At 67.6% G+C, this 57182-nt stretch carries 52 protein-coding genes (2 of these 52 running past the window's edge); 45 read left to right on the forward strand and 7 right to left on the reverse strand.

All coding sequences use genetic code 11. From position 1 onward, the window contains the following. On the reverse strand, positions 1-225 hold the beginning of the coding sequence (locus KA248_00935; protein MBP7828459.1) for a hypothetical protein. 657 nt of this gene lie to the left of the window's left edge; 225 of the gene's 882 nt are visible here — the first part of the coding sequence; its start codon is at positions 223-225; its stop codon lies beyond the left edge, outside the window. Between the two features lie 149 nt (positions 226-374). Between KA248_00935 and KA248_00940 the strand changes: the two genes are divergently transcribed. The 4 genes from KA248_00940 to KA248_00955 all read left to right on the forward strand — a co-directional run bounded on the left by KA248_00940 (position 375) and on the right by KA248_00955 (position 8171). Beyond that, the gene (locus tag KA248_00940; GenBank protein MBP7828460.1) at positions 375-1805 is read left to right on the forward strand and encodes an efflux transporter outer membrane subunit; all 1431 of its coding nucleotides are present in this window, start codon (positions 375-377) and stop codon (positions 1803-1805) included. 120 nt (positions 1806-1925) lie between these two features. Continuing rightward, positions 1926-3158: an efflux RND transporter periplasmic adaptor subunit gene (locus KA248_00945; protein ID MBP7828461.1), complete on the forward strand. Its 1233-nt coding sequence runs from the start codon at positions 1926-1928 to the stop codon at positions 3156-3158. Continuing rightward, positions 3155-6232, forward strand: coding sequence for an efflux RND transporter permease subunit (locus KA248_00950; protein MBP7828462.1), 3078 nt, complete (start codon positions 3155-3157; stop codon positions 6230-6232). The genes KA248_00945 and KA248_00950 overlap by 4 nt, the downstream gene beginning before the upstream one ends. A 223-nt stretch (positions 6233-6455) precedes the next feature. Further along, positions 6456-8171, forward strand: coding sequence for an FHA domain-containing protein (locus KA248_00955; protein MBP7828463.1), 1716 nt, complete (start codon positions 6456-6458; stop codon positions 8169-8171). Between the two features lie 287 nt (positions 8172-8458). Here the strand turns inward: KA248_00955 and KA248_00960 are convergent, their stop codons facing one another. From KA248_00960 to nifJ, 4 genes are all read right to left on the reverse strand, one after another. Further along, positions 8459-12328: a hypothetical protein gene (locus KA248_00960; GenBank protein ID MBP7828464.1), complete on the reverse strand. Its 3870-nt coding sequence runs from the start codon at positions 12326-12328 to the stop codon at positions 8459-8461. Between the two features lie 313 nt (positions 12329-12641). Beyond that, on the reverse strand, positions 12642-12830 hold the full coding sequence (locus tag KA248_00965; protein MBP7828465.1) for a ferredoxin: 189 nt from the start codon (positions 12828-12830) through the stop codon (positions 12642-12644). A 23-nt stretch (positions 12831-12853) separates the two neighbouring features. Then, positions 12854-13861 (reverse strand): dihydroorotate dehydrogenase-like protein, encoded by a 1008-nt coding sequence (locus KA248_00970; GenBank protein ID MBP7828466.1) that lies wholly within the window; start codon positions 13859-13861, stop codon positions 12854-12856. Between the two features lie 18 nt (positions 13862-13879). Next, positions 13880-17446 carry a pyruvate:ferredoxin (flavodoxin) oxidoreductase gene (gene nifJ, locus KA248_00975; GenBank protein ID MBP7828467.1) on the reverse strand — a complete coding sequence of 1189 codons (3567 nt, stop codon included), beginning with the start codon at positions 17444-17446 and terminating at the stop codon, positions 13880-13882. A gap of 300 nt (positions 17447-17746) precedes the next feature. Between nifJ and KA248_00980 the strand changes: the two genes are divergently transcribed. From KA248_00980 to KA248_00995, 4 genes are all read left to right on the forward strand, one after another. Further along, the gene (locus tag KA248_00980; GenBank protein ID MBP7828468.1) at positions 17747-18781 is read left to right on the forward strand and encodes a tRNA-dihydrouridine synthase family protein; all 1035 of its coding nucleotides are present in this window, start codon (positions 17747-17749) and stop codon (positions 18779-18781) included. 9 nt (positions 18782-18790) lie between these two features. Beyond that, positions 18791-20335, forward strand: a complete 1545-nt coding sequence (locus KA248_00985) for a S8 family serine peptidase (protein ID MBP7828469.1) — start codon at positions 18791-18793, stop codon at positions 20333-20335. An 82-nt stretch (positions 20336-20417) separates the two neighbouring features. Beyond that, complete coding sequence (locus KA248_00990; GenBank protein MBP7828470.1) at positions 20418-20909, forward strand: hypothetical protein; 492 nt, start codon at positions 20418-20420, stop codon at positions 20907-20909. Positions 20910-21153: 244 nt separating this feature from the next. Next, a complete protein-coding gene (locus KA248_00995) occupies positions 21154-21666 on the forward strand; it encodes a hypothetical protein (GenBank protein MBP7828471.1) in 513 nt (170 codons plus the stop codon). Positions 21667-21729: 63 nt separating this feature from the next. Here the strand turns inward: KA248_00995 and KA248_01000 are convergent, their stop codons facing one another. Continuing rightward, positions 21730-22173, reverse strand: a complete 444-nt coding sequence (locus KA248_01000) for a hypothetical protein (protein MBP7828472.1) — start codon at positions 22171-22173, stop codon at positions 21730-21732. 240 nt (positions 22174-22413) lie between these two features. Between KA248_01000 and rpmH the strand changes: the two genes are divergently transcribed. The 5 genes from rpmH to KA248_01025 all read left to right on the forward strand — a co-directional run bounded on the left by rpmH (position 22414) and on the right by KA248_01025 (position 25612). Continuing rightward, positions 22414-22548 carry a 50S ribosomal protein L34 gene (gene rpmH, locus KA248_01005; GenBank protein ID MBP7828473.1) on the forward strand — a complete coding sequence of 45 codons (135 nt, stop codon included), beginning with the start codon at positions 22414-22416 and terminating at the stop codon, positions 22546-22548. Between the two features lie 20 nt (positions 22549-22568). After that, positions 22569-22958 (forward strand): ribonuclease P protein component, encoded by a 390-nt coding sequence (rnpA, locus tag KA248_01010; GenBank protein ID MBP7828474.1) that lies wholly within the window; start codon positions 22569-22571, stop codon positions 22956-22958. A 118-nt stretch (positions 22959-23076) separates the two neighbouring features. Beyond that, entirely contained in the window at positions 23077-23322 is a 246-nt protein-coding gene (gene yidD / locus KA248_01015) for a membrane protein insertion efficiency factor YidD (protein MBP7828475.1), read from the forward strand. Further along, positions 23319-25100, forward strand: a complete 1782-nt coding sequence (yidC, locus tag KA248_01020; GenBank protein ID MBP7828476.1) for a membrane protein insertase YidC — start codon at positions 23319-23321, stop codon at positions 25098-25100. The genes yidD (KA248_01015) and yidC overlap by 4 nt, the downstream gene beginning before the upstream one ends. Before the next feature lie 14 nt (positions 25101-25114). Next, a complete protein-coding gene (locus KA248_01025) occupies positions 25115-25612 on the forward strand; it encodes a KH domain-containing protein (protein MBP7828477.1) in 498 nt (165 codons plus the stop codon). Positions 25613-25711: 99 nt separating this feature from the next. On the opposite strand, the gene KA248_01030 is transcribed toward KA248_01025, so the two are convergent. Next, positions 25712-26326, reverse strand: coding sequence for an outer membrane beta-barrel protein (locus KA248_01030; protein ID MBP7828478.1), 615 nt, complete (start codon positions 26324-26326; stop codon positions 25712-25714). 215 nt (positions 26327-26541) lie between these two features. Here KA248_01030 and KA248_01035 point away from each other — a divergent pair, with 215 nt between their 5' ends. From KA248_01035 to pseC, 32 genes are all read left to right on the forward strand, one after another. Beyond that, entirely contained in the window at positions 26542-27291 is a 750-nt protein-coding gene (locus tag KA248_01035) for a hypothetical protein (protein ID MBP7828479.1), read from the forward strand. An 83-nt stretch (positions 27292-27374) separates the two neighbouring features. Beyond that, positions 27375-27671: a hypothetical protein gene (locus KA248_01040; GenBank protein ID MBP7828480.1), complete on the forward strand. Its 297-nt coding sequence runs from the start codon at positions 27375-27377 to the stop codon at positions 27669-27671. A 16-nt stretch (positions 27672-27687) separates the two neighbouring features. Next, positions 27688-28512 (forward strand): membrane protein insertion efficiency factor YidD, encoded by an 825-nt coding sequence (gene yidD / locus KA248_01045; GenBank protein MBP7828481.1) that lies wholly within the window; start codon positions 27688-27690, stop codon positions 28510-28512. Beyond that, positions 28512-29375, forward strand: coding sequence for a hypothetical protein (locus KA248_01050; protein MBP7828482.1), 864 nt, complete (start codon positions 28512-28514; stop codon positions 29373-29375). Before yidD (KA248_01045) ends, KA248_01050 begins: the two co-directional genes overlap by 1 nt. 154 nt (positions 29376-29529) lie before the next feature. Beyond that, positions 29530-30258, forward strand: coding sequence for a DUF3108 domain-containing protein (locus KA248_01055; GenBank protein MBP7828483.1), 729 nt, complete (start codon positions 29530-29532; stop codon positions 30256-30258). After that, entirely contained in the window at positions 30255-31094 is an 840-nt protein-coding gene (locus KA248_01060; protein ID MBP7828484.1) for a hypothetical protein, read from the forward strand. Before KA248_01055 ends, KA248_01060 begins: the two co-directional genes overlap by 4 nt. Next, entirely contained in the window at positions 31091-32257 is a 1167-nt protein-coding gene (gene holA, locus KA248_01065; GenBank protein MBP7828485.1) for a DNA polymerase III subunit delta, read from the forward strand. The genes KA248_01060 and holA overlap by 4 nt, the downstream gene beginning before the upstream one ends. Positions 32258-32348: 91 nt before the next feature. Beyond that, complete coding sequence (locus tag KA248_01070) at positions 32349-33476, forward strand: 3-deoxy-7-phosphoheptulonate synthase (GenBank protein ID MBP7828486.1); 1128 nt, start codon at positions 32349-32351, stop codon at positions 33474-33476. 3 nt (positions 33477-33479) lie between these two features. Next, positions 33480-34301: a DUF3108 domain-containing protein gene (locus KA248_01075; GenBank protein MBP7828487.1), complete on the forward strand. Its 822-nt coding sequence runs from the start codon at positions 33480-33482 to the stop codon at positions 34299-34301. Beyond that, positions 34267-35289 (forward strand): carbohydrate kinase, encoded by a 1023-nt coding sequence (locus tag KA248_01080; protein ID MBP7828488.1) that lies wholly within the window; start codon positions 34267-34269, stop codon positions 35287-35289. The genes KA248_01075 and KA248_01080 overlap by 35 nt, the downstream gene beginning before the upstream one ends. A 241-nt stretch (positions 35290-35530) precedes the next feature. Beyond that, complete coding sequence (gene kdsB / locus KA248_01085) at positions 35531-36283, forward strand: 3-deoxy-manno-octulosonate cytidylyltransferase (GenBank protein MBP7828489.1); 753 nt, start codon at positions 35531-35533, stop codon at positions 36281-36283. Between the two features lie 207 nt (positions 36284-36490). Continuing rightward, positions 36491-37315, forward strand: coding sequence for a 3-deoxy-8-phosphooctulonate synthase (gene kdsA, locus KA248_01090; protein ID MBP7828490.1), 825 nt, complete (start codon positions 36491-36493; stop codon positions 37313-37315). Then, a complete protein-coding gene (gene lptC / locus KA248_01095; GenBank protein ID MBP7828491.1) occupies positions 37299-37805 on the forward strand; it encodes an LPS export ABC transporter periplasmic protein LptC in 507 nt (168 codons plus the stop codon). Before kdsA ends, lptC begins: the two co-directional genes overlap by 17 nt. After that, positions 37802-38311 (forward strand): hypothetical protein, encoded by a 510-nt coding sequence (locus KA248_01100; GenBank protein MBP7828492.1) that lies wholly within the window; start codon positions 37802-37804, stop codon positions 38309-38311. Before lptC ends, KA248_01100 begins: the two co-directional genes overlap by 4 nt. Beyond that, the gene (lptB, locus tag KA248_01105; protein ID MBP7828493.1) at positions 38292-39053 is read left to right on the forward strand and encodes an LPS export ABC transporter ATP-binding protein; all 762 of its coding nucleotides are present in this window, start codon (positions 38292-38294) and stop codon (positions 39051-39053) included. The genes KA248_01100 and lptB overlap by 20 nt, the downstream gene beginning before the upstream one ends. Positions 39054-39077: 24 nt before the next feature. After that, a complete protein-coding gene (gene raiA, locus KA248_01110) occupies positions 39078-39434 on the forward strand; it encodes a ribosome-associated translation inhibitor RaiA (protein ID MBP7828494.1) in 357 nt (118 codons plus the stop codon). A gap of 6 nt (positions 39435-39440) precedes the next feature. Next, complete coding sequence (hprK, locus tag KA248_01115) at positions 39441-40379, forward strand: HPr(Ser) kinase/phosphatase (GenBank protein ID MBP7828495.1); 939 nt, start codon at positions 39441-39443, stop codon at positions 40377-40379. Then, positions 40376-40669: an HPr family phosphocarrier protein gene (locus KA248_01120; GenBank protein MBP7828496.1), complete on the forward strand. Its 294-nt coding sequence runs from the start codon at positions 40376-40378 to the stop codon at positions 40667-40669. The genes hprK and KA248_01120 overlap by 4 nt, the downstream gene beginning before the upstream one ends. Positions 40670-40673: 4 nt before the next feature. Then, positions 40674-42455, forward strand: coding sequence for a phosphoenolpyruvate--protein phosphotransferase (ptsP, locus tag KA248_01125; protein MBP7828497.1), 1782 nt, complete (start codon positions 40674-40676; stop codon positions 42453-42455). A gap of 45 nt (positions 42456-42500) precedes the next feature. Then, positions 42501-43679 (forward strand): methionine adenosyltransferase, encoded by a 1179-nt coding sequence (gene metK / locus KA248_01130; GenBank protein MBP7828498.1) that lies wholly within the window; start codon positions 42501-42503, stop codon positions 43677-43679. 142 nt (positions 43680-43821) lie between these two features. Next, positions 43822-44175, forward strand: a complete 354-nt coding sequence (locus KA248_01135) for a hypothetical protein (GenBank protein MBP7828499.1) — start codon at positions 43822-43824, stop codon at positions 44173-44175. A 247-nt stretch (positions 44176-44422) separates the two neighbouring features. Next, a complete protein-coding gene (locus KA248_01140) occupies positions 44423-45637 on the forward strand; it encodes a hypothetical protein (protein MBP7828500.1) in 1215 nt (404 codons plus the stop codon). A gap of 26 nt (positions 45638-45663) precedes the next feature. Continuing rightward, on the forward strand, positions 45664-46836 hold the full coding sequence (locus tag KA248_01145) for an SLBB domain-containing protein (GenBank protein ID MBP7828501.1): 1173 nt from the start codon (positions 45664-45666) through the stop codon (positions 46834-46836). Between the two features lie 2 nt (positions 46837-46838). After that, the gene (locus KA248_01150) at positions 46839-49118 is read left to right on the forward strand and encodes a polysaccharide biosynthesis tyrosine autokinase (GenBank protein ID MBP7828502.1); all 2280 of its coding nucleotides are present in this window, start codon (positions 46839-46841) and stop codon (positions 49116-49118) included. A 32-nt stretch (positions 49119-49150) separates the two neighbouring features. Further along, positions 49151-50617: a sugar transferase gene (locus KA248_01155; GenBank protein MBP7828503.1), complete on the forward strand. Its 1467-nt coding sequence runs from the start codon at positions 49151-49153 to the stop codon at positions 50615-50617. 16 nt (positions 50618-50633) lie between these two features. Next, the gene (locus KA248_01160; protein ID MBP7828504.1) at positions 50634-51167 is read left to right on the forward strand and encodes a hypothetical protein; all 534 of its coding nucleotides are present in this window, start codon (positions 50634-50636) and stop codon (positions 51165-51167) included. Between the two features lie 202 nt (positions 51168-51369). Continuing rightward, positions 51370-52146 carry an FkbM family methyltransferase gene (locus KA248_01165; GenBank protein ID MBP7828505.1) on the forward strand — a complete coding sequence of 259 codons (777 nt, stop codon included), beginning with the start codon at positions 51370-51372 and terminating at the stop codon, positions 52144-52146. A gap of 146 nt (positions 52147-52292) precedes the next feature. Continuing rightward, positions 52293-52751: a MarR family transcriptional regulator gene (locus tag KA248_01170; protein ID MBP7828506.1), complete on the forward strand. Its 459-nt coding sequence runs from the start codon at positions 52293-52295 to the stop codon at positions 52749-52751. Between the two features lie 208 nt (positions 52752-52959). Beyond that, positions 52960-54261: an O-antigen ligase family protein gene (locus tag KA248_01175; GenBank protein ID MBP7828507.1), complete on the forward strand. Its 1302-nt coding sequence runs from the start codon at positions 52960-52962 to the stop codon at positions 54259-54261. Positions 54262-54280: 19 nt separating this feature from the next. Further along, positions 54281-55159, forward strand: a complete 879-nt coding sequence (locus KA248_01180; GenBank protein MBP7828508.1) for an ABC transporter permease — start codon at positions 54281-54283, stop codon at positions 55157-55159. A gap of 59 nt (positions 55160-55218) precedes the next feature. After that, positions 55219-56166 (forward strand): NAD-dependent epimerase/dehydratase family protein, encoded by a 948-nt coding sequence (locus KA248_01185; GenBank protein ID MBP7828509.1) that lies wholly within the window; start codon positions 55219-55221, stop codon positions 56164-56166. Between the two features lie 62 nt (positions 56167-56228). After that, a protein-coding gene (gene pseC / locus KA248_01190) for a UDP-4-amino-4,6-dideoxy-N-acetyl-beta-L-altrosamine transaminase (GenBank protein ID MBP7828510.1) crosses the window boundary here: on the forward strand, positions 56229-57182 show its 5' portion. The gene runs 240 nt beyond the window's last position; the window shows 954 of its 1194 coding nt (coding positions 1-954); its start codon is at positions 56229-56231; its stop codon lies off the right edge, out of view.

The following is a 57182-nucleotide window of genomic DNA, read 5'->3' on the forward strand; positions in this document are numbered from 1 at the left end:
CCCGACGCTGTCGGCGGCCGCGGCGCCCGGCCCGACCGTGCCCTCGATCGACGCGGCCGCCGCGACCGTGCCGGTGCCGCGCAGCACGGCGTCCGCCTCCACCCGCACCTCGTCCGCCCGCAGCATCGAGTCCACGGCCAGCGCGCCGCCCCCGACGCGCAACGTGCCGGCCTCCGCCGCCAGGGCCGGAAGGCAGACCAGGGCGCCGACAGCCCACCACCTCATCGAAGGATGACGCCTGCCACGATCCAAGAACGCCTCCTCTGTACAGGCATCATTCTCCGCCGCGCGGAATGAATGCAAGAAGAAACGGGTCGCCGCTCGCCTGGGAATCCCGCTTTTCCCGATGGGATTCTGGTGTATAGTAACGCCCTATGTTGCCATGGGCACGCCAGTCCGGCCTGTTAGGCGGGGTGATTCTCCTCGCGAGTTCGTGCGCCCTGGTCCGGCCGGACCGGGAGCGCGCGGCGCCGGTGGACCTGCCCGGCGAATTTTCCAGCGACGGCGGCAGGGCCGTCTCGACCAACCGCTGGTGGACCTCGTTCGACTCGCCCGCGCTCGACGCGCTCGTCGAGCAGGCGCTGGCCTCGAACTTCGATATCCGCAAGGCCTGGGCCCGGCTGGACCAGGCCCGCGAACTGGCCATCCAGGCCGGGGCCGACCGGTGGCCCGGCCTGAACCTCGACGCCTCCGCGCGGCGCGCGAAAACCATCTCCACGGTCACCGGCGCGCCGGTCGCGGCGACGGCGGACACCTTCGCGCTCGGCGTGGCGGCCTCGTACGAGGTGGACCTCTGGGGCCGCGTATCGGCCGGCGCGAAGGCGGCCCGGTACGATTGGCAGGCCAGCCGCGGCGACCTGGAGACCGCCGCGCTCTCCGTCGCCGCGGAGCTCGCGGAGACCTGGTTCGCCGCGATCGAACAGCAGGCGCAGCTCCGGCTGCTGAACGACCAGCTCGAGGTCAGCCGCTCGTACCGCGAGCTGACGGAACTGCGCTTCCAGCAAGGACAAGCCTCCGCGCTGGACGTGTACCAGCAGCGCCAGCAGGAGGCTTCCGTGCGCGCGCAGATCCCGCCCGTCGAGGCGCGGCTCGCCGTGCTGAAAAACGCCCTGGCCGTGTTGACCGGGAAGGCGCCGGGCCGGCTGGACGCGGAGATTGCCGACCGGCTTCCCGACGCCCCCGCCCGGCCCGGCGCCGGCCTGCCGGCCGACCTGCTGCAGAACCGGCCCGACGTGCGAGCGGCCGCCGCGCGCCTGCGCGCCGCGGACGAGCGCGTCCACGCCGCCGTCGCGAACCGGTTGCCCACCCTGCGCCTCACCGGCGGCGCGGGCTACCAGAATGCCGAACTGGAGGATCTGTTCGACGATTGGATCTGGAATCTCGCCGCCGGACTGACGGGCCCGATCCTGGACGGCGGCCGGCGCGCCTCCGAGGCGCGGCGCACCCGCGCCGCGGCGGAGGAAGCCCTGAACGCCTACGGGCAGACGCTGCTGAAGGCGCTGCGCGAGGTCGAGGACGCCCTGGTGCAGGAGGACCGCCAGCGCGAACTGCTGGATCGGCAGCGCGAGCAGCTCGATCTCGCGCGCCAGACCCTCACCGAGGCGCGGGCGCGCTACCGGGCCGGCTTGAGCGACTACCTGCCCGTCCTGACCGCGCTGCAAACGACCCAGATCCTCGAGCGCGGCGCGATCGCGGCGCATCGCCAGTGGCTCTCGTACCGGCTGCAGCTCCACCGGGCGCTCGGGGGAGATTGGACGCGGGAACTGCAAAATCCGAAATCCGAATATCGAAATTCGAAACAATAATGAATTTCCTAATGTCCAAAACAGGGAACACGGCCTTTTCGATTCTCCATTTGAACATTCCTTCTTTCGAATTTGTTTCGGATTTCGACATTCGACATTCGAATTTTTATGGGGGGGGTCATGAACAACGTCACCGGTGAACACGTCCGTCGGCACATCGTGTGGCCGCTGCTCCTGCTGCTGGCCGCCGGGGGCGGCGCGGTATGGATGGTCAAGACCCGGCCTACAGCGGAGCACCGGACGCCCCCGGAGATGGTGGCGCTGGTTTCGATCCTGGAAGCCCGGCCCGCCACCGAGACGATCCGCGTGGCCGCCATGGGGACGGTGGAGCCGGCCGAGCGCGTGGAACTGCAGGCGGAGGTCGCCGGCCGGGTGGTTGCCCAGCACCCGCGCCTCGTGCCCGGCGGGCGCGTCCGGGCCGGCGAGACCCTCGTGAAGCTGGAGGCGGCGGACTACGAGTACGCGCTCGACCAGCAGAAGGCCGCGCTGGACAAGGCCGTCTTCGACCTGAAGGTCGAGCGCGGCCGCAAGAAGATTGCCGAGGAGGAATGGCGGCGGCTGGACCTGGACGTGAAGGTGGACGACGAGGCCCGCGCGCTGGCCCTGCGCGAGCCGCACCTGAAGGCCGCGGAATCGGCGCTCGAGGCGGCGAAGAGCGCCTTGAGCAAGGCGCGGCTGAACCTGGACCGCACGGCGGTGCGCGCGCCGTTTACCGCCGTCGTCGTGGAGGAGTACACGGACGTCGGGCAGTTCGTGCCGGCGGCGGGCCGCGTGGCCACGCTGGTCGGCGTCGAGCGCGCCCGCGTACGCGCCTCCGTGCCGGTGGAATGGCTGCGCTGGATCCCGATGCCCGACGACCTCGGTCGCGGCGGCGCGGCGGCCCGCGTTTCGCAGGATCTCGGGACCGGGTCGCCCGCGGCCCGCAACGGGCAGGTCATCCGACTGCTGCCCGACCTCGACCCGGCCGGCCGCATGGCCCGGCTCCTGGTGCAGGTGGAGCGCCCCTTCGACGAGGACGCCGGCCCGCCGCTCCTGATCGGATCCTATGTCAGGGCGGAGATCGAGGGCCGGCCGGTGGAAGACGTGTACCGGCTGCCGCGCGCCGCGATCCGGGACGGCGCGCAGGTCTGGGTCATGAACGCCGAGGACCGCCTGGAGGTTCGCCCGGTCGAGGTGGTGTGGACGCAGGAGACGGAGAGCTTCGTGCGCGGCCTGCAGCCCGGCGACCGCATCGTCGTCAGCCCGCTCGCCCTTCCCATGCCGGGGATGAAGTTGCGGGTCGAGGGGGAGCCGGCCGAAAAGCCTGAAGAAAAGCCCGAAGGGGCGAGCCCCGGCGAGCCCGCTACGCCATGAACGATCAGGAGAAAGACCGCGGCCCGATCGCCTGGATGGCCTCCAACCCGGTGGCGGCCAACCTGCTGATGCTGATCCTGCTTATCGGCGGGCTGATGATCCTGCCGCAGATCCGGCAGGAGGTATTTCCCGAGTTCGAACTGGATATCGTCAACATTTCCGTGGCCTACCCGGGCGCCGCGCCGACGGAGATCGAGCAGGGCATCCTGCTGGCCGTCGAGGAGGCCATCCGCGGCCTCGACGGGATGAAGCGCGTCACCTCGCGCGCGGCGGAGGGCTATGGGACCGTCACGGCGGAACTGCTGCTCGGCACGGACCGCGGCCGCGCCCTCCAGGACATCAAGAACGCCGTGGACCGCCTGACCACGCTCCCGGAGGACGCCGAGCGGCCGATCGTCAGCCTGGCCTCCTCGCGCCGGCAGGTCATCTCGCTGGTGGTCTCCGGCGACCACGACGAGCACGTCCTGCGCCAGGTGGCCGATCTCGCCCGCGACATGCTGCTGCAGGACCCGGACATCACGCTGGTCGAGCGCGTCGGGGCGCGGCCGCTGGAGATCAGCATCGAGGCCCCCCAGGCCCGGCTGCGGGAGCACAACCTCACCCTCGCGCGCATCGCCGACGAGCTCGCGCGGGCGACGGTCGAGGTCGCCGGCGGGGGCGTCAAGACGCCCGCGGGCGAGGTCCTGCTGCGGACCATGGAGCGACGCGACTACGGCGCCCAGTACGCCGACCTGCCCCTCGTCAGCACCGCCTCCGGGACGACGGTGCGGGTCCGCGACGTGGCGGAGATCCGCGACGGGTTCGCCGAGACGGACCAGTGGATGGTGTACAACGGCCGGCCGGCGATCGAGCTGATCGTGTACCGCGTCGGCCAGGAGAATCCCCTCGACATCTCGGCCGCCGTCCACGCCGCGGTCGAACGGCTGCGCGGCCAACTGCCCGAGGGCGTCTTCGTGGACACGTGGAGCGACCGGTCCGAACTCTACCGCGACCGCCTTCACCTGCTGCTGAAAAACGCGGCGCTGGGCCTGGCGCTGGTGATGATCCTGCTCGGCTTCTTCCTCGAGGTCCGGCTGGCGTTCTGGGTGATGATGGGCATCCCGACCTCGTTCCTGGGGGCCCTCCTGCTGCTGCCCGCCTTCGACGTGTCCATCAACATGATCTCGCTCTTCGCCTTCATCATCGCCGTCGGCATCGTGGTGGACGACGCCATCGTCGTGGGCGAGAGCATCTACTACATGCGCCAGAAGGGCCTGCCGTTCATGAGGGCCGCCGCCCGCGGGGCTCGGATGATCGCCATGCCGGTGGTGTTCTCCGTCCTGACCAACATCGTTTCCTTTGTGCCGCTGCTGTTCGTGCCCGGGACGATGGGCCTGATCTGGCGGAACATCCCGATCATTATCATCTCCGTGTTCAGCATTTCGCTCGTGGAGGCCCTCTTCATCCTGCCCGCGCACCTCGGCAAGCAGAAGCCCGAGGTGCGCGGCTGGCTGTGGCGGATCATCGAGTATCCGCAGGAGCATCTCGGGCCGTGGCTCGAGGGCTGGGTCCAGCGGCGCTACGAGCCGTTCCTGCGGATGACGACGCGGCACCGCTACATCACCGTGGCCATCGGGCTGGCCGTGCTGATCCTGACCGTCGGCTGGATCCGGAGCGGACGGATGGGCTTCACGTTCATGCCGCGCGTCGAGAGCGACATCGTCCGCGCCAGCGCCGTGCTGCCCGTGGGCACGCCGATCGAGGAAAGCCGGGCGCTCCTGGACCGGCTCCTGGCCGCGGGGGACGAGATCGTCGCCGAAAACGGCGGCCCGGAGATCGTCCGGGGCGTCATGGCGCAGATCGGGTACGGCGACCAGGGTTTCGGCCCCTTCGGCGCGGCGCGGTTCACCGACCTGTGGCGCCAGCGCGTGGGCGCCGTGCCCGGAGTCCAGTCGCTCACCTTCCGGTTCACCATCGGGCCCTCCAGCTCGCGGCCGATCGACGTGCAACTCGTCCACCCCGACCCGGCCATCGCCGAGCGCGCCGCCCGCCGGGTGGCCGACGCGCTGGCGGGCTTCGCCGGGGTCGTGGAAATCGACGACGGCATCTCGCGGGGCAAGATGCAGCTCGACTTCAAGCTCAAGCCGGCGGCCCGCAGCCTTGGCCTGACCGCCGCCGAGCTCGCCCGCCAGGTCCGCGCCGCCTTTTACGGCGTCGAGGTCCGGCGCCAGCAGCGCGGGCGCGACGAGGTCAAGGTCTTCGTCCGCTTCCCCGAGTCCGAGCGGCGGTCGGAATACAACGTCGAGACCCTCGTGCTCCGGACGCCGGCGGGCGGCGAGATCCCGCTCGGCGAGGCCGCCGACGTCCTCCGCGGCCGCTCCTACGAGACCATCCAACGCAGCGACGGGTACCGCGTGCTGGACGTCACGGCCGACATCCAGGAGCGCGTCGCCGACACCCAGAAGGTGCTCGCCGGCCTCAAGGCCGGTGTCCTGGCCGACCTTCAACGGGACTACCCCCTGCTGCAGTACTCGCTGGAAGGCGAGCAGCGGGATATGCGCGAATCGATGTCCGGGTTGTGGACCGGTTTTGGCGTCGCGTTCTTCGTGCTTTTCGCCATGCTGGCCATCCCGTTCAAGAGCTACATCCAGGCCCTGATCATCCTCGTGGCCATCCCCTTCGGCATCGTCGGCGCCATCGTCGGGCATATCCTCATGGGCTACACCTTGAGCCTCGTCAGCGTCATGGGCATCGTCGCGCTCTCCGGCGTCGTCATCAACGACAGCCTGATCCTGATCGACACCGCCAACGAGTACCGGCGGCAGGGGCATCCCGTCCGCGAGGCGATCCACCTGGCCCCGATCCGCCGGTTCCGGCCCGTGATCCTGACCTCGCTGACCACGTTCCTCGGCCTGGCCCCGATGATCTTCGAGCGCTCGCTTCAGGCGCGGTTCATGATCCCCATGGCGCTATCCCTGGGCTTCGGCATCCTCTTCTCCACGGCCATCACCCTCGCCCTCGTCCCCGCGCTCTACCTGATCATCGAGGACCTCAAGCACCTCTTCGGCCGCTCTGACGACGCGCCCGCGGAGTAACGCCCCCGTTTCCCGACCCCCGCCAGCTTGTCCGGCGGGTGAATCAGTTGGGCGGTTGACGGACGGCAGCCCCCGCTTGCTTTTCCAATGATTGTAAACCGCTTCACGGCCGTGAAGTTGTTTGTTACAATGCAGAGCCAGGCGGACGGGGCGGCACAAACGGATTGACGCTTCCCGGGCTCTCGGCGAGACTGCCGGACGCCCCCAGGACGGGGCCAGCGCCATGTACGCCTTGCACATTCTTTCCGGGCCCTGGAAGGGCAAGCGGGTGACCGTGCGCGAACCGAACCTCGTGATCGGCCGCGACGCGGAGTGCCACCTGCGCCTGCCCGACGACGAGATTTCCCGGAAGCACGCCGTGATCGAGGAGCGGCCGGACGGCCTCACCATCCGCGACCTGGGCTCGCTCAACGGCTTCCAGGTCCACCAGCAGACCGTGCGGGAGGCCCGGCTGCAGGATGGCGCCCTCCTTGAAATTGGACGGACGCGCCTGCAGTTCCGCGTCGCCACGGCGCAGGCCGGGCCCTCCCGCCGCAGGGTCGGCTGGCTGCAGGGCTGGACCGCGGTCGCCGTGGCCGCCGTGCTGATCGGCCAACTGCTGCTTCTGGTTGCGCTGTCCATGCGGGGCATGGAGCTGCTGTCCGTGGTGGAGAAGACGATCACGATCAAGGACCGCTTCACGGGCCCGCGTCCCGCGGCCACCGGCGACGTTCTGCTCGCCGAGGCCCGGGCCATCGCCGAGGAACCCGTGGCGGCCCCGGAGCCCGGCCCCGTCAGCAACGAACTCACCCGGCTTCGGGCCGACGTGGAGGACCTGCGCCGGCAGGTGGCCGAGGCCGCCGCGCCCGTGGCGCCTCCCGTCCTCCCGCCGGAAGAGCCTCCACCCGTTATCGAGCCCCCGGCGGCCGTCGAGCCCGTGCCGGAAGCGGTTCCGGCGATAGAACCGACGCCCGCTCCGGAGCTGATTCCCGAACCGGCGCCGCCGGAAGACCCGCTGATTCAGCGCGCCAAGGCCATGCTCGGCGAGGCGGCGGCGGAAATTCAGAAGGTCAATTTTCTCGAGGCCGACCAGATGCTGGAGCGCATCCAGATCATGGCTCCGGATTTCCTGCCGGCGTACATCGAGCGGTCGCGGCTCTACGAGCAGCGCGGCCTGCTGAACAAGGCCGGCGAGCAGTGGGCCATCGTCCTCCAGAAAAGCATCGGCACGCCGCTGTACGAGCAGGCCGCCGCCGAACGCATCCGGCTGGCCCGGGCCGCCGCCGCCGTGCCTCCGCCCGCGACGCCGTCCCGGCGCGCGGAATCGGCCGTCCCGGAGCGCCGGCTGCCGCGCCGCATCCGGATCGCTTCGATGGAGCAGGAAAAGCTGCCCACCTCCGAAGGGTACGAGGAAATGCGCCTGCTTCGCGTCGCCGTCCGCTCCGTGGCCAGCGAGCGCCAGCTCGATCCCGACGACATCCGCATCGCCGTCACGTTCTTCGACGAGGAACTGACCTCCCGGGAAATCGTGCCGACCTCGGCGACGGTCCCGCGCAGCCCGTTGCCGGTCGTCAGCGAGGGCGCATCCGGCGCGCCCTACACGGTCACCGCCACGTACATGCTCCCAGCCGGCAGGAGGGCGGAGGACGAGAAGGCCACGGGCAAGCGGCTCCGTTACTACGGCTTTGCCGTGCGGGTCTATTACCGCGAGGAGTTGCAGGACGAAGGGGCGAGGCCCAAGTCGCTGCTGGAAAAGGTCCGGACCCTTCCCACGCCGTTCCACTCGCCCTCCGCGGCCGCTCCCGCGGCCCCGGTGGCGGTCACGAACGCACCGGCGCCGCTCCCGGCCCTGGAGCCGGATACACCGCCCGCCGCGAAAACCCAGAGCCGGTCCAGGACAAAAAAGCCGGCCCCGAAACCCGCGCCGCCCTCGGACGCGGACGAACCGGTCGGGCGGTGACCGTCCTCCGGCCCCGCTTTCTCCGGCGACAGAGCGCCGGAGCTACAGCAGCAAATAGTCAATGACTGTCGTTCCGCGCGTCAGGATCTTCGACCCTATGCAATGCCGCGCAGGTTCTCCTTGGCCGTCGCTCCAGGCGAGAAATCTATCTGCATCGTATAGATAGCGTTATGGAGGGCGAGCGTCCACGCGAGCCGCAAAGACAGCGCCGGGCGCAGTGATTGCTCGAGTGACCGCAATCCTTACGCGCGGATTCTGGCTCCGCCGGCGGAAAAATCCTGGTTCGCTTATTCGCGGCCCGTCCGGATGCGGTAGAACCGCTGCTCGACGCCGGGGATGACATCCGTCCACACGTTGACCGGCGGGAGGCCGGGCAGGTTGGTGGCGGGCAGCAGCGGCGCGAACTCGTTCATCAGGTTGGTGGTGAACATGACGGTGTAGTACCGGCCCGTCACGCTCTGCCAGCGCACGAGGTAGCCGCCCGAGTGGCCGTCCGTCGTCAACTGGCTGGCCCGCAGCACGCTGCCGGTGTCCTTCGGGCCCGTGCCGGCGAGGAACTCGTCGCCGTCGGGCGCGCCGTCCTGGTCCCAGTCTGAAGACCCGTGTGCGGCGGTCAGGTTGCCGAAGTGCGCCTGCTCCCAGGCGTCGTCCATGCCGTCGGCGTCGGTATCCACGAAGCCGGAGAGGCGGGTGACGGTGACCGTGTCGGCGTACCAGGTCCCCGCGGAAGCCGCGCCGGGCCGGGTGACCCGCAGGTCGTTGAAGAACACGTCGTAGTCGCTGCCGCTGCCGGCGCTGTAGTTCCAGACGCGGAAGCGCGCGAGGGTCTTGTCCGCCAGGTTCTCGATGCTGCCTGTGATCGTGCGCGTCGAACTGCCGTAGGGCAGGATCTGCACGGAATAGGCGTTCGTCGCCGTGAGCCGGAAGCTGATCTCCAGCCCGGCGCCCGTCCAGCCGATATCCGTGGTATTGCCGGTGATGCTGTAGTTCGTGTCGCCGCCGTTGAAGAAGAACTGCCACAGCGTCTCGCCGCCGGCGTTCTGCAGCGCGACGCCCGCGCCGCGCCCGGAGTCAATGTAGCCGTTCTCGAACTTCACGGAAAATACGTCCGCCGTGGTCAGGGCCGAGTTGAACGAGCGTTTGGCCTCGGAGAGCTGCCCGTTGTTCGCGTACAGGCCCCAGGCCTTGGTCCCGATGTTGCACTGCGGGGCGTTGCTGCAGACGAACGCGCCGGCCTGGTTGACGTCGCTCGTGCTGGTGTACATGGACCACGCCGCGAAGCCGGTCCCGGCGTTCTGGTTGTTCGTCCAGCCCGTGTTGTAGGCCGTCGCCGAGGCGCTGTCGACGGCCGTCGTGGTCGTACCCGACACCGGCTGGTTCGTGCCGGCGACGACGATGACGTTGGCACCCTGGGCCAGCGGGATGCCGGCGGCGGACCAGGACGAACCGGCGGCGCAGGTCCCGCTGCCGCCGGTCAGGCTGTTGCTCCAGCGCAGCCAGCCCGTGATCGCCTCCTCCGCGAGGCCGGACACGGTGGCGTTGGTCGTGTCCGCGCCGACCGTCACGTTCGTCGCCGGGGTGGTGATGACCAGGCCCGTGATGTCGTCGCACCCGGCCACCGTCACCTTCCAGTCCAGTTCGTTGTTGTTGTCCCACGTGCCCGAGCCGTTGTTGAACACGCAGTTGATCTCGTAGGTGCCGACCGGCGCGGAATACGTGTATTCCCAGACGCCGCCGCCCAGCGAGGTCATGGCCGGGTCCGGGTCGATCACATCCTGCCAGTCGTTGTGCCCGACGTGGATGTACACCGGCTGCGCGGTCTTCAGGGGCCCGTCGTTGGGCGTGTACGTGATGGTCACGTCCACGCAGCCGTTCGGGGCGGGCGGATCGAAGGCCGCCGTGGACACGTTGGTGCCCGAGCCGCCGCCGTTGGTGCCGCAGTTGGAAACCGCCACGCTCCAGTTCTGCCCGCCGTTGTTGTCCCAGACGCCCGAGCCGTTGTTAAAGCAGGCGTTGATGAGCTCCGTGTTGGTCGGCGTGGTGTAGATGTAGGTCCAGTAGTCGCCCGAGCTGGTCATCGCCGGGTCGGGCGTGATCGTGTCCTGCCAGTCGTCATGGCCGACGTGGATATACACCTGCCCCGCGCCGAGCGGGCTGCCGGACTTCTTGTACTTGATCGTCACCGGGTTGCAGCCGTCGGGCGAGGCGGGATCGAACTCGACGTACGGCCCCGTGCCGCCGCCCGTGCTCTCGCCGACCCAGACGTGGAAGATGTCGCTGCGGTTGGTGTTGCCCTTGGTGTCCACGGCCTCGACGAAATAATCGATCATCGCGTCGTGCTGGCCGGCGATGGTCCCCAGGTAGCGCTGCGCGCGGTTGGCCGGGTCGGGCACGTTCGGGCCCTTGACCGACGGCCACCAGGAGGCGGTCATCGTCGCGTTGCTCCACGCGGTGACCTTCGCCGCGTTGTGGGCGTACACCTCGTTGTCGATCTCGTTCACCGGGTTGACCCCGTCGAGGTCCACGCGCCAGCAGAGCTTGACCGAAGACAAGCTGCTGACGTCGTCCACGAACGTCCACACGTCGAAATCGGACGAGGCGTTGGAGGACTCGTTCCACATCTTGCCGCCGGGATTGTAGGGCAGGCGCTGCGGCGGGAAGATGCTCGGCCCGACGGTGTCGGATCCGGGATGCCGGGCGATAACCTTGTTGGCCTCGGTAATGGCCATGTTGACCGCGCGCGTGGCGTTGCCGTCCCAAGGGTTGTTCCGGTCGTAGTCCCAGTACCAGTAGCAGGAAGTCTCGGCGTTCAGGTAGTAGTGCCAGGCCTTGGCGGTGTCGCTGCCGATGCCCCACTCGACGTCGTTCATCGTGTAGCCGCTTTCCAGGGCCTCCGCCGTCAGGACCCGGTTGATCCCGGCGACGAGGACGGACCACGAGTACATGTCCGGCATCTCGCCGCTGCGGTCCTCGTAGGAGAGCCATTTCTCGAAGTACGGCGTGCCGCCGTCGATACCGACCCAGCTCCCGGGCTCGACGTGGATGATGTCGTTCGTGTCCGGCGGGTAGAGCGAGAGGTAATCCTGCACGGAGGTGTGATCGAAATCGGCGTTGGCCTGGCACATGGAGAGGAAGTTGCCGTGCTGGCCGTTCCACGCGTCGGAGTTCTTCATGCCGTAGTTGTCGCCGTCGCTGTGGCACAGGATCAGCATGGGCTTGGCCGCGTTGTTGTTCTTGGCCACGTGCGAGCCCCAGACGTTCTCCGGCTTGAAGGCCCCGTACCCGCCGCGCCCGTTCTCGTTGCCCTCGTAGCGGCCCGCGGGCACGGCGATGATCTTCTTCCGCGCGCCGGTCCAGGGATCGACATGTTGCACATAGTGCGGCTGGTAGGCCCACGGGGCGAGGACCTGGGTCGGGGCCCAGATGTTCTGGAGCTGGACCCACTCGCTGTTCAGGGCCGTGGAGCCGGGATTGTTCACGTCCGCCTTGTTCGGGCGGCAGGAACTGCCGTCGTTCCACGGGAAGTCCGGCACGGTGCGGAAGAGGTGGCCGTTGTCCACGATCACCCACTCCATCCCCTCCTCGACGAGCGCGGGGATGATCCACTCCGCGAACGCGCACTCCGGCGGCCAGAAGCCCTTCGAGTACTGCCCGCCGGTGTCCCACACATCCTTGTACTGCTCCTTGTGCAGGCGGATCTGCATGACCATGGCTTCCTTGCTCGTCAGCGGCATCAGGCTGTGGTGAAAAGGAATGCCGACCAGGTCGAGGCGTGGATTGTTGAGCGAGGTCTTCAGGCCGTTGCGCGCCCAGCGGTAATTGCCGACCCACGAGTTGTAGCCCCAGAGGTTGTTGTTGTTCTCCGCGAGCGAGCCGGAGTAGCTCACCTGCGCGCCGGCGTGGGCCATGCCCCGGTCCGCGCCCTGCTGCACCGCGTCCTTCGGCCAGTTCCGGTACGCGTTGTACCGGTCGCCGTCCCACACGCCCGGCACGCTGAAATTGAATTCGGTGGTGTCGTTGACGCTCTTGTAGGGATAATAGATCGGCTGGTGCATGTGCCACAGGTAGGTCACGTGAAAGGGCACGGCGGAACATACCGCTCCGAGCGCGAGCAGCAGCGAAAGCGACAGGAAAAGGCCGGACTTGTTTTTGCGCATGATATTGAACTCCCCGAAATGTTGATTCGCGTCCACTCGCGGCGACGTTAGCGTATGATTACCCCCTTGCCGGAAACCTGTAAAGCGCTTTACCCGCGCGGGGCTGGGCGCCGCCACCGGGGGGGCTAAGACAAGGACAGCCGTTCTCACTTTGGCGCTTTTCCGGGAGCGTCGCGGTCGTGGCCCCCGCTGGACTTTCAACGGCCGCCCGCGGTACCGCAGGCGCTACGAGCCTGCTGTTCAGCCCAAGGTGCGAAAAAAAAGGCGAGGGGCGATAAAGCCCCCCGCCTTCACGGAGCCGCGCCGTGGCGGCTCACTCGACCTTGATGCACTCGACCGGGCAGTTGGCGGCCGCTTCCTGGGCGGCGTCCTCGGAGCCGGCGGGCACGCTGTCGCCCTTGGCCTTGGCGATGTTGTCGTCGCCCATCTCGAAGACGTCCGGGGCGGTGGTCACGCACAGCTCGCAGCCGGTGCAGAGGTCCTTGTCGATCGTCGCTTTCATGGGTTTCTCCTTTGGTGGCCGGATCAGGTCATCCGGTATTCGCTCTTGTACTTCTCCAGAATCTTGATGTAGTTCGCGCGCTCGAAGGCCGACGGGTCGGCGACGGTCTTCTGGCTCAAGAGGCCCTTCATCTGCCGGACGGACTCGTACTCGTTTTCCTCCAGCCAGTTGTCCAGGTCTTCGACCAGCGTGGTCAGGTGGCGGAGCCCTTTCTTCAGCAGCGCGGCGGTCGTCATCACCACGTCCGCGCCGGCGAGCAGGTACTTGACCGCCTCGCGCGCGCCGTGCACGCCCGTGGTCGCCGCCAGCGAGGCCTTGATTCGCCCGTGCAGGATCGCGATCCAGCGCAGGGGCAGCCGGATGTCCTCCGGCGTGCTCAAGTTCAGCGTCGAGGCCACGGTCATGTTCTCCAGGTCCAGGTCCGGCTGGTAGAACCGGTTGAAGAGCACCAGCGCGTCCGCGCCGGCCTGGTCGAACTGGTGGGCCATGTTGGCCAGCGAGCTGAAATACGGCCCGATCTTCAGCGCGACCGGGATCGTGACGGCGGATTTGACCGCCTTCAGGATGTCCAGGTACTCCTGCTCGACGGCGGCCCCCGTGAGCTTCGGGTCCGTCGGGATGTAGTACACGTTCAGCTCCAGCCCCTTCGCCCCCGCCTCCTGGATCCTCCGCGCGTACGAAATCCAGCCCTCGTGCGTCACGCCGTTCAGGCTGCCGATGATCGGGATGTCCGTCGCGTCGGCGGCCTTGCGGATCAACTCCAGGTAGGCGTCCGGCCCGACGTGGTAGTCGCCGCCCGCGGGGAAGTACGAGAGCGATTCGGCGAAGCTCTCGGTCCCGGCGGCGAGCCGGTCGTCGATCTGCTGCTCCTCCTGCCGGACCTGCTCCTCGAAGATGGAGAACATGACCACGGCGGCGGCGCCGGCGTCCTCCATCTGCCGGATCTTGTCCACGCTCTCCGAAACGGGCGCGGCGGACGGCACGAGCGGGTTCTTCAGGCTCATGCCCATGTAGGTGGTGCTCAAGTCCATGGCGTGTTCCTTTCCTTCTTACAGTTGCTCCACGGGGGCCTCGGCCGGCGCGGCGGCCATCCGCTCGATGATGCGCCAGCGCTCGTGGACGTCCTCCTGGCCCAGCTCGATCAGCCGCTTGGCCTCCTCGGGCTTGCTGCGGGTGAGCATCTTGTACCGGATCTCGTTGTAGGCGTAGTCCTTCAGCGGGACGGTCGGCTTCTTCGAGTCCAGGCAGAACGGGTTCTGGCCCTTCGCGGCGAGGTCCGGGTTGAACCGGTACAGCGGCCAGTGCCCGCAGTCGACGGCGAGCTTCTGCTGCTTGAGGCCGTTGATCATGTCGATGCCGTGCGCGATGCAGTGGCTGTAGGCCAGGATCAGCGACGGCCCTTCGTAGGCCTCGGCCTCGATGAAGGCCTTCAGCGCCTGCCGCGGGTTCGCGCCGAGCGCGACGCGCGCGACGTACACGTTGCCGTAGCTGATCGCCATCATCGCCAGGTCCTTCTTCGCCGCGGGCTTGCCGCCGGCGGCGAACTTCGCCACCGCGCCGCGCGGGGTGGACTTGGAGCACTGGCCGCCCGTGTTGGAGTAAACCTCCGTGTCGAGCACCAGCGCGTTGACGTTCCGGCCGCTGGCGAGGACGTGGTCCAGCCCGCCGTACCCGATGTCGTAGGCCCAGCCGTCGCCGCCGAGCACCCAGACGCTGCGCTGGACCAGCGCGTCGGCGATGGCGAGCAGGTGCGCGGCTTCGGGCTTCTTCACGCCCGCGAGCTTCTTCTTCAGGCTCGCCACCCGCTCGCGCTGCGCGCCGATCTCCTGCTCGTTGTGCTGCGTCGCGGCCGCGATCGCGCCCGCCAGGTCGGCGCCGACGTCGCCCGCCAGCTTCCCGAGCAGCTCCAGGGCGAACTCGCGGTGCTTGTCGAGCGTCAGCCGGAACCCGAACCCGAACTCCGCGTTGTCCTCGAAGAGCGAGTTGGACCACACCGGCCCGCGCCCCTCCTTGTTGACCGTCCAGGGCGTGGTCGGCAGGTTGCCGCCGTAGATCGAGGAGCAGCCGGTCGCGTTGGCGATCAGCGCGCGCTCGCCGAACAGGCGGGAGAGGATCGTCACGTACGGCGTTTCGCCGCAGCCCGTGCAGGCGCCGGAGAACTCGAACAGCGGCAGGGTGAACTGGAAGTCCTTGATGCTGCCCAGTTCCAGCGCGCCGCGGTCGGCGTCCGGCAGGGCGTCGAAGAAGGCCCAGTTGGCGCGCTCGGCCTCGAGGATCGGCTCCTTCTCGGTCATGTTGATCGCGCGCTTGGCGGGATTGGTCTTGTCCTTCTTCGGGCAGACTTCGACGCACAGCCCGCAGCCCGTGCAATCCTCGACGGACACCTGCACGGTGTAGCGGCGGCCCGGCTGCTCCTTGCTCTTCCACTCGACGCTCTTGAACGAGGCGGGCGCCTTCGCCAGCAGGCCCGGGTCATAGAGCTTCGAGCGGACGCAGGCGTGCGGGCAGACCAGGCTGCAGTTGCCGCACTGGATGCACAGGTCCGGCTCCCACGAGGGCACGGTGAGCGAGATGTTGCGCTTCTCCCATTTCGTCGTGCCGGTCGGCCACGTGCCGTCCGCGGGCATCGCGCTCACGGGCAGGTCGTCGCCGCGGCCCGCCATGATCTCCGCCGTCACGTGCCGGACGAACTCCGGCGCCTCGGCCGCGACCACGGGCGGCATGTCGTGCGCGCTCGTCGCCTGCGCCGGGACCGGGATCTCGAACAGGTTGGCCAGCGTCTGGTCCACGGCCTCGTAGTTCTTGCGGACGATCTCCTCGCCCTTCTTGCCGTAGGTCTTCTTGATGGACTCCTTGATCTTCGCGATCGCCTCCTCGCGCGGCAGGACGCCGGAGATGGCGAAGAAACAGGTCTGCATGATCGTGTTCACGCGGCTGCCCATGCCCGTGTCCTTGGCCACCTTGTAGCCGTCGATCACGTAGAACTTCAGCTTCTTGTCGATGATCTGCTGCTGCACCTTGCGCGGCAGCGTGCCCCAGACCTCGTCCTTCCCGTGCGGGCTGTTCAGCAGGAACGTCGCGCCGGAGACGGCGTACCGGAGCATGTCCACCTGCTCGAGGAAGATCGCCTGGTGGCACGCGATGAAGTTCGCGGCCGAGATCAGGTAGGGCGCGTGGATCGGCTCGGAGCCGAACCGCAGGTGCGACACCGTCCGGGAGCCGGCCTTCTTCGAGTCGTAGACGAAGTAGCCCTGCGCGTCCATGTCCGTCTCTTCGCCGATGATCTTGATCGAGTTCTTGTTCGCGCCGACCGTCCCGTCCGCGCCGAGGCCGAAGAACATCGCGCGCACGGTCTTGTCCGACTCCGTGCTGAACGCCGCGTCGTAGTCCAGGCTGGTCTTCGCCACGTCGTCCGTGATGCCGACGGTGAAGTGATTTTTCGGCTGGGGCTTCGCCAGCTCGTCCAGCACGGCCTTGACCATGCCCGGGGTGAACTCCTTGGACGACAGCCCGTAGCGCCCGCCGACGACCTTCGGCATGGCGGCCAGCGAGCCTGCGCCGAGGGCCTCGGCCAGCGCCGTGATCACGTCCTGGTACAGCGGCTCGCCCGCGGAGCCCGGCTCCTTCGTGCGGTCGAGCACGGCGATCGCCTTCGTGCTCTTCGGCAGCGCGGCCAGCAGGTGCTCGGCCGAGAACGGGCGGTACAGCCGCACGCGCACGACGCCGACCTTCTCGCCCTTCTTCCGCAGGAACGAGACCGTGTCCATCGCCGTCTCGGCGCCGGAGCCCATCAGCACAAGCACGCGTTCGGCGTCCGGGGCGCCGACGTAATCGAAGAGGTGGTAGGCTCGCCCGGCGACCTTCGCGAACCGGTCCATCGCCTTCTGCACGAGGCCCGGCGCGGCGGCGTAGAACGGGTTGACCGTCTCGCGGCCCTGGAAGTAGACGTCCGGGTTCTGCGCCGTGCCGCGCATGACCGGCCGCTCCGGGTTCAGGGCGCGCGCGCGGTGGGCGATGATCAGCTCGTCGCTCATCATGGCCTTGATCTGGTCGTCGTCGAGCAGCTCAACCTTGTTCACCTCGTGCGAGGTGCGGAAGCCGTCGAAGAAGTGGATGAACGGCACGCGGGACTCCAGCGTCGCGGCCTGCGCGATCAGGGCCATGTCCATGACCTCCTGCACCGAGGCGCTGGCGAGCAGGGCGAAGCCGGTCTGGCGGGTGGCCATCACGTCCGAGTGGTCGCCGAAGATCGAGAGCCCCTGGCAGGCGAGCGAGCGGGCGGAGACGTGGAAGACGGTCGAGGTCAGCTCGCCGGCGATCTTGTACATGTTCGGGATCATCAGCAGCAGGCCCTGCGACGCCGTGAAGGTCGTCGTCAGCGCGCCGGTCTGCAGGGCGCCGTGCACCGCGCCGCTGGCGCCGCCCTCGCTCTGCAGTTCGGCCACGAGCGGCACCGTGCCCCAGATGTTCGTACGGCCCTCGCTGGACCACTGGTCGGCCCACTCGCCCATGTTCGAGGAGGGCGTGATGGGGTAGATGGCGCAGACTTCGTTCGTCTTGTGCGCGACGTAGGCCGCCGCTTCATTCCCGTCGATGATCGTTATGTTCTTGGGCATCTTTACACTTCTCCGTTTCCTGGCTGCGCGTGAAAGTCTTCGGAATTGAAGATTTCAGGACAAAAAAACGGTGTACCACTACCACGAAGCCCGGCCCCGGCGCAAGAACCGACTTGGCTTTTTTTAAGATTGAACCACGGAGAACACAGAGGACGCGGAGGAGGCCGGGAAAAGGTTTTTCCAAACATTGGAAAAAAAGAGCGCAATTTTTCCAAACATTGGAAAAAATAGGCAAAAAGTTTCCAAGCATTGGAAAATCCGCTTCTGAACCCTGAACCCTGAACCCTGAACCCTCCCCCCATGCCCCACGCCGCGACAAACACATGGTCCCTCGGCGGGCTGCCATTGGCCACGCGCGCGGTCCTGGCGCCGATGGCGGGCTACACCGACCTGCCGTTCCGGCGGCTGGTCCGGTCGTTCGGCGGCGTCGGGCTGGCCTTCAGCGAGATGGTCAACCCGGACAGCATCCTGCGCGGCCGTAGCCGGAAGGTGTCGGCCCTGGTCGCCACCGCGCCGGACGACCGCCCGCTCGGCTGGCAGATCTACGGCACGAACCCCGGCCTCCTCGCCGAGGCGGCGCAATGGTTCGAGGCGCGCGGTGCGGAACTGGTGGATATCAACATGGGCTGCCCGCAGAAAAAGATCTGCAGCCGGGGCGCGGGCGCCGCGCTCATGAAGACGCCGGACCTTGCCGTCGAGATCGCGCGCCGGGTCGTGGAGTCGGTGAAGATCCCCGTCACGGTGAAGATCCGGCTCGGCTGGAACGCGCCGGATGCCGCCGTGGACCTCGCCCGCGGCCTGGAGGCCGCGGGCGCGGCCGCGCTGACGGTGCACGGGCGCACCCGCGCGCAGCGGTTTTCGGGAACAGTGGACCTCGACGGCATCCGGCAGGTGGCCGAGGCCGTGCGCGTGCCGGTGATCGCCAACGGCGACGTCTTCACGCTGGCCGCCGCCCGGGAGATGCTCGACCGGACCGGCGCGTCGGCGCTCATGATCGGGCGGCACACGTTTTCCGAGCCGTGGTTCCTGCGCGACGTCGCGCGCGATCTGGCCGGCGAGCCGCCGCTGCCGACGCCCGCCTTCGCGGAGCGAATCGCGATGATGCGCCGGCTGTACGCGGACCACCTTTCACTCTACGGCGAGCGGTTCGGCGTGTCGCTGTTCCGCCGCTGGATCCCGCGGTTTGCCAAGGGGATGGGCGTTCCGCGCCCGATGATGATCGCCTTCCTGCAGGCCGTCACACCCGCCGAGTGGGAAGAGGGGATGGCGGCGGTCGAACAGTGGGCTGCCGCGGAAGGGCGCGGCTGTTCACTCGAACGCGCGCCCAGGGTATAAGAATCCGGCATGGCGGGACATCGCGTTGCCCTTTTTCTTCTGGTCGGGCTGGCGGTCGGCGCCCGGGGCGAGTGGCCCTTCGCGCCGCCGGATCCCGGTCAGCCTTTTGCGCGGGATCACGTCATCGTCCGATTCCGACCCGACCGGGTGGCGGCGCGGTTCGGGCGGGTGACGGACGTGAACCCCCGCGACGCGGAAACCGCGCTCGGTCTGCCCGCCGGTGCCGCGCTGGTGGACACGGGCTACGGGCGCTGGCTCCGCGAGGCCCGCGGCGGCGGCGCCGCGGAGATCAGCCTGGACCGCCACGTGTACGCAAGCGTACCGCGCGGCATGACCGCGGAAGCGCTCGTGGCGGCACTGCGGGCCAACCCGGCCGTGGAGTACGCGGAACCCGACGGCATCGGGACCGGCGGGGCCACCGTGCCGACCGATCCGGATTTCGGCAGCCAGTGGCACCACCTGAACACGGTCTACACCAGCAACGACCTGCCGGCGGATATCCGGTCCACGCAGGCCTGGGATCTCTCGCAGGGCTCGACCGGCGTGATCGCGGCCGTCCTGGACACGGGGCTGAACACGAACCTCGCGGAGTTCGCCGGACGCCATGTCAACGGCTACGACTTCGCGTATAGCGACAGCAATCCCGCGGACGACAACGACCACGGCACCGCGGTCGCGAGCGTACTCGGCGCGAACGCGAACAACGGCAGCCTGATCGCCGGCGTGGACTGGAACTGCCGGATCATGCCGGTGAAGGTCCTCAACAGCGGGAACACCGGGCTCTATTCATGGTGGGCGGACGGCATCGCGTGGGCGCTGACGAACGGCGCGGACGTGATCAACCTCTCGGCCGGCGGCTCCACGAGCGACACGACCTTGAGCAACGCGATCATGAACGCCATCGCGCAGGGCGTCGTCTTCGTGACCATCACGCACAACGACGGCGGCGGTAGCATCCGGTTCCCCGGCCGGATGGAGGCGTGCATCACGGTCGGGGCGACGGACACAAACGACGCGCGCGCCTCGTTCAGCAACTACGGCTCCGCGACCGATCTCGTCGCGCCCGGCAACAACATGGCGCTCGTGTCGCGGTCGGGGACGCTGCTGACCGGCTGGTGGGGCACCTCCTTCGCCGCGCCGCAGGTCGCCGGCGTGGCGGCGCTGCTCCGGGGGCTGTATCCCGGATTGACGCACGGGCAGGCGCACACGCTGCTGACCGCCGGGGCGGACGACCAGGTCGGCAAGCCGGCGGAGGACGTGGCGGGCTTTGACGTGTATCACGGCTGGGGGCGGCTCAACGCCTATAACACGCTCGTCCTGGCCGGGACCCGCCTGGATTCCGCCGGCTGGGACCCGGCGGCGAGCCTCCGCTGGACCAGCCCGCCCAACGCGAGCAACCGCGAACCCTTCGTCGTGCAATCGGCCGCCACGGTTACGGGCGCCTTTGCCGAGGCGGCCGGGACCTTCGCGTACGGGACCAACCAGGCCCTGTGGCAAGCCGCCGCGCCGCTCGCGGGACAAGAGTTTTTCCGCATCGCCGTTACCAACCGGTAACAAGCTTGTGCTCGGGGCCGCAGAAGAGGAGAATGCGACTATCCGGGCGGCGCGCGGAACTGCCCGGGAACAGGAGGCAAGAATGAATAGACGGCTGGCGGTGTTCCTGTCGGTGGCATTGGTGGCGTGCGTTTCGGGCCTGGTGACGGGTTGCGAGGATGACGAAGACACCGCTTCGACGTCCGGTTCCGGGACGGGATCCGACTCGGGCGGACAACCGTCCTCCGAAGGCCAGGCTCCCGCCGACAGCGACGCGGCGGAGGACGATGGGGTTGATGTTTACGAGGAAGGCTACGCCGTTGAAACCGTGCTGACCGCGCCGACCCTGGCCTTCCCTCCGGACGGCTACTCGAATTCCTCCGGCATCGGCGGCACGTGGATTTCGCTCAAGTGGAATGCCGTGGAGGGCGCGGAATCCTACCGCGTCAATATCCAGGGCCAGTTCTACAACGTGGGGGCGCAGACGGAGTATGTCTACGCGACCGCGGTGGGAACCTACACCTGGCAGGTCGCGGCCATCCGCGGCTCGGAGATCAAGTGGTCGCCCAGCCGGAAGTTCACGATCGTGAATTGACCGCAACCGGCGGCGGCCGGATCGTTCAGGGATGAAGCGCGCCGTATCCGCCCGCCCGTAGCGCCGCCTCGCCTCGAGGCGAGCGCCTCAAGCCGCATGAATCCGGCTGGACGGCCCCGGCTCGAGGGCGAGCCGGGGCTACGGGCCCCACGGAATGACCAAGCGGGCATTGAAGTTTCAAGCTGGCGCGGGGGCGGGAAGAATGCCGCACTTCCAAGCGACAGGATGCTTGGAGGAAGAAATCATGAAAACGCGCCTACTTGCAGGGTGCCTGGCCGGGCTGGTTCTTGCGGGTGTCGGGTTCACGACGGGATGCGAGGATGATGACGACAGCGCGAACCCCCTGGTGATTGTCGTGACCAACGAGGTCGGGCAGGTGATTGAAGTAGAGGTCCCGGCCGGGGACGAAGAGGTGGATGAGGAGCCTGCGGACGCCGCGGCGGTCGCGGAGGGCGAGGAAGAGCCCGCGCCGATCCCGGTCGAACCCGCGCTGATGGCGCCTGTATTGATGGCCCCGGCCGACGGGATCGTCGTGGGCGCGAACGGAGGCATGGCCACGATCCCGCTCGCCTGGTTCCCCTCGAAGCGGGCGAAATCGTACCGGGTCAAGGTGGGCGGACAGGAACACGACGTCGGCACGGACTTGTCCTACATCTTCACGGGCGGGCCGGGCCTCTATGCCTGGCAGGTTGCCGCGGTGCGGGATGGCGAGGTCAAGTGGTCCGGCAAGAGATACCTGACGATTGTGGCCTTGTGATCGCGATTGCGAGGCCGTGTGCCAGCCTTTGTCACGCCCCCGTTTTGCAGCCAGGGCTAGACTTCAGCCGGACTTCTTCGCCTTGGCCATCCGGACGCGGACCGCGGCCTGGATCTGCTCCTCGGAGCGGAGCAGCTGATCCCCGGCCACGATTTCCTCGACGATGACCGGGATCAGCCCGCTGTCCATCCCGAGGGCCATGGCGAAGGAGACGCACAGGGCTTTTTCCTGCGCGCCCAGCACGCCGTCGATGATCATCATGTCCACCAGGTCGTAGAGCTGCTGGAACCGCGAGGGCTCGTCCCTGGGGATGGACAGCTTGACGCGGTCGGGGTGGGCGAGGACCTCCTCGACCTGGGCGTCCGACAGGCCCCACTTGCGGGCGAGGTAATTGAGCAGGTCCCGTTCCGCGCCGGCCAGTTTCCCGTCCCTCAACGCCACGAGGGCCAGGTTCCGGAAATGACTCATCTTCTCCGCCGAACTCCATTTTCCGCCCGTGCTGCCCATGGCTGTCTCCTTCAGGTTGGGAATCGCCGGCGAGTCTATCATCCGCCGCCACCCCGGGTCTAGCTAATGCCTCGCTCATTGTAGGGGCGCCGCTTGCCGGCGCTCGCGGGCGTCGCAAGCGACGCATGACTAAGAAATAGCCCCGAGCGCCCCTTCACGGGGCCCCCCTTCTAGGTTGACTTGGCGGCGGAAGCTGCTACAAGGGCAGGGTCGCAGCGAAAAAAACACGGAAAAACGGCCATGAAACGAACGTATCAGCCCTCCAAGGTAAAGCGGAAACGGACGCACGGATTTCGGAGCCGGATGGCCACGAAGAACGGGCGCAAGGTGCTGGCCCGCCGCCGCCAGGTTGGACGCAAGCGGCTCGTGGTCTGACGCCGCCTGCCGGGGGAATCATGACCGAAGCCGCGGGCAGCCGGCGGGCTCCGGGCGCGGTCCTGGGCCGCGAGCGGCGGTTGATCCGCTCGGCGCTGTTCCGCGAGGCGTACGACCAGGGCCGGCGCCAGTTCGGGCGCTGCATGGTGCTCTGGCTGCGGTCGGGGGAGGGCGCGGCCCTGCGCCTGGGCGTGGTCACCGGCCGCAAAGTCGGCGAGGCCGTCGAGCGCAACCGCGCGCGCCGGCGCCTGCGGGAAGTGTACCGGCGGAACCGGCACCTTTTCGGGGGCGCGTGGGACGTGGTCCTGGTCGGCCGCCGCCCGGTGCTGGAGGCCTCCTGGGCGGATTTGTCGGCGGAACTGCTGGCCCTGGCCCGCCGGGCCGGCCTGATGAAGGAGAAGACCCTGTAGTCCGCGGGAGAAGTAAACGCAAAGACGCAAAGACGCAAAGAAACGCGAAGGGAAGAGGACCATCGGGCTGTTCTTTGCGCCTTCGCGCCTTTGCGTTAAAATCCGGACTGGCCAATTCATGAAGTATGTGCTGATCGCTTTGATTCGTTTGTACCGGGCGCTGATTTCGCCCTGGCTGGGCCCCTGCTGCCGGTTCGAGCCTTCCTGCTCGGTGTATTGCATCGAGGCGCTCCAGCGGCACGGGTTCTGGCGCGGTTCGCTGCTCGGCGCGCGCCGCCTGCTGAAATGCCACCCCTTCCATCGCGGCGGGTTCGATCCCGTCCCCGTGCCGCATGCCCTTCGTTGTCCCGGAGTTGATCGATGAAAAGAAACGACATCCTGATCCTCGTCGCCCTCTTCGCCCTCTGGCTGGCCTGGCCGTCATTCGACCGGCACGTCATCAGGAAATACTTCTTCCCCGCGCCGCCGCCGGCGGCCGTCGAGGAGGCGCCCCCGGCCGATACGGCCGCGGAACCGCCGGCCCTGGCCCCGGCCGAAGCGCCGGCGCCCGCCGCGGAAACGCCCGCCCCGGCCATCGAGGCGGCCCCGGAGCCGGAGGACGCCGGCCCGGAAAGCACGGCGACGCTGGAGGACGAGCGGGTCCGGCTGGTGCTCTCCTCGCGCGGCGCGGGCGTGGCGTCCGCCGAGCTCAAGCAGTATCCCCTGACCGCCGAGGCGGGCAGCCCGCCGGTGGTCCTGGACTTCTCCGCGCGGCGCGCGCTGGCCTACGGCGGCCTGGCGGGCCTGTCCGAGGCGGTGAATTTCACGGTGGCCTCCCAGACCGGAAACGAAGTGGTCCTGGAGCACACGGCGGCCTCGGGCCTCCAGCTTCAACGGACGCTCCAACTGGCGGATGGCTACCTCCTCAAGGTGACCGACCGGTTCGCGAACCGCGGGTCGGCGGCCCTGGCAGTCCCGGACCACTCCCTGCAGACGGGCCCGATGCCCAACCTGCCGGGCGAGTCCGCGATGAGGGGCGTGGCGAACCAGGGCGTGGACACCCTGTCCCCGGGTGGCGAGGGCGTCCAGCACTGGGGCGGGAAAGTGCCGGGCTGGTTCGACGAGGTGCGCAAGGAGAAAAACCTGCCCGGCCTCCCCGAGCGGATCGAGTGGCCGCTGGATACGGCCATGGAATGGGTCGCCGCCAAGAACAAGTACTTTGCCCAGGTCCTCGTGCCCGAGGGCGGGGCGGAAAAGGCCGTGGTCCTCGCCCGCCGCGAGGTGTCCGAGGCCGAGCGGCAGGACCCGGCCGCCAAGCCCCGCGGGGCGGTTCTCGCCGACATGGCCGTATCGGTCCAGTTTGCTGGCACCGTGCTGGCGCCGGGCGACGCCTTCACCCGGACGGTCCAGTACTACATCGGGCCGAAGAAGTTCGACGTCTTGAGCCGCCACGGGCAGCACATGGTCGACGTGATGGAGTTCGGGTTCTGGGCGGCCATCGGCAAGATCCTGCTGCAGGTCATGAACGGGATCCACCGGGTCCTGTGGCCGCATAACTACGGCATCGCGGTCATCCTGCTGACGGTCCTCATCCGCGTCGTGTTCTGGCCGATTACGCGCAAGAGCACGGAGAGCATGCGGAAGATGCAGGAGATCCAGCCGCTGGTCACCGCCGCGCGCCAGCAGTACAAGGACAGCCCGCAGAAGCAGCAGCAGGCGATCATGGCGCTCTACAAGGAGCACAAGGTCAACCCGCTGGGCGGCTGCCTGCCGATGCTTATCCAGATCCCGGTGTTCATCGCCCTCTTCGTCGTCCTGCGCAGCGCCATCGAGCTGCGATTTGCGAGCTTCCTGTGGATCCGCGACTTGAGCCAGCCGGAGAACCTGCTGGCGGGCAAACTGCCGTTCGGGTTGTCGCTGAACCTGCTGCCGATCCTCATGGCGGCGACCATGGCCTGGCAGCAGAAGCTGACGCCCTCCGGCGGCGACCCGAACCAGCAGAAGATGATGATGTTCATGCCGATCATGATGCTGGTGCTGTTCTACAATTTCGCCTCGGGCCTGTCCCTGTACTGGACGACAAACCAGTGCCTGATGATCGCGCAGCAGCTGGCGGCGCAGCGGCGCAAGAAGGCCCGGGAGGCGGCCGCGGCGGCGCGGTAGGCGAGGAGGAAGCCATGAGCGACCAGGACGCAGTCTCGCAGGTACAGGACGAGGCCCGGCAGACGCTGGGCGAGTTGCTCCGGCTGACCGGATTCGAGGCGAAGGTTGAGGCGTCGGCGCCGGAGGAGCAGGAGGTGCTCCTGCGCGTCGAGTGCGCTGACGCGGCCCAGTTGATCGGGCGGAAGGGGCAGGTCTTGGACGCCCTCCAGTTCATCCTCGGCCGCATGCTCCTGCGCAAGGCCGGCCGCGACGTGCGGTTCGTCGTGGACGTCGGCGACTACCGCGAGCGCCGCAAGGAACAGGTCCTGCGCGAGGCCATGGCCGCGATCGAGGAGGTCAAGCAGACCGGCCGCCCCGTCAAGCTGCCGGCCATGTCCGCCCACGAGCGGAGGCTGGTCCACCACCTGGCCGCCGAGACGCCCGGCTTGGAAACGTTTTCGGAACCCACCGCGGAGGACGGCCGCAAGCGCGTGGTCATCAGCCCGGTGGGGGAATCCGCGCCTCCGGCCTGAAGCGATTCCGCCCTGTAGTTCCGGCGCTCTGCCGCCGGAAAAGAAAACGGCCCGCCCCGCGAGGGGACGGGCCGTTTCGCGTATCCTGCGGATGCAGGATTAGAACTGGAACCGGCCGCCGAGGCCGAAGAACAGGTCGTCGATGTGAATGATTTCACCGTAGAGCGAGAGCTGCTCGTTCAGGTCGAACAGCACGCCGCCGGCGATGGCGACATCCGTCTCGTCTTCGCTCGCGTCGCCGACGCCTTCCCAGTCGACCTCGACATCGGAGTAGTTCATCCCGAGGAACCCGTAGGGCGTGAACTGCTCGATGGTCTTGCTGACGAGGGCCCCGACGTTGACGAACAGCCAGTCGGCGTCGACGTCATCGGTTACCTCGTAGCTGGCCATGCCGATGGTTCCGCGAAGGGCCACGTCCACGGGCAGGTCCAGGGGCAGGGTGTATTTGCCGCCGCCCTGGTACGCCAACCCGGCGTCGCCTTCGTCCGGATCGATCATGCCCAGGTCGGCAAACAGCGCCAGGCCTTCCATCACGCCGAACGTGACCCGCCCGCCGTATCCGTTGGCGTCGTCGCCCACGACCGCGCCACCCGATACGCGAATCAGGCCCGCCTCGGGCGCCGCGGCGCTGTCCGCGTACGGAAGCCCTGCAAACTGGGCCATTGCCGGCGCGGCCATGGCGCACATCATCGCGACCACGATCAACTTCTTCATGCACTTCCTCCTGGTTGGTTTGCCTCCCCACAGGCTGACAATAAAACAACCTGTGGGACTATTTTTAATCGCTATCACAACATATGGGGGGCGTCAAATATATTTTTCTGGATTTATTTTCTCCGAATCGGGCGCCATCCTCTATGGGATTGCCTCCGGAAGCTCGCGCTGATACATGTCTCCGGCGTTGCGAAACGACTGAACCGGGAGAGGGCGTGAGACGCATTTTATGGGCCTGCCTGCTCGCGGCCCTGTGGCAGGACGCGGGGGCGCAGACACTGGCCCAGCGGGTGCTGGCCGCGTACGACGCCGTACACAGCGTCAGCTGCGAGGTGCGCCGGGACACGGAAACGGCCGGCGGCAATTCCAGCCGCGCCTTGAGCCGGGTCTACTACCAGCGCCCGGACCGCCTTCACGTAGAGAACGTTACGCCCGTCAAGCGCCGCATCGTTTCCGACGGGCAGACGTTCTTCAGCTACATCGAGGGCGACCCGAAAGGATTCTCCCGGCCGGTTTCGCAACTCAACGAGGAGATGACGATCCAGCTCCGCAAAGTCCCCGGCACGGCGATGGATCACCTGATGAAAATCGGTGATGCCGCTGAAGCGGAACTGCCCGCCGCCGGGGAGTTCCCGGTTCGCCGCGGATACGAGGTCGGCCGGCTGTTCGTGGTTCTTTCCGCCGATCCCGAGGGCCGCCTCGCCCGGATCGAGTTCTTCGATTCCCCGGAGATGAACAACCGGACCGCCCAGTACGAGTACAGCGCGTTCCAGGAGGCCGCGGCCGGCGCCTGGATCCCGTGCCTGCACCGGGGCACGCTGTGGGCGGGCGGCGTGGAGACCCGCGAGACGGTGCGCATCGGCAACCTGATTGTCAACGGGCCGATCGCGCCGGGCCTCTTTGTCGCCGCGCCCTTTTTCAAGGGCGTCGAGTTTGTGGACGATTTCGGGAAAATCTATGAATAACGGGCGGCTCGCACGCCGCCCGCAAAAAAGCTTGCGCGCGGGATTTGTAAACGTAGAGTAGAACCTATCGGAAAGGAGAAAGCATGAAGAAGATGATCGTCGGAATGTTGATTGCGGCGTTTGTTCTGGCGGGGATGGCCCCGGTGCAGGCGGCGGATAAGGGCGCGGGCCGCGGCGGCTTCATGGGCTTCATCGCGGGCTGTTGCTTCGGCATCCGGGCCGGCGCGGCGTACAACGATGGCAAGGAAATCCACTGGCGCGAATGGATCATGCTGGTGCCGATCGTCAGCATCGTGGTGGCGATCTGGAACGGCATCGACGGCGCCAACGGCGTGACCAGCGCCGATTACGCCAAGCAGTACGGCGCGACCTACTACTAAGACCGGCCGTACCGTCATGCGTACGAGGAGGATTCCGGGTGGACGACCCGGGATCCTCCTTTTTTTTCTCGCGGCGCGGCTGGGCGCGGCGGACGGCGAGCTCGCGCGGGAGCTTTTCGAGGAGGGCCGCTGGACCGAGTGCGCGCGCGAAAGCCGGCGCGTCCTCCTGGCCGATCCGGGAAACGAAACAGCCGCGCTCCAGCTCGCCGTCGCCCGGCTGCGCCTCGGCGGAACCGACGGGCAATCGCTGGCCGCCTTGACGGCCGCCCGCGATCCGGAGATTCGCGCCGCCGCCGCGTACGAACTGGGCCGGCTGAACTGGGCCGCGGGCGATCCCGCGGCCGCCTTCACCGGGCTGCGGCAGGCCTTCCTGGAAACGCGCGCCCAGCCGCTGTCCCTGCGGAGCGGCTGCTCGCTGCACGAGCTGCTCCGGGCTTTTCCAAACCTTGGAAAAAACGACCCCGCCCTCGTCCAAACATTGGAAACCTGCCGGCCGCTCTGGAGCCGCGAGCTCCGGGCGGAATGCGCCGCGCCGGAAGCCGCCGCCCGCCGGGAGGCGTGGCTCTCGAAGCCCGGCCGCTGGATCGTCTCTTTCTACCGCTCGCAGATTTCGCCGGCCATCGCCGCCCGCTGCTCGCTGGAACCGAGCTGCTCGGCCTACTTCCTTGCCGCCAGCCGCGCGCACGGCCTGCTCGGGCTGCCCCTGATCGCCGACCGGCTGGTCCGCGAGCCGTCCGTCGTCGCCGCCGGCCGGAACCCGCTTCCGGAAGGCGGCGCGCCGCGTTTCGCCGACCCGGTCTCCAATCACGATTTCTGGTTCCATGCCGGGGGAGGTGAATGATGGTCTCGCGGACTTGGAACATCTTCGCGGTCCTGGCGTGGCTGGCGCCGTTCGGCGCCGCGGCGCAGGGCTCCCCGGGTCTGGCGTTGGAACTCGCCGCGGAGGGCGACCACGCCGGCGCGGCCCTGGAGTACCGCCGGCTCGCGGGCGACGCGCCGTCCGGCGAGGCCCGGGGCGGCTGGTACTGGGCCTCGGCCTACGCATACTGGAGCGCGGGCGAATACGAACTCGCGGACCGGATGCTCAATCGCGCCGAGGACGCGCAGCCCGCCCTGGGGACGCCCGCGCTGCTCCTGCGCGGCGAGAACGCCCAGTCGGCGCGGAAGTGGGCGGAAGGCGATTTCTATTTCGAGAGCGTCCTGCGCGGCGGGGGCGGGGACGACGAGAAGACGTTCGCCAGCCGCCGGCTCGCCGTCGGCCGGCTGCGGCAGAAGGATCCGGCCGGCGCGGCCGCCGCGCTGGACCGCGCGCCCGTTCCCCAGGCCGCCGCCCGCGCCGCGCTGGAGGCATACACCCGCGGCCGGGACAAGAGTCCGCGGGTCGGCGGCCTGCTCGGGATCGTTCCCGGCTTCGGCTATTTCTACGCAGGCGAATGGGCCAGCGGCGTCCGCTCGATCCTGCTCAACGGCCTGTTCCTGTTCGGCATGGTCGACACGGCGGACAAGGACCAGTGGGGCGCCTTCGCGGTCATCACCTTCTTCGAGTTCACCTGGTACTCCGGCAGCATCTACGGCGGCATCGACGGCGCGCACCGCTACAACCGCGACCGGCTGGAAGCGGCGGCGGGCGGAATCGGCGGCGCGGCCGGATTCGCGCCTGACCCCGGCGGCCTGCCGGCGATCCGGCTGAACTTCCGGTTCTAGTATCGCGCCCCCTGCCGGCTTGTCCGGCAGGAGCGGAAGGCGGGGGCTGCCGCGCGGGACGCGGCGTCCCCCCGCCTTGTTCACCGGCGAGGCAAGCTCGCCGGGGTACCGGTTTGTGTTGAACTCCCGCGCGCCTGCCCATAACGTCCCCGGTATGCGTTGCCGCATTCACCGCCTGATCGGCCTGGGGGCCCTGCTTCTTTTTTCCGCGCGCGCCTTCGCCGCGATGGAGGAAACACTGCGCTACGAACTGGTCTGGGGCCTGATCCGGGTCGGCACCGCCGAGGTGACGACGCGGCTCGTCGAGGAGGAGGGGCGGCCGCTGCTCCGCTTCCGCTTTACCGCGAAGAGCAATCGCTGGGTGGAAAAAATCTATCCCGTCGAGGACTGCATCGACAGCTTCATCGAGCCGGAAACCGGGCTGCCCGTGAAGCTGGTGAAGAAAACGTCCGAGGGCTGGTTCCGCTGCGACGACGAACTGCGGTTCGACCGCGAACGCGGCGTGGCGGCCTGGGTCGACCACGTCCGCGGCACGAACACGGAGTATGCCGTCGCGCCGGGCGCGCACGATTTCTTTTCCCTGATGCGCGGCATGCGGGAACTCGACCTGCGGCCCGGGCGCGAGGACCGCGCGACGATCGCCGCCGACGACCGGACGCATAACCTGGTGATCCGCGTGGAGAGGGAGGAGCACCTTGCCCTGCGCGGCGCGCGGGTCCGGGCGTACCGGCTGCGCATCACCAGCGAGCAGGAGGGGCTCTTCGTGCGCAAGGTGCCCGGCGCGGTCTGGATCACGGCCGAGCCCCCGCACACGGTGGCGCAGATGCAGGTGCGGGTGCCCGTGGGCAGCGTGCGGGCGGTGCTGCTGGACGAGTCGAAATGAAAAAGGCCCTCGTATTCATGGCTTGGGTGCTGGCCGCGGGCGGGAGCCTGCACGCCGCGTCCTCCGCGCCCGCGGGCACGGGCTCGTTTTCCCCGCTGGCCCGGCAGCTCTGGAAGGCCGGCGGGCCGGGCTGGGTCCGGTCGGAGAAGGACTCGTTCCACGTCTACGGCCGCTCGCCGTGGGAGGTGGCGGATGTCCGGGCGGAGGCGGAACTGGCGTGGGAGGCCATCGGGGAGAGCCTGGGCCCCGATCCCGCGCCGCGCCCGGCGCGGATCTTCGTCGTCGGCGACCGGGCCCTCTGGGACCGCGTGCTGCGCGGCGCGGACCGGCGGAGGGACAGCCTGGCGATCCAGGCCGGCGACGAGATTTTCCTCCTGCGCGAGCCGGATACCGAGGCGGACCGGGGCCGCCTGCCGCACGAGCTGGTGCATCTCAAACTGTGGCGGCGGTTCGGCGACCGCATCCCGCTCTGGCTGGACGAGGGGATGGCTTCCCACCTGGGCTGGGCCGCGGCCGCGCGGGTGGCGCGGGCGGGGCGGACGCCGCTGAACCGCGCGAAGCCGTATTACGCGGCGGCCCAACTGCAATCGCCGGACGCGGTCCAAGCGGTCCGGACCTACGACGCGATGGGGCCGGCGTTTTACCGGCAGGCGGAGGAAATGGTGGCCGCCGTCGCGCGGCGCGCGGGCGACGGGCGGCTGGGCGAGTTCGCGGAATCCGTGGCGCTCGCGGGCGTTTCGTGGCAGGATTACCTGAAGCAAATGGGCCTGTCCGACGTCGAAAGGGAAGACGCGGAAAAGGAAGCGCGGGATCGTGTGACCGGGAAGACGCAATGAAGGCGGGCGCGGAAAAAACAAAGAAAACGGCGAAACCGGCCGGCGGCGGCGCGGAGCGCAAGGCGGTCTACCTCGTGTACGGCGAGGACGAGTACCGCGTGCGCACACGCGCCCGGGAACTGGTGGACTCGTTGTGCCCGCCGGCCGAGGCGGCGTTCGGGCTGGAGGTCATCGACGCCGCCGTCGAGAACGCGGCCGACGGCGTCCTCGCGGTGCGGCGGTGCCTGGAGGGCCTGCGCACGGTGGGTTTTCTCGGCGGGCGGAAGACCGTATGGCTGCGGGACGCGACGCTGTTCGCCAAGGACGTCGCCGAGGACGTGAAGCGGGCGGTGGAGGAACTCACGGGGCAGCTCAAGGCCGGGCTGCCCGCGGGGCAGACGCTGGTGGTCAGCGCGCTGAAGGTGTTCCGCGGCTCGGCGTTCTTCAAGGCCTGCGAGGCCGCGGGCACGGTGGAGGAATGCTCGAAGCCGGACAAGCCCTGGCTGCAGGCGGACTATGCCCGGGGCCAGGTCGTGGAGGCGCTTCGGCAACACGGAGTGAAACCCGTCGGCCGGGCGCTGGATATCTTCCTGGATCGCGTCGGGATGGACACGCGGCAGATCGTCCAGGAGGCGGAGAAGCTGGCGGTGTATCTCGGCGACCGCAAGGACGCGCGCCCGGAGGACGTGCAGGCGATCGTGTCGCTCTCGCGCGAGTCCATGGCGTGGGACCTGGCCGACGCCGTGGGGGCGCGCGACCTGCCGGGCGCGCTGAAGATCCTGCGCCAGCTCGTTTTCCAGGGGGAGAACCCCATCGGGCTGCTGCACGCGCTGGAGTCCCGGTTCCGGGAGCTGATCGTTTTTCGCGAGGCGCTGGACCGCGGCTGGGCGCGGCCCACGGGCGAGGGGTACGGCCGGAAGCTCGCGTGGCGGGAGGGCCCGGAGATCGACGCCGCGCTCAAGGCCCTGGGCAAGGACCCGCGCGAGGGGCACTGGTTCCGCGGCATGAAGCTGGCGGAGCAGGCCCAGCGTTTCAGCCTGGCCCAGCTGCGAACCGGCCATGCGATCCTGGTGAAGACCCACGAGGCGATGGTCAGCTCGGCGGTTCCCGACGCGCTGCAACTGGAGTTGCTGCTGCTGCGTTTGCTGGCGCCCGGCTCGCGGGACGCTCGCCCTCCAGGTTGAAAATGGAGGCCGCACCTTTGCGGGCGGGCATGACAGCCGGCGGGAAACGTGCTAAAGTCCATCGATTTTTGAATAGCCGCGGAATGAAATCATGATCCTGATCCTGCAGCCCAACGTGGACCTGGAGGGGCCGGAGTACCGCCACCTGTCCGAGGCCCTGGCCCTGCTGCCGAACGTGCAGACGCGGGTGCACCACGTCAGGGGCGCGCAGCAGACGCTGACGGAAATTTACCTGATCGGCGACACGAAGCTGCTCTCGATGGAGGACATGCGCAACCTGCCGTGCGTCGAGAGCGTGGTCCGGGTCTCGCAGTCCTACCGGGTGATCGGCCGCCACAAGGACGACCACCGGGCGACTTCGTTCGAGTATAACGGGGTGCGGTTCGGGCAGGACACCTTGCACGTCTTTGCCGGGCTCTGCGCGGTGGACCACCGCGAGAACGTCGAGCGGATGATGAAGGCGCTGCGGGACCACGGCCAGGTCTGCACGCGCATGGGGGCGTACAAGCCGCGGACGAATCCCTACTCGTTCCAGGGCCACGGCGCGCACTGCCTGCCGTACGTGTTCGAGCTGGCGGGCCGCTACGGCATTCGCGTGATCGCGATGGAGATCACGCACGAGGATCACATCGACCAGATCCGCGCGGCGCTCGACGCGGCGGGCCGGCCGACGGGCGTGATGCTGCAGATCGGCACGCGCAACGTGCAGAACTTCGAACTGCTCAAGCACGCGGGCCGGCAGCAGGAGTTCCCGATCCTGTTCAAGCGCGGGTTCGGCATCACGCTGGAGGAATCGCTCAACGCGGCCGAGTACCTGGCCAGCGAGGGCAACCAGCGGATCGTCTTCTGCCTGCGCGGCGTGAAGACGCACATGGGCGACCCGCACCGGAACCTGGTGGACTTCGCGCACGTCCCGGTGGTCCAGCGCCTGACGCGCCTGCCGGTGTGCATCGACCCGTCCCACTCGGTCGGCGGGCGCGGCCGCGCGCCGGACGGCCTGCTGGAGGTGTTCCATGTCACCGCGCAGGGCGTGGTGGCGGGCGCGAACATGGTGCTGGTGGATTTTCATCCCGACCCGGACCGCGCGCTCGTGGACGGGCCGCAGGCGCTGCACATGGACGAACTGGGTCCGTTCCTGGAGGATGTGCGGATCGCGCGGGAGGCCTACGAGCGGCGGCTTCAACGCCGGGCGGCCCACAGCGGTCCAAGCGGTTCCTGAAGCATGAAGAAAGCGCTTACAGCGGCGGGGTTCCTGGCGCTCGCGGCCGCGGGGTGGGCCCGCGCGGCGGAGCCCCTGCCCGAGCTCTGGTTCCCCGTCGGCGAGAAGCTGACCTACCGCATCTACTGGGGCGTGTTTAAGGTCGGGATCACGACGGCCACCACGGGCTGGGTCGAGGAGGACGGGCGCACGCTGCTGGCCATCCGGTTCCGCACGCGCACCAACCGGATTCTCGAGAAGCTCTATCCCGTGGATGACTTCCTGGAGGCGATCATCGACCCGGTGACCTTCCTGCCGCTCCGGTTCACCAAGCGGCTGAAGGAGGGGCGCTACCGCGCGGATGAGACCACGGAGTTCGACCACGCGCGCGGCGTGGCGCGCTGGCGGTCGAACATGACCGACAAGAGAAAGACCTTCGACATCGAGCCCGACACGCGGGACGTCATCTCGTTCATGTACTTCATGCGCTCGCGCCCGCTGAAGATCGGCGACACGGTCCACGCGCGGGTGATGGCCGACGAGAAGCTCTACGACCTGTACGTCAACGTCCGCCGCCGGGAGAACCTCAAGCTGCCGGAGATGGGCCGGCGGCAGAGCGTCAAGCTGGAGCCGGAGGCGGCCTTCAACGGCTTGTTCGTGCGCAAGGGCAAGCTGTGGATGTGGGTCTCCGACGACAAGGACCGGTTCTGCACGAAGCTCGCCGCGAAGGTGCCCGTGGCCAGCGTCTCGCTCTGGTTGAGCAAAGTCGAGATCGAGCCCGACCGGGTCGTGACCGGCGACATAGGGGAAGATGAACTCGAGGTGGACGATGAGCCTCCGTCCTGAACGCGCGCGGGATCTGCTGGCGGCCTTCCCGCGGCAGCGCATCCTGGTGATCGGCGACCTGATGCTGGACCGGTATATCTACGGGTCCGTTCACCGCATCTCCCCCGAGGCGCCGGTGCCCGTGGTCTCGGTGACCCGCGAGAAGAGCATGCCGGGCGGCGCGAGCAACACCGCATGGAACATCCAGTCGCTCGGCGGAAAGACCGTGATCGGCGGCATGCTGGGGAAGGATGCCGCGGGGGCGGACCTCAAGGCGGTGCTTGCCGGCGGGGGCGTCGGGCTCGAGGGCCTGCTGGAACTCGAGGGCTTGCGGACCACCGTCAAGACCCGGATCATCGCCGAGCGCCAGCAGGTCGTCCGCGTGGACTGGGACGACCACGTGACCGTTGGCGAGCCGACGGCAAAAACATTTTGCGGGCTGATTGAGCGCGAGGCGCGGCGGGCGACGGGGATCATCATCGAGGACTACGGCAAGGGGGTGGTCCGCCAGGCGGTCGTGGACGTCGCGCTCAAGGTCGCGCGCGAATCGGGCATCCCCGTGGGTATGGATCCGAAGGAGAGCCAGGAGCTCGACGTGCGCGGCATCACGCTCGCCACGCCCAACCGGCGCGAGGCCTTCCACCTGGCGGGCGCGCCGGAGACCCGCCCGCAGGCCCATCCGCTTGAGGACCAGGCCCTGCTGGACGTGAGCGAGCGGCTGCTGGAGAAATGGCGGGCCGCGCAGATCCTCGTGACGCTGGGCCCGCAGGGCATGCTGCTGCGCGGCCGGGCGGGCGAGTTGCATCACGTGCCGACCCGGGCCCGCGAGGTATTCGACGTCAGCGGCGCCGGCGACACCGTGATCGCGACCTGCGTCCTGGCCCTGGCCGCGGGGGCGACCCCGATCGAGGCCGCCGAGTTGGCGAACTATGCCGCCGGCGTCGTCGTCGGCAAGCTGGGCACCGCCACGTGCACGCCGGAGGAACTGCTGGCGCATATGGGGAAGTGAAGAGGGAATGGTGAATAGTGAGTGGTTTTTCTTGTCCGGGACACCATACGTGAAAAGCGCATGTAACATGTTTGTTTTCAACGCCCAACGCCCAACGCCCAACGTCCAGATTCCAAGGTCCGGAGCGGCTTCCATCGGACGTTGGAAGTTGGATGTTGGTTGTTGGACGTTGAGGTCTCATGGCTGTTTCCATCCGGCCCCTGGGACCGGCGGCCCAACTGAACCCTGAATCCTGAACCCTATGACCCTTATTCTCGGCATCATCCCTTCCCGGTACGCCTCGGTCCGTTTCCCCGGCAAGAGCCTGGCGCTGATCGCGGGCAAGCCGCTGGTCCAGCGCGTGGTCGAGCGCGTGCAGCTCGCGAAGCGGCTGGACGCGGTCCTGGTCGCCACCGACGACGAGCGCATCGCGGCGGCGGTCCGCCCGCTCGGCGTCGAGGTGGTGATGACCGATCCCGCGTTGCCTTCGGGCACGGACCGGGTTGCCGCGGCCGCGCGCGGGCGCGGAGCGGACATCGTGATCAACATCCAGGGCGACGAGCCGCTGGCCGACCCGGGCGTGATCGACCGGCTCGCGGAGGTCATGGCGTCGGAGCCGAAGTGGGACATGGCCACGCCGGCGTGCCGGATGGAGGACGGGCCGGAGGTGGACCAGCCCGCGATCGTCAAGGTCGTCTGTGCGGCGGACGGTGCGGCGCTGTACTTCTCGCGGTCGCGCATCCCGCACATCCGGGACGCGGCGGACGCCCGGGGCGCGGGGCCCGTATACTGGCAGCACATAGGGATTTACGCCTACCGCCAGGCGGCGCTGGAACGGCTGGTCGCGGAGCCGCCGTGCCGGCTGGAGAAAATGGAGAAACTGGAGCAGCTCCGCGCGCTGCACCTCGGCTACCGGATCAAGGTCATCGAGGCCGCCCGGCCCGGTCTGGGCGTGGATCTGCCGGAGGACGTGGCCAAGGCGGAGGAGAGGTTGAAGGAAGAGAGTGAATCGTGAATGGTGAATTGTGAATGGTAGCGCCCCGATTTGAGACACCATCCGTGAAAAGCGCGTGTACCATAATTGTTTTCAACGTCCAACGCCCAACGTCCGACACCCAACTTCCAAGGCGTGGAACGGCTTCCATTGGACGTTGGAAGTTGGATGTTGGTTGTTGGGCGTTGACTCCGTTTCCCCCTGAACCCCGAACCCTGAACCCTTCTTATGTCCACCATTAAAACCATCCGAGTCGGGAACGTGCCGGTGGGCGGGCGCGCGCCGCTGGTTCTCATCGCGGGGCCGTGCGTGATCGAGAGCCGGGCGATGTGCCTGGACCTGGCGGGGCGGCTGGCGCGCTGGTCGAAGAAGGCCGGCGTGCCGCTGATCTTCAAGGCCTCGTACGACAAGGCGAACCGGACGTCGCACCGCTCGTTCCGCGGGCCGGGGCTGACACGCGGGCTGGAGATCCTGGCGGAGGTCAAGGAGCGCTTCGGGCTGCCGCTGCTGGTGGACGTGCACCACGAGACCGAGGTGCCGCTGGCGGCGCGGGTCGCGGACGCTCTGCAGCTCCCGGCGTTCCTCTGCCGGCAGACGGACCTGGTGCTGGCGCTCGGCGAGAGCGGGCGCGTGGTGAACATCAAGAAGGGGCAGTTCCTCGCGCCGTGGGACGTGCGGCACGTGATCGCGAAGGTCGAGAGCACGGGCAACCGGAAGATCCTGCTGACCGAGCGCGGCGCGAGTTTCGGCTACAACACGCTGGTGGCGGACCTGCGCAGCCTGCTGGTGCTGCGGGAGACCGGCTACCCGGTGATTTTCGACGCCACGCACAGCGTCCAGGCGCCGGGCGGGGCGGGGGACCACACGGGCGGCGACGCGCGCCACGCGCCCGCGCTGGCGCGGGCCGCGGTGGCGGCGGGCTGCGACGGGGTCTTCGTGGAAACGCACGTCCGGCCGGAAAAAGCCTTGTCGGACCGCGAAAACGCGATACCGTGGTCCGCCCTCGACGGACTGTGGAAACAACTGAAAGCGATCGATGACGTGGTGGACTGACAGGAACAGGGAGGGTCGGGGTCCATCCCGACCTGGGCCGGCGTGGAAGCCGGCCCTCCCGGCGCTGGCCCTGGCGTTCGTGTTCTGGGCCGCGCCGGCGCGGGCGCAGTTCGGTTCGACCGGCGCGGTGCAGACCGTCTCGGGCTTCAAGGTGCCGGACTACGACGAGAACAACAACCTGAAGAGCATCCTGTACGGTGACTTCGCGCGCGTCCGCCCGGACGGGATCATCGAGATCACGAACCTGAAGATCGAAATGTACAAGGAGGGCGCCGTGGAGATGACGGTGACCTCGCCCAAGTGTATTTATAACCAGAAGGACAGCACGGCCCGGTCCAACGAGGACGTGGAGATCCTGCGGGAGGGCCTGCGGATCACGGGGACGGGCTTCTGGTGGAACGCAAAGCAGGAGCGGTTCGGACTTTACAGCAAGTCCCGCGTGGAGATCCGCGGGGTCAAGGGGAGCATGGAATCGGGAGGGCTGCCATGAAACGTTTTCTAATACTGGCCTGCGGCCTGGCGCTGGTCGCGCCGGCTGCGATCGCGGCGGAAGCCGAGCCCGCGGCGGCGGCCGCCGCCGAGGAGCAGGACCCGGCGACGGTGATCACCTCGGACCGGCTGACGTTCGACGCGAAGCAGCGGGTCGCGCTGTTTGAACACAACGTCCTGGTGACGGACCCGAAGATGCAGCTGGCGGCGGACAAGCTGACGGTGTCGTTCGACGAAAAGGGCCAGGCGAAGGTCATCAAGGCGGAGGGGCGGGTGACGATCACGCAGCTCGACCGCTCCGCCCAGTCGGAGATGGCGACGTACGACGTGCCCACGGGGAAGATCGTGCTGACGGGCAAGCCGCGGATCACGCGCGGGCGGGACGTGCTCGAGGGCGACGTGATCACCTACTGGCGGAACGAGGATCGAATGATTTGCCAACCCGGCGCCCGGCTGCTAATCTATCCTGAAGAGGGCGGCGTGAAGGATCAGTTCAGAGGAGAATAAGCGCGTGGCGTCGCAAAGCACTGGACTGGTCGAGGCCCGGCAGATCGTCAAGGCCTACCGCGGCCGCCGGGTCGTCAACGGCGTGGACCTGTCGGTCCAGCGCGGGGAGATCGTCGGGCTGCTCGGCCCGAACGGCGCGGGCAAGACGACGAGTTTCTACATGATCGTGGGCCTGGTGCGCCCGACGGCCGGGCAGGTGTATTTCGAGGGGCGGGAGGTCACGCGGATGCCGATGTACCAGCGGGCGCGGCTGGGCATGGGCTACCTGTCGCAGGAGCCCTCGATCTTCCGGCGGATGACGGTGGAGCAGAACGTCCTGGCGATCCTCGAGACCCTGCCGATCACGGCGCGCGAGCGGAAGCGGCGGCTGGGCGAGCTGCTGGAGGAGCTGAAGATCGGCTACCTCGCCAAGCAGAAGGCCTACACCTTGAGCGGCGGCGAGCGGCGGCGCCTGGAGATCACGCGCGCCCTGGTGACGCGCCCGTCGCTGATCCTGCTGGACGAGCCGTTCAGCGGCGTGGACCCCCTGGCGGTCTTCGACGTGCAGCAGATCATCATGGAGCTCAAGGGGCGCGGGCTGGGCATCCTGATCACCGACCACAACGTCCGCGAGACGCTGTCCGTGGTGGACCGGGCGTATCTGATCTGCGAGGGCAAGGTGCTGCGGGAGGGGACGAGCGATTTCCTGATCAACGACCCGATGAGCCGCGAGCTATATCTGGGGCCGCGGTTCAGCATGTGAACCCAGAATGAAAGGAGACCGGCAGTGCACATCAGCGTGACAGGACGGCACATCGAGATCACCGACGCGATCCGCGACTACACGCACGACAAGCTGCAGCACGCCCTGCTCGACTACCCGCGCGTCGAGAGCGTGCACGTCATCCTGGACGTCGAGAAGTACCGCCACCTGGCCGAGGTCGTGGTGCAGGCGCCGAACCACGTGCGGGTCGAGGCGAAGGAGGAGACGAACGACCTGTACGCCTCCATCGACGGCGCGGTGGAGAAGGCGGAGAAGCAGCTCCGGCGCCACCGGGACCGGGTCACCGATCACAAGAGCCGCGAAGGCCTGGCCGCGCTGGAGCTGGACGCGCAGGCCAAGGAGGGCCCCGGCGCGGGCTGACCGGGCATGGCCATCACCGTCCGACAGTTCCTGGATTCCGGCGCCGCCAGCCTCGGGCTGGCGGTGGCGGCGGGCGAGAAGTACCTGGACCGGGCCGTGCCGGAAGAGGTGATCAACCGGCCCGGCCTGGCCCTGGCGGGCTTCCTGCGCTACTTCGCGTTCCGGCGGATCCAGGTGCTCGGGCTGGCGGAGATGACCTACCTCCGGACGCTCTCGGACCATGAGCGGGCATCGCGGCTGAAGTTGTTTTTCGAGAGCGAGATCCCCTGCGTCGTCGTGACGCGGCACCGCCACCTGTTTCCCGAGATGGAGGAGATGGCGGAGGCGTGCCGCGTCCCGGTGCTCAAGACCGCCATGGTCACGAGCCGCTTCGTCAACGAGGCGACGATCATCATGGAGAACCTCGTGGCCCCGCGGCTGCGGGCGCAGGGGACCATGGTGGACATCCTCGGCATCGGCGTGCTCATCGAGGGCAAGCCGGGGGTCGGCAAGAGCGAGACCGCGCTGGCCCTCATCGAGCGCGGGCACAGCCTGGTCTCCGACGATCTTACCGTCTTGCGCCGGGACAGCAGCGGTGCGATCATCGGGTCGGCGGTCGAGATCACCCGCTACCACATGGAGATCCGCGGGCTGGGCCTCATCCATGTGCCGAGCCTCTTCGGCGTGGCCTCCATGCGGAAGGACATGCGGCTGGACCTGATCATCCGCCTCCGCCGCCCGGAGCCGGGCGAGGAGGACGAGCGGACGGGGCTGAACCAGCAGCACCGCGAGGTGCTGGGCGCGCGGATCCCGTTCATCACGATCCCCGTGGCGGCGGGCCGCGACATCGCCCACGTGGTGGAAGTGGCGGCCCTGAACCAGAAGCTCAAGCAGATGGGCCACGACGCGGCGAAGGAACTGGACGAGAAACTGATGAAGGCCCTGGCCCGGCAGCAGGAAACATGAACGCGAACCGGACAGACCCGGCGCCCCTTTCCCGGGAGATGACCATCGTCAACAAGTACGGCATCCACGCCCGGCCGGCCGCGCTGTTCGTCAAGACGGCCGGCCGCTTTGCCTCGGAGATCCTGGTGGAGAAGGAGGGCGCGGCGGTCTCCGCCAAGAGCATCATGGGCCTGCTGACCATCGAGGGGAGTTTCGGCTCGGTGCTGAAGCTGACGGCCACGGGGCCGGACGCCGCGGAGGCCCTCGACGCGCTGCAGGAACTGATCGAGAAGAAGTTTTACGAGGACTAGTCCCATGGCGGAATCCATCCCCACGGCCCGCGCCGAGATCGAGCTCCAGGGCATCGGCGTGTCGCCCGGCGTTGTGATCGCCGCGGCGCTCCTCGTGACCACCGAGGAGGAGCGGCTGGTCGAGCGGGAGATCGCGGAGGAGGAGATCCCGCGCGAGATCGCCCGCTTTGAAGAGGCCCTGATCGTCACGCGCCAGCAGATCCACGAAATCCAGCAGAAGGTTGGTGACGCCATCGGCCGGGAGAGCGCGAGCATTTTCGACGCGCACCTGCTGGTGGTGGACGACCGCTCGTTTGTCGAAGAGGTGATCCGCGGGTTGGGCGGCCAGCGCCGCAACGTGGAATCCGTGTTGAGCGTCGTGGCGGACCGCTATGCCCAGGCGCTCGCGCGGCTGGAAGACGACTACCTGCGGGAGCGCGCCGCGGACGTGCGCGACGTGACCCGCCGCATCCTCCGCAACCTCGCGGGGCGCAGCGCCTCCCTGTTGAGCCGGCTGGACCGGCCGTACGTCATCATCGCCAACGACCTGGCGCCGTCGGACACCGCCACGCTCGACCGCGGCAAGGTCCTCGGGTTCGCCACCGACCTGGGCAGCCCGACGTCGCACACGGCGATCATGGCGCGCGCCCTGTCCATCCCGGCGATCGTCGGGCTCCACGACGTCAGCGTGCGCGTCTCCACGGGCGACCAGGTGCTGATCGACGGCCACAAGGGCCTCCTCTACATCCATCCCACGCGCGAGCGGCTCGAGGCCTACGGCAAGATCGCCGAGGCCCGGCAGACCATCCAGGCCCGCCTCGCCGGGCTGCGCGACCAGCGGCCCGTCACGCGCGACGGCTACGAGATCGCCGTCTCCGCCAACATCGAGATGCCCGGCGACGTCGACTCCGTGCTGGCCGCGGGCGCGAGCGGGGTCGGGCTGTTTCGCACGGAGTATCTCTACCTCTCCATGCAGCACCTGCCGACCGAGGACGAACAGGCGGCCGCCTACGAGGAGGTGGCGCGCCGCGTCGCGCCGGCCCCGTGCGTCATCCGTACGCTCGACCTCGGCGGCGACAAGTTCCTCTCGCACCTCAAGACGCCGTCCGAGCTCAACCCGTTCATGGGGTGGCGGGCGATCCGCTTCTGCCTGGCGCAGCCGGACATCTTCAAGACCCAGCTGCGCGCGATCCTGCGGGCCAGCGTGCACGAGAACGTGAAGATCATGTACCCCATGGTCAGCAACGTCGGAGAGGTCCTGCGCGCCAATGCCTTCCTGGAGGAGGCCAAGAGCGAACTCCGCCTGCGGGACGTGCCGTTCAACGAGGCCGTCGAGACCGGGGTGATGATCGAGGTGCCCTCCGCGGCGATCACCGCCCACCTCATCGCGCCGCACGTCGCCTTCTTCAGCCTCGGGACCAACGACCTGGTGCAGTACACGCTGGCCGTCGATCGCGTCAACGAGCGCGTGGCTTATCTCTACGAGCCGACGCACCCCGCGATCATCGAACTGATCCGCAACACGATCCGGGTGGCGCACCAGCACGGGATCTGGGTCGGGATCTGCGGCGAGATGGCCGGCAACCCGGTCATGGCCCCGCTGCTGCTGGGCCTGGGCGTGGACGAGTTGAGCATGAGCCCTTCCGCGATCCCGATGGTGAAGGAAGTCATTCGCCGCCTGCGGTTTGCGGAGGCCGAGGGGCTTGCCCAGAAGGTCCTGCCGTCCGTCATGGCCACCGAGGTCCTCGAGGCCTGCCGGGAACTGACCCGGCGCGTGGCGCCGGATGTGCTTGAACTTGTCGGTTGAACAGGGCACAGTATCGGCCCCAATTCAACCCGGAAGGAGCCAAACATGTCGCAGCATTCGTATCTCTTCACGTCCGAGTCGGTCACCGAGGGCCATCCCGACAAATTGTGCGACGGCATCTCCGACGCCGTGCTGGACGCCTGTCTGGCCCAGGACCCGAAAAGCCGCGTCGCGTGCGAGTCGCTCGCCAAGACCGGCATGGTCGTCGTCGCCGGCGAGATCACGACCCGGGCCGTCGTCAACTTTTCCGATGTCGTCCGCGAGAAGGTCCTGAAGACCGGGTACACCAGCTCGGACATCGGGTTCGACGGCCACACCTGCGCCGTGATCGTCGCGCTCGACCGGCAGTCGCCGGACATCGGGCAGGGCGTGGACGCGAAGAAGGCCGAGGGCAAGGCCACGGCCGAGCAGGGCGCCGGCGACCAGGGCATGATGTTCGGCTACGCCTGCGACGAAACGAAAGAGCTCATGCCGATGCCCATCATGCTGGCGCACAAGCTCACCCGCGGCCTGGCGCGCGTGCGGCGCTCGGGCGCGCTGCCCTTCGTGCGGCCGGACGGCAAGTCGCAGGTCACGGTGGTGTACGAGGACCACCGCCCGGTGCGCGTGGACACGGTCGTGATCTCCACGCAGCATGCCCCGGACATCAGCCACAAGAAATTGAGCGAGGCCATCATCGAGGAGCTGATCAAGAAGGAGATCCCGGCGAAGATGCTGGACCGCAAGACCCGTTTCCTGGTCAACCCGACGGGGCGGTTCGTGGTCGGCGGGCCCCAGGGCGACTGCGGCGTGACCGGCCGCAAGATCATCGTGGACACCTACGGCGGCATGGGCCGGCATGGCGGCGGGGCCTTCTCGGGCAAGGATCCGAGCAAGGTGGACCGCAGCGCGGCCTACATGGCCCGGTACGTGGCCAAGAACATTGTGGCCGCCAAACTGGCCCGCCGTTGCGAGGTGCAATTGGCCTACGCCATCGGATATCCCGAGCCGGTTTCCGTGCTCGTGGACACCTTCGGCACGGGCATTGCGCCGAACGCCAGGATCGAGAAGGCGGTGCGCCGCGTGTTCGGGCTCAAGCCGGCCGAGATCGTGAAGGGGCTGAATCTCCTGCGCCCGATCTACGAGGCCACGGCGGCCTACGGCCATTTCGGCCGGACGGCCGGCCTGGACAACTTCACGTGGGAAAAGACGGACAAGGTCGACGCGCTGCTGGCGGCGATCTGATCCGGCCCGGGCGGCACCGGTCAGGGCCTGTGCGGCGGGAGAATCACGCCGGCGGGTTTTACTTGCTATTCCGCGTGCCGGCAGTAGCATGTACATTTTTATGCAGCAGACGTGGGTGGATGCGGAAGAAAGGAGCGTTTCCGTGAACGGGAAACTGACCTTGTGGATCTGTATAGCGCTTGCCGCCGCCGTGGCGGGACTGACCGGTTGCGCCTCGCCGGGCAAGAATGTCGGCAAGTTGCGTTTGGGCGACACGCCGGACGTGGTCCTCGACAAGATGGGCAAGCCGAACACCGTCCGTGCCTCCAAGGTGTACGAAGACGAAAGCTCGCTGGAAGTCTGGGAATACTTGCCTGGCGTGCTCACCTTTTACCCCAAGGCCTACTGGCTCTGGATGGAGGACGGACGGCTGGTGCAGTGGGGAGAGCCGGGCGACTTCAAGGCCGGTTCGAAGGAAGAAGTCGGCGAGTACAGCGACAAGAAGCGGCTGAACTGACCGTGGGCCCCGTCCTTCCCGGGGATCTCCAGCCCGGGCCGCGACCGGGTGCCCGGGATCCCAGGCCTTGCGCGCTTCGCCGAACCGAACGGAGAAGACAGGGTTGACCCCCCGTAGCCGACAGAACGGACCGCCGGGATTCCGGCCGGCCGGCAGGTTGTGGCGAACCGTCCTCGTCGTGGTGGGGACGGTTTGCGGTTTGGCGGTCTCCGCGCCCGCGCAATTCCTCCGCCTGGGCCCCTTCAGCGTGAGTGCCGAAGCGTCGACGGAACTCATCTACACCACGAACGTCGAAGGAGAGCGGCCGTCCGAGTCCGATAACCGGCGCGAGGACTACTACATTGTCCCGGCGTTGTCGCTTTCCGGTGAGGCCCCTTTCGGCCGCGGCACGGTCCTCACCCTCGACACCAGTTTCGGGATGGAAAAGCACCTCATCCGGACGGACCTGGACAGCGATACGGCGCCGTTCGGCCGTTTCCGGCTGGACAGCCAGACCGCCCTGGCGCGGTACACGGTCAACCTCTACGGCGCGTTCGAGCGGGAATACGCCGAGGAGGAGGGCGTGTACGTGCCGGGCGATCGAAAGACCCGGGACATCACGGACACGACGGAGTATGGGGGCGACGTGGCCTGGACGTGGCGCGGCCTGACCTTGGGCGCGAATTACGACTTCACGGCCGAGCGGCACCTGGATCCCGCGTTTGAGGACGGGGATCGGGATGAAACCAAGCTGGGGTTCGATGCCTCGCTGGCGTTGAGGGAGGATCTGTCAGTCAACTACGACTACGAGCGAACCCTGACCGAGCTGGTGAACGACCCGGAGGACGAGGCCGAGTGGGAAGTGGACGAAAGCATCACCCTGGACTGGAGACTGCCCTTGTGGGAGCGGCCCGAGGTGACGTACAGCGTCGGCTTCGAGCGGGAGGGCGTGGTCGAGGACCCCGAGGAGGAGTCGGGGGAGTGGAGCCTGATTCACACGCTGACGATGGACGGATCGTGGGATCTCTCCTCTTCGCTGGCCTTTTCGATCCGCGCCTCCTACGAGTACGATCACGATCCCGAGGAGGAGGACATCAGCTTCACATACGGGGCCGACGTGCAGCACGAGATCTCCGCATCGGCCAAGCAGAGCCTGTCCGTCACTCGCGAGCCGGTGAAGACGTTCGGATCCAAGAACGACACGGACAGCACCACCGTGGACTACCTCTACTCCAAGGAAGACCTGTTCATTTACGGCCTGGGCTTTTCGGCCGGCGTCAACTGGTCGCGGGACGAGCCCCTGGAGGAGGGGTCGGTGGTCGAGCGGACCTGGACCTACCGCGTCTCCCTCAGGCATTCCCAGGCGCTGTCCCGCAGGCTTGATCGGGATCTCTCTTACGAGTATTCTATGGAGGATTCGAATCTGGAAGACGAATTGCTCGTGGAGCACAGGGTTACCCTGGCCTTTTCCTACACGTTTTAAAGATGGCCTGAAGGCGGATGAAACGCATGTCCATGTGGATGCATAGGTTGTCTCGTTTGGCCGCGCTGCTCCTGCTGGGGCTGGCGGTCGGCGCGCGCGGGCAGGCCCCCACCCTGAACGGGGAGCCCGTCCGCCGGATCATGGCCGGGGACCGCTTGCGCGTTACCGTGCAGGAAGATCCCACGCTGGACAGTGTGTACACCGTGGCCGGGGACGGGACGGTCGACCTGGGGTATGTCGGCCGCCTGCATCTGGAGGAACTGGCCATTGACGAGGCGGCGGACTTTGTCGAGCGGAAGATGGAGGAGACCTTCTTCAAGCAGGCCACGGTGAGCGTGGAGGTTTCGGAGTTTGTGGAAGGCGCCATCCTGGTGGTCGGCGCCGTGGTCCAGCCGGGCTCGGTGCCTTTCCGCGGCGACCAGATGCTGACCCTGATGGAGGTCATCACCATGTCCAGGGGGCTGACGCGCGAGGCGGCCGGCAACGAGGTGCGGATCCTGCGGTGGAAGCCGGGCGGGGGCATGGGCCGGCAGATCCTGACCGTGGATGTGCAGAGCATGCTGGAGACGCTGGATTTCAGCCAGGACCAGTTCCTGCGTCCCCGGGACATCGTCTTTGTGCCTTCCCTGGGGGCCAGCGAGAATCGCAAGGAATTCCTGGCCCTGGGCGCGGTGGGGCAACCGGGCTTTCATCCTTTCACCGAGGGACTGGACGTCATCCGCGCGGTCATGCGGGTCGGCGGCATCAATCGCGAGGGCGTCTGGAGCGCGGCCCGAATCCTGCGGCCCGACCAGGCCGGCGCCTACCAGGTGATCCCCGTGGATCTCGGCAGGCTGTTCGGCGCCGCCGAGACCAGCCTGAACGCGCCGCTGCAGTCGGGCGACATCTTTTTCGTTCCGTTTGCCGAGCAGGCCAGCCGCGGGCAAGTGTACCTGCTCGGCGAAGTGGCCCGGCCCGGCGTCGTGGCCCTCGGCCTGGGGCAGGAGGCCACGCTGGCGCGCCTGATCCTGACGTCGGGGGGCTTCGGAAAATTCGCCAACGAAAGCAAGGTCCGCATCCTGCGCACCGCGCCGGACGGGACCAAGCAGACCCTCTATGTGGACGTGGCGCGCATCCTGAAGGCCGGCAGTTTCGAAGAGGACGTGCCGCTGCAGAACGGCGACGTGGTCATTGTGGCGGAAAAGATCCTGGGCTTCTGACGATGAAAAGCATGATCCAGATTCCGGCCGGAGCGAAGGGCCCGGGCGGGTCCGCAGGGCCGGGTCCGGCCGCGTCCGCCGCGAAGACCCTGGACATCTTCGACATCAAGCAGTATTTCCATATCATCCTCAAGCGCATCTGGCTGGTGGCCCTGTGCTTCTTCATCTCCGTCGGCGTCACGATGGTGTTTGTCCTTCAGGAGGAGCCCGAGTACCGCGCCCGGGCCACCCTCCTGTTGAGCCAGGGCTTGCCCCTCCCCGCGGTGTTGCGGCAGGAAGAGGTGCAGTTGCGCGGGGAGTACCTGGCCACCCAGCAGTTGATCCTGCAAAGCGGCATGCTGCGCGACCGCGCCAAGGAACGGTTGGCGCGGCAGGGCGAGAAGGCCGGGGCCTATACCTCCCTTAGCGCGTACCAGGTCTCCGCCACCTCGTTCCTGGCGATCGAAGCCGAGGGGGCGGATCCCATCTATGTCGCGGCCTTCGTCAACGCCCTGGCCGAGGAGTACCTGGATTTCAAGGCCGAGGAGCGGATGGACACCTCCCAGGCGACGGTCATCAGCCTGACCCAGCAGGCCAACCGGTTGCTGGAGGAACTCAAGCGCGCCGAGGCGCGCCAGGTGGCGTTTGAAAAGGACAACAGCGTGGTAGGCCTGCAGGACCGCGGCAACGTGGCGGGGTCCATGCTGGCCAGCCTGGCGCGCCGCGCCGCCGAGTACCGGATGGAGCGCATGCTCCTGGAGTCCCAGCGTCCGCTGCTGACCGGCGCGTCCGATGACATCATCCTGAACACGCTGGCCTGGCCGACGGCGGCGTCCCTGGCGCCCTCCGCGATCCAATCCGGGGCCCGCGGCAAGGAGGCGGACGCGGAGGGCGCGGCCAGTAACGAGTCCGGCGCGGAACAGATGTTGGAGTGGGGCCTGGTCGAGCGGCCGGGCTGGGCGGAGTTGAAACGCGATCGGGAGCGCATAGAGGTCCGCCTGGATCTCTACAAGCAGAAATTCAAGGATCAGCATCCGGCCATCCGGAAAATCATGGCCGAACTGGAGGAAAACAAGCAGGCGCTGGATGTCGAAGTTCAGTTCGCCATGCGCCAGTTTAATGCCCGCCTCGATTCGCTGAACCTCCTGGAGCAGTCCACTCGGCGCGTCGAAAAGGAATGGGAGGCGGAGGCGATCGAGTCCACGCGCAAGTCCCAGGAATACCGCGCCCTGCAACGGAACGTGGGCCGCCTCCAGGCCCTGTATGACCTGGTCTTCAACCGCCTCAAGGAAATCGATGTTTCGATCGGCATCGAGCCCGAGACCGAGCGCATCATGGAGCGGGCCAAGCCGCCGACTTCGCCGATCACTTCCCGCAAGGTGCAGTCCATCATCATTGCGGCTCTGGTGGGCTTGGGCATCGGGCTGGGCCTGGTCTTCGGCTTGGAGTACATTGACGACTCGCTGAAGTATCCGGAAGAGGTCTCCAAGTGGCTCAACCTGCCCTTCCTGGGCGTGGTGCCCACCGCCAAGTGGGATCCCCAGGACCTGCGGACCCACGTGCTCGCCAACATCGACCAGAAGAGCGTGCTGGCGGAATCCTACCGTAACCTCCGTTCCGCCTTCCTGTTCAGCGGGATCGGCGACCGGGCGCGGATTCTCCTGTTGACCTCGGCGGTCCCGCAGGAAGGCAAGACGACCACGTGCCTGAATCTGGCCGTGAGCCTCGCCCAGATCGGGCAGCGCGTGTTGATCGTGGATGGCGACCTTCGCCGCGGAGAGTTGCACAAGTTCTTCGGCCTCGAGGGCGGCCGCGGCTTGTCCGACGTCCTGGTGGGGCAGGCCAAGCCGGACGCCGTGATTCAGCGCACCGGGATCCCCAATCTCGATTTCGTGGCGACGGGGCCGCTGCCGCCGAACGCCGCGGAGATTGTCTTGCGGCCGGAGATGAACTCCTTCATGGACCACGTGCGCCGGACGTATGACCGGGTGCTGTTCGATTGCCCGCCCGTGATGGCGGTCTCGGAGGCCGTGATCCTCTCCTCCCTGGTGGATGCCGTGATCTTCGTGGTCTGGGCCGGCCAGACCTCCCGGAAGCTCTCGGGGCTCGCGATCCAGTTGCTGCGCGAACGCGGGGCGAATCTCCTGGGCTGCGTGCTGAACAATCTCGAGTTCGGCCGGGTGGGATACTACTACTACTCCACCTACTACGGGTACTACGACTACGAAAGCGGGTATTCCGCGCCGGCCCCGCGGCGCGGGGCGGCGTCCGCGCCCGGCAAAACTGGGCCAAAGGGGTCCTGACCCCGGCGTCGGCCCGGCGGAAAGGCGAAGCCATGCTTGGGAAATCGCATATCCGCATATCCCTGCGCCGGGTCGTGCTCCTGGTGCTGGATTTCCTGTGCGTGGCCGGCAGCATCGTGCTGGCGGCCATGCTGCGGCTCGGGATCGGCGACGGATTGGACTATGTCCTTGGGCACCAGATCACGCTGGGCTCCGCGTGCCTGGTGTTCCTCCTGGTTTTCTACAGCGCGGGCATGTACGAACGCGAACCCCTCCTCAAGAGGAAGAGGGAGCTGGCGCACCTGCCTTTGCTGGCCACGGCGATCGGGCTCGTCCTGGTCATCGTCCTGTTTTATGCCCGCGCCGGGGCCGCCATCGGCCGGGGCATCCTCCTCCTGGCCGGCGGGTTGATCTTCCTCGGCGCATGGGGCGCGCGCACCCTGTACCGCATCGGCATGGGGTACGGCCTGCTGTCCCGCAACGCCCTGATCATCGGCGAGGGGGGGGAGGCGCGCGATGTGCTGCGCCTGCTGGCCTCCGCCCCCGACGCCGGATTCCGTGTTTTCGGCATCGTCTTCAGCAGCCGGTCGAAGCACGAAGACCTGATCGAGGGCATTCCCGTTCTCGGCCACATCAGCCGGCTGAACGAGTTCGCGGACGCGTACGCGGCCGACACCATCATCGTGGCCACCTCCCTCGCGCGCGAGCACGCCCTCCTGCGCCTGCTCCGGCCGCTGCGCTACGCCGGCGTCACCATCGTGGACTACGTCGGGCTGCACGAGGAGTTGAGCCAGGAGATCCCCCTGGATCACATCGACGACGAGTGGCTCATGTACGCGGCCATGAACAACTCGGTCATCCACATCCGGAAGATCAAGCGCGGGATGGACCTGGTGGTCGCCGTCCTCGGGCTGGTCGTGTCCCTGCCCATCAGCCTCCTGGCGGCCCTGGCGGTCAAGCTCACCTCGCGCGGCCCGGTGCTGTACCGCCAGAGAAGGGCGGGACAGGGCGGCCGGCACTACACGGTCATGAAGTTCCGGACGATGCGGCAGGACGCCGAGGCGGCCTCCGGCCCGGTCTGGGCGGACAAGTACGACCAGCGGGTGACCCCGGTCGGCCGGTTCCTCCGGAAATCCAGGATCGACGAGATCCCGCAATTGATCAACGTGCTGCGCGGCGAGATGAGCCTGGTGGGGCCGCGGCCCGAGCGACCGGAGTTCGTCGAAACCCTGGCGGCCGCCATCCCGTTCTACAAGGAACGGCTGCTGGTGCCTCCCGGGGTGACCGGCTGGGCGCAGGTGCGGTTCCCCTATGCCGCCAGCATCGACGCCTCGCGCCGCAAGCTCCAGTACGACCTCTACTACATCAAGCACATGAGCTTCATCCTGGATCTGCTGATCCTGCTGCGCACATTCAAGACCATCCTCGCCGGCCTGCGGCACAGCGAGGACCTGGAGCCGGCCGCGGCGGGCCAGGCCGCCCCCGCGCCGGAGGCGGCGAACCCGGCCAAGTGGGCGTGAGCCCTTCCGCCGGCCGATGAATGCGTCCCGCCAGCCTGCGCCGCCGGAAATCGGGGAGCCCGCGGCCGGCGAGGCCTGGGTGGTGCTGCATACCCGGCCGCGCCGCGAAAAAAAACTGGAGGAGTTCTGCCGGAGGAACGGGATGCCGGTCTACCTGCCCCTGCGCCGGAAGGTCCATCGCTACGGCGGGCGCGAGCGCACCTTCTGGTCGCCCCTTTTCCCGGGCTATTTGTTCTGCGTCACGACCGCCCCGGGCCGCTCCACGCTTCGCCAGAACCAGCACGTGGCCAACCTCCTCGAGGTGCTGGACCAGGTCCGGCTGATCGATCAACTGCGGCAAATCCGGCAGGCGCTTTCCGTGAACGATGTGATCGAGGTCATGCCCTATCTCGCCGCCGGCCATCGCGTGCAAGTCACGTCCGGCCCCTTCAAGGGGCTCGAAGGAGTGGTCCAGCGCGTCAAGGGCCGCGCCAAGGTCGTGCTCAACGTGGACATGATCCAGCAGGCGGTGTGCATCGAAGTGGAGAATACGTGGCTGGCGCCGGCTTGAGAAGAGCGCGCAAAAGTGATATCGGACCTGGTTATCGCATGAACGAAAAGAGCGAGTGTACGAATCCACGCCCCCCGCGGGCTTGTCCCGTGGGAGCGGAAGGGTTTGCGGCGAGGGCGCTTTGCGCCCTGCCGCCACTTCCTTCACCCGCGGGACAAGCCCGCGGGGATCGAACGCCAGGCCAAACCCTGCGGCATCTTCCATGCTTGCATCCCTGAAAAGAATCGTTCGCCGGTATGCGCCTCCGGGCCTGAAGCATCGGCTTCGCAAGTGGAACAGCTGGCGTCTCGTCCGCGATTTCGACGAGAGCCGCTGGCCTCCGGCGGCCGCGGTCCGTCGGTTGGTTCGCCCGGGCGACCGGGTCGTGGATGCCGGCGCCAACATCGGGTATGTGACGGCCCTGCTGTCGCGGTGGGTGGGCCCCACCGGCCGGGTCTACAGCATGGAACCGGAACCCGGCACGTTCGACGTGCTTTCCGCCAACGTGCGCCGTTTGAATCTCGGCAATGTCGAGTTGTTCCACTGTGCCGTTTCCTCGCACGAAGGGGCAGGGGCGCTGGCGATACCCGAGTACGCGGACGGCGGCGAGAACCTGTACGAGGCCCGCGTGGTGGGCTCTCCGGAGGGTTCCGGGGGCGTCCGGACCGTGGGGATCAAGCTCGCCTCGCTGGACAAGCTTCTCGGCGGCCGCGTCGAGGCCCTGGCCCTCATCAAGTTGGACGTCGAGGGGAGCGAACTGGAAGCCGTCCAGGGCGCCCGGGAGCTGGTCCGGCGATTCCAGCCGGCCTTTCTAATAGAAGTAAGCAGCGATCCGTGGACGCCCGGAACCAAGGCGGAGGCCTTGTTTTCAGTCTTAACAAATTGGGGCTACGACCCTTATGCTTTTGATGGTGGGGCCTGGCGTGGAGTGAAGCGCGGCTCGACGGTTCTGGATGTGGTCTTTCTTCACGCATCGAAGAAGCCGAATGCCTCCGGTTGATCGAGACGGAGGACGGCGTCTGCCATGGGCGCACGGAGGCGCTCGGTCTCCAAAAGCGCTTGACGCGGAGGCTATCTTTGAATACTTTTAGAATATTCTAAAAGGTGTGTATGTCGCCGGATGCCATACAGTCGGCACGATGGGAAATGATTGAGGCCGGGGGGCGGACCGCCCAGTCGTTCGGGTTGGGCCGGCTTTTCGGGCAGATTTACATGTTGCTCTACTTGAGCCCGGCCCCGTTGAGTCTCGACGACCTGGTCGCGCACCTGGGCGTGAGCAAGGCGAGCGTCAGCATTGCCTGCCGGCAGTTGGAGTCCTGGGGCGCCGTGAAGCGCTGCTGGCTCAAGGGCGACCGCAAGGATTACTACGCGGCCGAAATCTCTTTTCAACGCATCCTGACCAGCGGCCTGCTGCCCTCGGTGGCGAAGAAGCTGGAGTCCGCACGAATACAGATCGAGCGTAGCCTGTCGCTGCTGGAGGGCGGCGGGCATGATGGCGAGCAGGGCCAGTTTCTCAAGCGCCGGCTGAAAGAGGCCGACGAGTACCGGCAGAAGGTCACGCGGCTGCTCAACAACCGCCTGGTCAAGGCCGTGCTGGGCGCGTGAGGCCCCGGGGTCGGGGCCGCGAACGGAGTCGTGGCGCGCGGTATAATAGCGGCGGCCGTCAGCGGTTTCCTTCGGGAATCGACGGGGGCGAAGCCTGCCCTGGCGCAGGTGGAAAGCGGAGCCTTGAATCCTGAAGCGCATCGTTATTCCCGAACTCGCGCCAAGCGCGGTTCGGGCTAAATTTCCAGTTCCAAGGCGCCTCCCTCCCATGTCCCTCTGGGCCTTCAGATTCCTGCTCTGGTACATCTGCATCATGATCGTGCAGCCGCAGCACCGCTTTTTCTTCCTGATGCCCTTCCGGATCGCCAACCTGTGCATGATCATCGCGACCGGCCTGCACGTGGCGTCCTGCATGACGGAGGGCCGGCCGTTGGTCCGGTTCGGCCTGGCGACCAAGTGGGCGCTGGCGCTGCTGGGGTTCGGCCTGCTGTCCCAGTACACGGGTGCCCTGCAAACAAATCACGCGTGGAACAGCTTCATCGATATCCTGGTCAAGAACGCGTACCTGCTGATCATGGTGGAGGCCATGGCCTATTCCGTGGAGCGCGCCTGGGCCGTGTTCAGCACGATCGGCCTGGCCTCGCTCTGGTGGATCAAGGGCGGGCTGCGCCTGTCGGCGATGAACGCGACCTGGGCCATGGGCGACCGGATCATGGGCCCGGCGGCCGGGTTGGTGCAGGATCCCAATTTCTTTGCCTACATGATGGGCGTGTTGACCCCCCTCTATCTCTACTTTTCCCGCGCCAGCGACCGGTGGTGGATACGCTGGTTTTCCCTGGGCCTGGCGGTGTCCGCCGTCTTCATTGTCCTGCGCACGGGCAGCCGCGCGGGATTGCTGGAACTCCTGGTGCTGGGCGCCCTGCTGGTGCCGAAATATTTCCGGGAGCAGAAGCGCACCGTCCTGCTGGCCGGGTTGGCCCTGTTCCTTCTCATTCCCCTGTCGGGGCGGGACAACCTCCGGCGGTTCAAGACGATCCCGCAATCCATCATGGCCTTCTTCAGTGGCGAGGCGGATTTGAGCGGTCAATCGGCGGATACGTACAGCACCATGGAGCGCCGGACGAAGAACAGCGATACGTGGGCCTTGATCAAGCAGTATCCCCTTTTCGGCGTGGGCATGAATCCCAACGAGGCCCTCTTCGAGAAGGAATTCTGGGGGGCGACGGGGCAAGTCCATTGCGAGATCCTGATGGCCGGCCGCCAGATGGGTCTGATCGGCATGATTCTGCACGTGGGATTCCTGGCGATTCCGTTCGTCTACGGCCGGCGCATCCAGAAGCAATGGGTGAACCGCTGGCCCGCGGTGTCGGAGTTGGGCTACACGATCAAGGTGCAGGCCGCGGTCTTTGCCGTGGGCGGTTTGTTCCTGCCCCTGCCGTGGCATCCGCTCCTGCTGGCGCTGGGGGGATGCGCTTCCGGCTTGTGGGGCGCGCTAAAGGGCATGGAACTGGCGGCCGAGCAGCCGGCCGCGGGTTCCGAGGACTTCTCCGGCCTGCTGTCCGTTTCCTGACCCCGCGGCTATGACGGCCATGAACAAACCCGTCGTTGTCTACGATGCCTCGAACAGCGACCGCCTGTCGGTGTCCGCGTGGCCGCACATGGTCCGCGAGTTCCGGGACAGCCGCGAGTTGATCCGGCGGCTGGTGCAGCGCAACTTCTCCGCGCAGTTCCGCCAGTCGTTCCTCGGCTATCTCTGGGTGGTCCTTCCGCCCGTGGCCACCACGCTGGTCTTTGCCCTGCTGCGCCAGGCCGAGATCGTCAACGTGCCCATGGGCGAGGGGCGCATGCCCTACGTGTTGTTTGCCCTGCTGGGCACGACGATCTGGGGGTTTTTCACCCAGTTGACCATGATGGCCACGGGCAGCATCGCCAACGCGGGCAGCCTGGTGTCCAAGGTCTACTTCCCGCGCGAGGTCCTCGTGGTCAGCGCGGCGGGCAACGCGGTGATCAACTTCATCATCCGCCTGGGCGTGGTGGCCCTCACGCTGCTGTTTGTCCGCTACCTCCCGCATCCCGCGGCGCTGCTGGTCCCGGTGGCCCTGCTGCCCATGGTCGCGCTGGCCCTGGGCCTGGGCCTGTTCTTCGCGCCCATCAACACGATGATGAGCGACATGGGGCGCCTGCTCGAATTCGCCTTCCAGTTCGGCCTGTTCCTCGCGCCCACGGTCTATCCCACGCCGCCGGCGCCCTGGGTGCACGACGGCGGAACCTGGTCCACGGCGATCTACTGGCTGCACATGCTCAACCCCGTGTCCCATTTCCTCTACGCCGCCCATTCGCTAATCGAGCACGGGACCCTGCTGCTGACCCCGGGCTACCTGATTTCCTCGCTCTTTTCGCTGCTGGTGCTGCTGATGGGCTGGCGCTTTTTCCACGTCTGCGAACCCCTGCTGGCGGAACGATTGTGAACGACAACCGGCGCCGCGAATCGCGCGGCGCCGTCATCGGGCGAACACGGAGGGCGAACATGCCGCGCATACTGATCACGGGCGGAGCGGGTTTCATCGGCCAGGCGGTCATTCGGACCTTCCGGCAGGTCTATCCGGAGAGCTCCTTGCGGGCGATGGATCTGGTCAAGGCCCCGGGAGACGACATCGAGCGCTACACCGGGAGCATCCTGGACGCCAACGACATCAACCGGGCCGTCCAGGATTGCGACTACGTGGTCCACCTGGCCGCCATGCTGGGCGTTAAGCGCACCGAGGCCCAGCGCCTTGAATGCCTGACGGTGAACATCCAGGGCACCTTGAACGTGCTCGACGCCTGCGTGAAGAACCGGGTCAAGAAGATCGTGTTCTCCTCCTCTTCTGAAATCTACGGGGAGCCTTTTGAAAACCCCATTCGGGAAGTGACCCCGGCCAGCCCCAAGTCCGTGTACGCGGTGACCAAGCTGGCCGGAGAGGAATACCTGCGCGCCTACCGCGAACGCTATGGCCTGCGCTTCAGCGTCGTGCGGTTTTTCAACGTCTACGGGCCCGGACAAGTGGCCGAATTCGTGATGCCGCGCTTCATCAAGGCGGTCATGGAGGACAAGCCTCCCGTCGTGTATGGGGCGGGCAATCAGATCCGGGCCTTCTGTTATGTGGACGACGCGGCCGCCGGCGTGGTCCGGGCGCTGCTCAATGATAAGGCCGACGGGGAGGCTTTCAACATCGGCAACGACCTGGAGCCCGTTTCCATGCGGGAATTGGCCGGGCGGGTGATCACCCTGCTGGGCAAACCGATGAAGCCGGTGCTCGTGGAGATGAGCCAGTCGGACCGGTCGGCCGGCCGCGAGATTCACGAGCGGTTCCCCGACATCAGCAAGGCGCGCCGGGTGCTGGCCTATGAGCCGACCGTATCCCTGGACGAGGGAGTCCGGCGCACGGCCGCCGCCGGGCCCATCGAAGCCAGTTGGTACGACCCCATGACCTGAACCTCGGGCCGCCTGCGCGGCGCGATGACGGACCACAAGCCTTCGACCCGGGAGCGAGTTGCATGACCAAGACCCCGTTCACCTACGGCCGGCAATCCCTCGATGCGGCGGATGTCGAGGCCGTGAAGGAAGCCCTGGAATCCGGATTCCTGACCAGCGGCCCGCGCGTGGCCGCGTTCGAAGAGGCGCTGTGCAAGGCCACCGGCGCCCCCTACGCCGTGGCCGTCAGCAGCGGCACCGCCGCCCTGCATCTCGCGATGCGGGTGGCCGGCGTCGGGGCGGGAGACCGGGTGGTGACCTCGCCGATGACCTTCCTGGCGTCCGCCAACGCGGCGGAATACGTTGGTGCAACCGTGGATTTTGTGGACGTAGACTCGAGCACGGCCAACCTGAATCCCGCCGAGTTGGAACGGACCTGGGACAACGCCACGCGGGCCGTCGTGGCCGTGGACTATGCCGGCCAGCCGTGCGACATCGCGGGGATTGCCGGGGTGGCCCGGAGGCGCGGAGCGCTCGTCATCGAGGACGCCTGCCATGCCCTGGGGTCCGAGATCACGGTGGACGGCCGCCGGTACCGGGTCGGCGGGCACGGGCGGGCCGACCTGACGACGTTCAGTTTCCATCCCGTGAAGAATATCACAACGGGCGAGGGCGGCGCCGTGGTAACCCACGACAAGGCCCTGGCTGACCGGTGCCGCCTGCTGCGCAGCCACGGCATGACCAAGGACGTCGCGGGCTTCAAGGGTCTCGGCCGCCCCGAGTTCAACGAGTTCGGGCCATGGTATTACGAGATGCAGGACCTGGGCTACAACTACCGTCTTTCGGACATTCTCTGCGCCCTCGGCATCAGCCAGTTGAAGCGACTGCCCGACTTCGTGCGCCGCCGCCGCGCCATCGTGGCCGCCTATAACGAGGGGCTGAAGGATGTGCCGCGGGTCGAAGGGCCATGGGAGAGTCCCGGCGTGGCGTCTGCGTGGCACCTGTACGCGGCGCGCGTGGATTTTTCCGGCTTGGGC

It is taken from the genome of Kiritimatiellia bacterium (assembly GCA_018001225.1).
Lineage (GTDB): Bacteria > Verrucomicrobiota > Kiritimatiellia > CAIQIC01 > JAGNIJ01 > JAGNIJ01.

Bases quoted from the DNA above. Each gene is read 5' to 3' on its own strand.
- KA248_00985 (MBP7828469.1), top strand. From the start codon at position 18,791: ATGGCGGGACATCGCGTTGCCCTTTTTCTTCTGGTCGGGCTGGCGGTC.
- KA248_00980 (MBP7828468.1), top strand. From the start codon at position 17,747: ATGCCCCACGCCGCGACAAACACATGGTCCCTCGGCGGGCTGCCATTG.
- ptsP (MBP7828497.1), top strand. From the start codon at position 40,674: ATGGCGGAATCCATCCCCACGGCCCGCGCCGAGATCGAGCTCCAGGGC.
- KA248_00995 (MBP7828471.1), top strand. From the start codon at position 21,154: ATGAAAACGCGCCTACTTGCAGGGTGCCTGGCCGGGCTGGTTCTTGCG.
- hprK (MBP7828495.1), top strand. From the start codon at position 39,441: ATGGCCATCACCGTCCGACAGTTCCTGGATTCCGGCGCCGCCAGCCTC.
- KA248_00950 (MBP7828462.1), top strand. From the start codon at position 3,155: ATGAACGATCAGGAGAAAGACCGCGGCCCGATCGCCTGGATGGCCTCC.
- holA (MBP7828485.1), top strand. From the start codon at position 31,091: ATGAAGGCGGGCGCGGAAAAAACAAAGAAAACGGCGAAACCGGCCGGC.
- metK (MBP7828498.1), top strand. From the start codon at position 42,501: ATGTCGCAGCATTCGTATCTCTTCACGTCCGAGTCGGTCACCGAGGGC.
- yidD (MBP7828475.1), top strand. From the start codon at position 23,077: ATGAAGTATGTGCTGATCGCTTTGATTCGTTTGTACCGGGCGCTGATT.
- KA248_01070 (MBP7828486.1), top strand. From the start codon at position 32,349: ATGATCCTGATCCTGCAGCCCAACGTGGACCTGGAGGGGCCGGAGTAC.
- KA248_01145 (MBP7828501.1), top strand. From the start codon at position 45,664: ATGTCCATGTGGATGCATAGGTTGTCTCGTTTGGCCGCGCTGCTCCTG.
- KA248_00955 (MBP7828463.1), top strand. From the start codon at position 6,456: ATGTACGCCTTGCACATTCTTTCCGGGCCCTGGAAGGGCAAGCGGGTG.
- KA248_01030 (MBP7828478.1), bottom strand. From the start codon at position 26,326: ATGAAGAAGTTGATCGTGGTCGCGATGATGTGCGCCATGGCCGCGCCG.
- KA248_00960 (MBP7828464.1), bottom strand. From the start codon at position 12,328: ATGCGCAAAAACAAGTCCGGCCTTTTCCTGTCGCTTTCGCTGCTGCTC.
- KA248_00970 (MBP7828466.1), bottom strand. From the start codon at position 13,861: ATGGACTTGAGCACCACCTACATGGGCATGAGCCTGAAGAACCCGCTC.
- KA248_00940 (MBP7828460.1), top strand. From the start codon at position 375: ATGTTGCCATGGGCACGCCAGTCCGGCCTGTTAGGCGGGGTGATTCTC.
- KA248_01075 (MBP7828487.1), top strand. From the start codon at position 33,480: ATGAAGAAAGCGCTTACAGCGGCGGGGTTCCTGGCGCTCGCGGCCGCG.
- KA248_01180 (MBP7828508.1), top strand. From the start codon at position 54,281: ATGAACAAACCCGTCGTTGTCTACGATGCCTCGAACAGCGACCGCCTG.
- KA248_01160 (MBP7828504.1), top strand. From the start codon at position 50,634: ATGAATGCGTCCCGCCAGCCTGCGCCGCCGGAAATCGGGGAGCCCGCG.
- KA248_00945 (MBP7828461.1), top strand. From the start codon at position 1,926: ATGAACAACGTCACCGGTGAACACGTCCGTCGGCACATCGTGTGGCCG.
- KA248_01050 (MBP7828482.1), top strand. From the start codon at position 28,512: ATGGTCTCGCGGACTTGGAACATCTTCGCGGTCCTGGCGTGGCTGGCG.
- KA248_01080 (MBP7828488.1), top strand. From the start codon at position 34,267: ATGAACTCGAGGTGGACGATGAGCCTCCGTCCTGAACGCGCGCGGGAT.
- yidD (MBP7828481.1), top strand. From the start codon at position 27,688: ATGCGTACGAGGAGGATTCCGGGTGGACGACCCGGGATCCTCCTTTTT.
- lptC (MBP7828491.1), top strand. From the start codon at position 37,299: ATGACGTGGTGGACTGACAGGAACAGGGAGGGTCGGGGTCCATCCCGA.
- kdsA (MBP7828490.1), top strand. From the start codon at position 36,491: ATGTCCACCATTAAAACCATCCGAGTCGGGAACGTGCCGGTGGGCGGG.
- KA248_00990 (MBP7828470.1), top strand. From the start codon at position 20,418: ATGAATAGACGGCTGGCGGTGTTCCTGTCGGTGGCATTGGTGGCGTGC.
- KA248_01150 (MBP7828502.1), top strand. From the start codon at position 46,839: ATGAAAAGCATGATCCAGATTCCGGCCGGAGCGAAGGGCCCGGGCGGG.
- KA248_01120 (MBP7828496.1), top strand. From the start codon at position 40,376: ATGAACGCGAACCGGACAGACCCGGCGCCCCTTTCCCGGGAGATGACC.
- KA248_01025 (MBP7828477.1), top strand. From the start codon at position 25,115: ATGAGCGACCAGGACGCAGTCTCGCAGGTACAGGACGAGGCCCGGCAG.
- nifJ (MBP7828467.1), bottom strand. From the start codon at position 17,446: ATGCCCAAGAACATAACGATCATCGACGGGAATGAAGCGGCGGCCTAC.
- KA248_01055 (MBP7828483.1), top strand. From the start codon at position 29,530: ATGCGTTGCCGCATTCACCGCCTGATCGGCCTGGGGGCCCTGCTTCTT.
- KA248_01100 (MBP7828492.1), top strand. From the start codon at position 37,802: ATGAAACGTTTTCTAATACTGGCCTGCGGCCTGGCGCTGGTCGCGCCG.
- kdsB (MBP7828489.1), top strand. From the start codon at position 35,531: ATGACCCTTATTCTCGGCATCATCCCTTCCCGGTACGCCTCGGTCCGT.
- rnpA (MBP7828474.1), top strand. From the start codon at position 22,569: ATGACCGAAGCCGCGGGCAGCCGGCGGGCTCCGGGCGCGGTCCTGGGC.
- KA248_01000 (MBP7828472.1), bottom strand. From the start codon at position 22,173: ATGGGCAGCACGGGCGGAAAATGGAGTTCGGCGGAGAAGATGAGTCAT.
- KA248_01040 (MBP7828480.1), top strand. From the start codon at position 27,375: ATGAAGAAGATGATCGTCGGAATGTTGATTGCGGCGTTTGTTCTGGCG.
- yidC (MBP7828476.1), top strand. From the start codon at position 23,319: ATGAAAAGAAACGACATCCTGATCCTCGTCGCCCTCTTCGCCCTCTGG.
- rpmH (MBP7828473.1), top strand. From the start codon at position 22,414: ATGAAACGAACGTATCAGCCCTCCAAGGTAAAGCGGAAACGGACGCAC.
- KA248_00965 (MBP7828465.1), bottom strand. From the start codon at position 12,830: ATGAAAGCGACGATCGACAAGGACCTCTGCACCGGCTGCGAGCTGTGC.
- KA248_01185 (MBP7828509.1), top strand. From the start codon at position 55,219: ATGCCGCGCATACTGATCACGGGCGGAGCGGGTTTCATCGGCCAGGCG.
- KA248_01060 (MBP7828484.1), top strand. From the start codon at position 30,255: ATGAAAAAGGCCCTCGTATTCATGGCTTGGGTGCTGGCCGCGGGCGGG.
- KA248_01155 (MBP7828503.1), top strand. From the start codon at position 49,151: ATGCTTGGGAAATCGCATATCCGCATATCCCTGCGCCGGGTCGTGCTC.
- KA248_01170 (MBP7828506.1), top strand. From the start codon at position 52,293: ATGATTGAGGCCGGGGGGCGGACCGCCCAGTCGTTCGGGTTGGGCCGG.
- KA248_01165 (MBP7828505.1), top strand. From the start codon at position 51,370: ATGCTTGCATCCCTGAAAAGAATCGTTCGCCGGTATGCGCCTCCGGGC.
- KA248_01175 (MBP7828507.1), top strand. From the start codon at position 52,960: ATGTCCCTCTGGGCCTTCAGATTCCTGCTCTGGTACATCTGCATCATG.